The sequence below is a fragment of the Leisingera sp. F5 genome (genome assembly GCF_001593695.1).
In genome coordinates, this window is sequence record NZ_LUKH01000014.1 from 55,111 (window position 1) to 111,310 (window position 56,200).

Annotated in this window: 51 protein-coding genes and 1 pseudogene (2 of these 52 running past the window's edge); 20 read left to right on the forward strand and 32 right to left on the reverse strand. The window is 62.7% G+C overall.

Annotation, left to right across the window (positions count from 1 at the left end; all coding sequences use genetic code 11):
* The 9 genes from A2I95_RS11815 to A2I95_RS11855 all read right to left on the reverse strand — a co-directional run.
* A protein-coding gene (locus tag A2I95_RS11815) for a hypothetical protein (RefSeq protein ID WP_291729947.1) crosses the window boundary here: on the reverse strand, nt 1-66 show its 5' end (the start). Its footprint begins 81 nt before the window's first position; only the first 66 of its 147 coding nucleotides appear in the window; it begins with the start codon at nt 64-66; its stop codon lies off the left edge, out of view.
* Nucleotides 66-671: an NADH-quinone oxidoreductase subunit C gene (locus A2I95_RS11820; RefSeq protein WP_291729948.1), complete on the reverse strand. Its 606-nt coding sequence runs from the start codon at nt 669-671 to the stop codon at nt 66-68. The genes A2I95_RS11815 and A2I95_RS11820 overlap by 1 nt, the downstream gene beginning before the upstream one ends.
* A gap of 15 nt (nt 672-686) precedes the next feature.
* Nucleotides 687-1,220: an NADH-quinone oxidoreductase subunit B family protein gene (locus tag A2I95_RS11825; RefSeq protein ID WP_027258414.1), complete on the reverse strand. Its 534-nt coding sequence runs from the start codon at nt 1,218-1,220 to the stop codon at nt 687-689.
* Nucleotides 1,211-1,576, reverse strand: a complete 366-nt coding sequence (locus tag A2I95_RS11830; RefSeq protein ID WP_024090668.1) for an NADH-quinone oxidoreductase subunit A — start codon at nt 1,574-1,576, stop codon at nt 1,211-1,213. The genes A2I95_RS11825 and A2I95_RS11830 overlap by 10 nt, the downstream gene beginning before the upstream one ends.
* Nucleotides 1,577-1,809: 233 nt before the next feature.
* Nucleotides 1,810-2,592: a crotonase/enoyl-CoA hydratase family protein gene (locus tag A2I95_RS11835; RefSeq protein ID WP_291729949.1), complete on the reverse strand. Its 783-nt coding sequence runs from the start codon at nt 2,590-2,592 to the stop codon at nt 1,810-1,812.
* A gap of 19 nt (nt 2,593-2,611) precedes the next feature.
* Nucleotides 2,612-3,469 (reverse strand): hydroxymethylglutaryl-CoA lyase, encoded by an 858-nt coding sequence (locus tag A2I95_RS11840; protein WP_291729950.1) that lies wholly within the window; start codon nt 3,467-3,469, stop codon nt 2,612-2,614.
* Nucleotides 3,470-3,548: 79 nt separating this feature from the next.
* Entirely contained in the window at nt 3,549-5,486 is a 1,938-nt protein-coding gene (locus tag A2I95_RS11845) for an acetyl/propionyl/methylcrotonyl-CoA carboxylase subunit alpha (protein ID WP_291729951.1), read from the reverse strand.
* A 9-nt stretch (nt 5,487-5,495) separates the two neighbouring features.
* The gene (locus tag A2I95_RS11850) at nt 5,496-7,100 is read right to left on the reverse strand and encodes a carboxyl transferase domain-containing protein (protein ID WP_291729952.1); all 1,605 of its coding nucleotides are present in this window, start codon (nt 7,098-7,100) and stop codon (nt 5,496-5,498) included.
* Between the two features lie 76 nt (nt 7,101-7,176).
* A complete protein-coding gene (locus tag A2I95_RS11855; RefSeq protein ID WP_291729953.1) occupies nt 7,177-8,703 on the reverse strand; it encodes an AMP-binding protein in 1,527 nt (508 codons plus the stop codon).
* A gap of 149 nt (nt 8,704-8,852) precedes the next feature.
* On the opposite strand from A2I95_RS11855, the gene A2I95_RS11860 reads away from it, so the two are divergent.
* Nucleotides 8,853-9,458: an OmpW family outer membrane protein gene (locus A2I95_RS11860; RefSeq protein ID WP_291729954.1), complete on the forward strand. Its 606-nt coding sequence runs from the start codon at nt 8,853-8,855 to the stop codon at nt 9,456-9,458.
* A 60-nt stretch (nt 9,459-9,518) separates the two neighbouring features.
* Here A2I95_RS11860 and A2I95_RS11865 read toward each other — a convergent pair whose 3' ends face one another.
* From A2I95_RS11865 to A2I95_RS11880, 4 genes are all read right to left on the reverse strand, one after another.
* Nucleotides 9,519-10,019 (reverse strand): lysozyme inhibitor LprI family protein, encoded by a 501-nt coding sequence (locus tag A2I95_RS11865; RefSeq protein ID WP_291729955.1) that lies wholly within the window; start codon nt 10,017-10,019, stop codon nt 9,519-9,521.
* The gene (locus A2I95_RS11870) at nt 10,019-11,179 is read right to left on the reverse strand and encodes an isovaleryl-CoA dehydrogenase (RefSeq protein ID WP_291729956.1); all 1,161 of its coding nucleotides are present in this window, start codon (nt 11,177-11,179) and stop codon (nt 10,019-10,021) included. The genes A2I95_RS11865 and A2I95_RS11870 overlap by 1 nt, the downstream gene beginning before the upstream one ends.
* 153 nt (nt 11,180-11,332) lie before the next feature.
* Nucleotides 11,333-11,722 (reverse strand): DUF1236 domain-containing protein, encoded by a 390-nt coding sequence (locus A2I95_RS11875; RefSeq protein WP_291729957.1) that lies wholly within the window; start codon nt 11,720-11,722, stop codon nt 11,333-11,335.
* An 87-nt stretch (nt 11,723-11,809) separates the two neighbouring features.
* Nucleotides 11,810-11,992, reverse strand: a complete 183-nt coding sequence (locus A2I95_RS11880) for a hypothetical protein (RefSeq protein WP_291729958.1) — start codon at nt 11,990-11,992, stop codon at nt 11,810-11,812.
* 170 nt (nt 11,993-12,162) lie between these two features.
* Here A2I95_RS11880 and A2I95_RS11885 point away from each other — a divergent pair, with 170 nt between their 5' ends.
* Nucleotides 12,163-12,621 carry a CreA family protein gene (locus tag A2I95_RS11885; RefSeq protein ID WP_291729959.1) on the forward strand — a complete coding sequence of 153 codons (459 nt, stop codon included), beginning with the start codon at nt 12,163-12,165 and terminating at the stop codon, nt 12,619-12,621.
* Here A2I95_RS11885 and A2I95_RS11890 read toward each other — a convergent pair.
* Together A2I95_RS11890 and A2I95_RS11895 are read right to left on the reverse strand one after the other, a co-directional pair.
* Nucleotides 12,609-13,802 carry a DegT/DnrJ/EryC1/StrS family aminotransferase gene (locus tag A2I95_RS11890; protein WP_291729960.1) on the reverse strand — a complete coding sequence of 398 codons (1,194 nt, stop codon included), beginning with the start codon at nt 13,800-13,802 and terminating at the stop codon, nt 12,609-12,611. The genes A2I95_RS11885 and A2I95_RS11890 overlap by 13 nt on opposite strands.
* Nucleotides 13,803-13,881: 79 nt before the next feature.
* Nucleotides 13,882-14,544: an HAD-IA family hydrolase gene (locus tag A2I95_RS11895; RefSeq protein ID WP_291729961.1), complete on the reverse strand. Its 663-nt coding sequence runs from the start codon at nt 14,542-14,544 to the stop codon at nt 13,882-13,884.
* Nucleotides 14,545-14,675: 131 nt separating this feature from the next.
* Between A2I95_RS11895 and glmU the strand changes: the two genes are divergently transcribed.
* Genes glmU through A2I95_RS11915 form a run of 4 tightly spaced genes read left to right on the forward strand, consistent with a single transcriptional unit; the run spans nt 14,676 to nt 19,098 of the window.
* Complete coding sequence (glmU, locus tag A2I95_RS11900; protein ID WP_291729962.1) at nt 14,676-16,031, forward strand: bifunctional UDP-N-acetylglucosamine diphosphorylase/glucosamine-1-phosphate N-acetyltransferase GlmU; 1,356 nt, start codon at nt 14,676-14,678, stop codon at nt 16,029-16,031.
* Complete coding sequence (glmS, locus tag A2I95_RS11905; protein WP_291729964.1) at nt 16,031-17,851, forward strand: glutamine--fructose-6-phosphate transaminase (isomerizing); 1,821 nt, start codon at nt 16,031-16,033, stop codon at nt 17,849-17,851. Before glmU ends, glmS begins: the two co-directional genes overlap by 1 nt.
* A 3-nt stretch (nt 17,852-17,854) precedes the next feature.
* A complete protein-coding gene (locus A2I95_RS11910) occupies nt 17,855-18,397 on the forward strand; it encodes a pyridoxamine 5'-phosphate oxidase family protein (protein WP_291729965.1) in 543 nt (180 codons plus the stop codon).
* A 20-nt stretch (nt 18,398-18,417) separates the two neighbouring features.
* Complete coding sequence (locus A2I95_RS11915) at nt 18,418-19,098, forward strand: DNA alkylation repair protein (RefSeq protein WP_291730020.1); 681 nt, start codon at nt 18,418-18,420, stop codon at nt 19,096-19,098.
* A 63-nt stretch (nt 19,099-19,161) separates the two neighbouring features.
* Here A2I95_RS11915 and A2I95_RS11920 read toward each other — a convergent pair whose 3' ends face one another.
* The gene (locus A2I95_RS11920) at nt 19,162-19,602 is read right to left on the reverse strand and encodes a hypothetical protein (RefSeq protein ID WP_291729966.1); all 441 of its coding nucleotides are present in this window, start codon (nt 19,600-19,602) and stop codon (nt 19,162-19,164) included.
* A 90-nt stretch (nt 19,603-19,692) separates the two neighbouring features.
* Between A2I95_RS11920 and moaA the strand changes: the two genes are divergently transcribed.
* The 3 genes from moaA to A2I95_RS11935 are packed head-to-tail and all read left to right on the forward strand — an operon-like array spanning nt 19,693 to nt 23,073.
* Nucleotides 19,693-20,703: a GTP 3',8-cyclase MoaA gene (gene moaA / locus A2I95_RS11925; RefSeq protein WP_291729967.1), complete on the forward strand. Its 1,011-nt coding sequence runs from the start codon at nt 19,693-19,695 to the stop codon at nt 20,701-20,703.
* Nucleotides 20,704-20,705: 2 nt separating this feature from the next.
* Entirely contained in the window at nt 20,706-22,028 is a 1,323-nt protein-coding gene (locus tag A2I95_RS11930) for a 3-deoxy-D-manno-octulosonic acid transferase (protein ID WP_291729968.1), read from the forward strand.
* Nucleotides 22,015-23,073, forward strand: coding sequence for a glycosyltransferase family 4 protein (locus tag A2I95_RS11935; RefSeq protein WP_291729970.1), 1,059 nt, complete (start codon nt 22,015-22,017; stop codon nt 23,071-23,073). Before A2I95_RS11930 ends, A2I95_RS11935 begins: the two co-directional genes overlap by 14 nt.
* A 427-nt stretch (nt 23,074-23,500) precedes the next feature.
* On the opposite strand, the pseudogene A2I95_RS11940 reads toward A2I95_RS11935, so the two are convergent.
* The 6 genes and pseudogenes from A2I95_RS11940 to A2I95_RS11965 all read right to left on the reverse strand — a co-directional run bounded on the left by A2I95_RS11940 (nt 23,501) and on the right by A2I95_RS11965 (nt 31,218).
* Nucleotides 23,501-24,692: pseudogene (locus A2I95_RS11940) on the reverse strand (IS3 family transposase).
* Between the two features lie 436 nt (nt 24,693-25,128).
* On the reverse strand, nt 25,129-25,359 hold the full coding sequence (locus A2I95_RS11945) for a hypothetical protein (RefSeq protein ID WP_291729971.1): 231 nt from the start codon (nt 25,357-25,359) through the stop codon (nt 25,129-25,131).
* A 306-nt stretch (nt 25,360-25,665) separates the two neighbouring features.
* Nucleotides 25,666-26,829 (reverse strand): M20 aminoacylase family protein, encoded by a 1,164-nt coding sequence (locus tag A2I95_RS11950; RefSeq protein WP_291729973.1) that lies wholly within the window; start codon nt 26,827-26,829, stop codon nt 25,666-25,668.
* Nucleotides 26,830-26,863: 34 nt separating this feature from the next.
* Complete coding sequence (locus A2I95_RS11955) at nt 26,864-28,030, reverse strand: M20 aminoacylase family protein (protein ID WP_291729974.1); 1,167 nt, start codon at nt 28,028-28,030, stop codon at nt 26,864-26,866.
* Between the two features lie 183 nt (nt 28,031-28,213).
* On the reverse strand, nt 28,214-29,395 hold the full coding sequence (argE, locus tag A2I95_RS11960; RefSeq protein WP_291729976.1) for an acetylornithine deacetylase: 1,182 nt from the start codon (nt 29,393-29,395) through the stop codon (nt 28,214-28,216).
* Between the two features lie 2 nt (nt 29,396-29,397).
* Nucleotides 29,398-31,218, reverse strand: a complete 1,821-nt coding sequence (locus A2I95_RS11965) for an ABC transporter ATP-binding protein (protein WP_291729977.1) — start codon at nt 31,216-31,218, stop codon at nt 29,398-29,400.
* Nucleotides 31,219-31,560: 342 nt separating this feature from the next.
* On the opposite strand from A2I95_RS11965, the gene A2I95_RS11970 reads away from it, so the two are divergent.
* From A2I95_RS11970 to A2I95_RS11985, 4 genes are all read left to right on the forward strand, one after another.
* The gene (locus tag A2I95_RS11970) at nt 31,561-33,264 is read left to right on the forward strand and encodes a peptide ABC transporter substrate-binding protein (RefSeq protein WP_291729978.1); all 1,704 of its coding nucleotides are present in this window, start codon (nt 31,561-31,563) and stop codon (nt 33,262-33,264) included.
* Nucleotides 33,265-33,397: 133 nt separating this feature from the next.
* Nucleotides 33,398-34,405, forward strand: a complete 1,008-nt coding sequence (locus A2I95_RS11975) for an ABC transporter permease (protein WP_291729979.1) — start codon at nt 33,398-33,400, stop codon at nt 34,403-34,405.
* Nucleotides 34,398-35,309 (forward strand): ABC transporter permease, encoded by a 912-nt coding sequence (locus A2I95_RS11980; protein ID WP_291729980.1) that lies wholly within the window; start codon nt 34,398-34,400, stop codon nt 35,307-35,309. The genes A2I95_RS11975 and A2I95_RS11980 overlap by 8 nt, the downstream gene beginning before the upstream one ends.
* Before the next feature lie 231 nt (nt 35,310-35,540).
* Nucleotides 35,541-36,614: a YeeE/YedE family protein gene (locus tag A2I95_RS11985; protein WP_291729981.1), complete on the forward strand. Its 1,074-nt coding sequence runs from the start codon at nt 35,541-35,543 to the stop codon at nt 36,612-36,614.
* On the opposite strand, the gene A2I95_RS11990 is transcribed toward A2I95_RS11985, so the two are convergent.
* The 5 genes from A2I95_RS11990 to A2I95_RS12010 all read right to left on the reverse strand — a co-directional run bounded on the left by A2I95_RS11990 (nt 36,550) and on the right by A2I95_RS12010 (nt 42,829).
* Entirely contained in the window at nt 36,550-37,830 is a 1,281-nt protein-coding gene (locus A2I95_RS11990) for a DUF3422 family protein (RefSeq protein ID WP_291729982.1), read from the reverse strand. The two genes, A2I95_RS11985 and A2I95_RS11990, sit on opposite strands and share 65 nt — an antisense overlap.
* 224 nt (nt 37,831-38,054) lie before the next feature.
* Nucleotides 38,055-39,482 (reverse strand): NAD(P)(+) transhydrogenase (Re/Si-specific) subunit beta, encoded by a 1,428-nt coding sequence (locus tag A2I95_RS11995; RefSeq protein ID WP_291729983.1) that lies wholly within the window; start codon nt 39,480-39,482, stop codon nt 38,055-38,057.
* A gap of 13 nt (nt 39,483-39,495) precedes the next feature.
* Nucleotides 39,496-41,067, reverse strand: coding sequence for a Re/Si-specific NAD(P)(+) transhydrogenase subunit alpha (locus A2I95_RS12000; protein WP_291729984.1), 1,572 nt, complete (start codon nt 41,065-41,067; stop codon nt 39,496-39,498).
* A gap of 138 nt (nt 41,068-41,205) precedes the next feature.
* The gene (locus tag A2I95_RS12005) at nt 41,206-41,655 is read right to left on the reverse strand and encodes a methyltransferase (protein WP_291729985.1); all 450 of its coding nucleotides are present in this window, start codon (nt 41,653-41,655) and stop codon (nt 41,206-41,208) included.
* A gap of 223 nt (nt 41,656-41,878) precedes the next feature.
* Entirely contained in the window at nt 41,879-42,829 is a 951-nt protein-coding gene (locus tag A2I95_RS12010) for an MBL fold metallo-hydrolase (RefSeq protein WP_291729986.1), read from the reverse strand.
* A 147-nt stretch (nt 42,830-42,976) separates the two neighbouring features.
* Between A2I95_RS12010 and A2I95_RS12015 the strand changes: the two genes are divergently transcribed.
* From A2I95_RS12015 to kynA, 4 genes are all read left to right on the forward strand, one after another.
* The gene (locus tag A2I95_RS12015; RefSeq protein ID WP_291729987.1) at nt 42,977-43,732 is read left to right on the forward strand and encodes an SDR family NAD(P)-dependent oxidoreductase; all 756 of its coding nucleotides are present in this window, start codon (nt 42,977-42,979) and stop codon (nt 43,730-43,732) included.
* The gene (locus A2I95_RS12020) at nt 43,732-44,115 is read left to right on the forward strand and encodes an MmcQ/YjbR family DNA-binding protein (protein ID WP_291729988.1); all 384 of its coding nucleotides are present in this window, start codon (nt 43,732-43,734) and stop codon (nt 44,113-44,115) included. Before A2I95_RS12015 ends, A2I95_RS12020 begins: the two co-directional genes overlap by 1 nt.
* 92 nt (nt 44,116-44,207) lie before the next feature.
* A complete protein-coding gene (gene kynU / locus A2I95_RS12025; protein WP_291729989.1) occupies nt 44,208-45,401 on the forward strand; it encodes a kynureninase in 1,194 nt (397 codons plus the stop codon).
* A gap of 148 nt (nt 45,402-45,549) precedes the next feature.
* Entirely contained in the window at nt 45,550-46,383 is an 834-nt protein-coding gene (gene kynA / locus A2I95_RS12030) for a tryptophan 2,3-dioxygenase (protein WP_291729990.1), read from the forward strand.
* Between the two features lie 33 nt (nt 46,384-46,416).
* On the opposite strand, the gene A2I95_RS12035 is transcribed toward kynA, so the two are convergent.
* On the reverse strand, nt 46,417-46,998 hold the full coding sequence (locus A2I95_RS12035) for a TetR/AcrR family transcriptional regulator (RefSeq protein ID WP_291729991.1): 582 nt from the start codon (nt 46,996-46,998) through the stop codon (nt 46,417-46,419).
* 94 nt (nt 46,999-47,092) lie between these two features.
* Here A2I95_RS12035 and A2I95_RS12040 point away from each other — a divergent pair, with 94 nt between their 5' ends.
* Together A2I95_RS12040 and A2I95_RS12045 are read left to right on the forward strand one after the other, a co-directional pair.
* Nucleotides 47,093-47,557: a (2Fe-2S)-binding protein gene (locus A2I95_RS12040; RefSeq protein WP_291729992.1), complete on the forward strand. Its 465-nt coding sequence runs from the start codon at nt 47,093-47,095 to the stop codon at nt 47,555-47,557.
* Nucleotides 47,558-47,560: 3 nt separating this feature from the next.
* The gene (locus tag A2I95_RS12045) at nt 47,561-49,801 is read left to right on the forward strand and encodes a molybdopterin cofactor-binding domain-containing protein (protein WP_291729993.1); all 2,241 of its coding nucleotides are present in this window, start codon (nt 47,561-47,563) and stop codon (nt 49,799-49,801) included.
* A gap of 44 nt (nt 49,802-49,845) precedes the next feature.
* Here the strand turns inward: A2I95_RS12045 and A2I95_RS12050 are convergent, their stop codons facing one another.
* The 4 genes from A2I95_RS12050 to A2I95_RS12065 all read right to left on the reverse strand — a co-directional run bounded on the left by A2I95_RS12050 (nt 49,846) and on the right by A2I95_RS12065 (nt 53,964).
* Nucleotides 49,846-50,484 carry a GNAT family N-acetyltransferase gene (locus A2I95_RS12050; RefSeq protein WP_367151399.1) on the reverse strand — a complete coding sequence of 213 codons (639 nt, stop codon included), beginning with the start codon at nt 50,482-50,484 and terminating at the stop codon, nt 49,846-49,848.
* Complete coding sequence (locus tag A2I95_RS12055) at nt 50,373-51,152, reverse strand: gamma-glutamyl-gamma-aminobutyrate hydrolase family protein (protein ID WP_291729995.1); 780 nt, start codon at nt 51,150-51,152, stop codon at nt 50,373-50,375. Before A2I95_RS12055 ends, A2I95_RS12050 begins: the two co-directional genes overlap by 112 nt.
* Nucleotides 51,153-51,273: 121 nt before the next feature.
* Nucleotides 51,274-51,702, reverse strand: a complete 429-nt coding sequence (locus A2I95_RS12060; protein ID WP_291729996.1) for a heme-binding protein — start codon at nt 51,700-51,702, stop codon at nt 51,274-51,276.
* Between the two features lie 114 nt (nt 51,703-51,816).
* Nucleotides 51,817-53,964, reverse strand: a complete 2,148-nt coding sequence (locus A2I95_RS12065) for a malate synthase G (RefSeq protein WP_291729997.1) — start codon at nt 53,962-53,964, stop codon at nt 51,817-51,819.
* A gap of 223 nt (nt 53,965-54,187) precedes the next feature.
* On the opposite strand from A2I95_RS12065, the gene pepN reads away from it, so the two are divergent.
* On the forward strand, nt 54,188-56,200 hold the 5' portion of the coding sequence (gene pepN, locus A2I95_RS12070) for an aminopeptidase N (protein WP_291729998.1). Its footprint extends 540 nt past the window's final position; only the first 2,013 of its 2,553 coding nucleotides appear in the window; the start codon lies at nt 54,188-54,190; its stop codon lies beyond the right edge, outside the window.

Below are 56,200 nucleotides of genomic sequence, written 5' to 3' on the forward strand. Positions count from 1 at the left end.
CGCGCCCAGCATGGCCGCACAGCCTGCCAGCAAGGTTCCCACTTCAGCCAGAGGTTCAAACCACATCAGTTTGCGCCCTCCTTCTCGTCACCGGGCAGGATATACTCGGCACCTTCCCACGGGGACATGAAATCGAACTGGCGGTATTCCTGCACCAGCTTCACCGGCTCATAGATCACGCGCTTTTGCGCCTCGTCATAGCGAACCTCGGTATAGCCGGTGGTCGGGAAATCCTTGCGCAGCGGATAGCCGCGGAAGCCGTAGTCGGTCAGGATCCGGCGCAGGTCCGGGTGACCCGAGAACAGGATGCCGAACATGTCATAGACTTCCCGCTCGAACCAGTTGGCCGAAGGGTGCACATCGACGATCGAGGGCACCATTTCATCCTCGCGCACAGCAGCCCGCAGGCGGATGCGCTGGTTCCGGTACATCGACAGGAAATGATAGACCACGTCGAACCGCTTGGCGCGGTCCGGGTAGTCCACCGCAGTGATGTCTACCAGGGTTGAAAACTTGCAGTTGGCGTCTGATTTCAAGAACTCCACCAGACCGGCGATATTCGAAGGCGTGACGTCAATGTTCAGCTCGTCAAAGGAGACGTCCCAAGCGACCACGCAGTCGGGGCGTTTGGCTTCGATCTGGGCGCCGAGTTCGTTCAGTGCTTCAGTCATGTTCTTGCGCCCCTCTTAGCGTACCAGAGTGCCGGTGCGGCGGATCTTGCGCTGCAGCTGCATCAGGCCATACAGCAGCGCCTCAGCCGTCGGCGGGCAGCCGGGCACATAGACGTCGACCGGCACAACCCGGTCGCAGCCGCGCACCACGGAATAGCTGTAGTGGTAATAGCCGCCGCCGTTGGCGCAGGACCCCATCGAGATCACATACCGCGGCTCGGGCATCTGATCATAAACCTTGCGCAGGGCCGGCGCCATCTTGTTGGTCAGGGTGCCCGCAACAATCATCACATCCGACTGGCGCGGCGAGGCCCGCGGCGCGATGCCGAACCGTTCGGCGTCATAACGCGGCATCGAGGTGTGCATCATCTCAACCGCACAACAGGCCAGACCAAAGGTCATCCAGTGCAGCGAGCCGGTACGGGCCCAGTTGATGATATCTTCTGCCGACGTCAGCAGGAATCCTTTGTCCTGCAGTTCAGCATTGAGGGCCTGAGTGACAACTTCCTTGTCCACACCGGCGGTGTTGGCTCCGGTCATCACTGCCATTCCAGCGCCCCTTTCTTCCATTCATAGGCAAAGCCGATGGTCAGCACGCCGAGGAACACCATCATCGACCAGAACCCTGTATCGCTGATATCCTTGAAACCGACGGCCCAGGGAAACAGGAATGCGATTTCCAAGTCAAAAATGATGAAGAGAATCGACACCAGATAGAACCGGACATCGAATTTCATGCGGGCATCATCAAAGGCATTGAAGCCGCACTCATAGGCGCTGACCTTTTCCGGGTCCGGGTTGCGGACTGCCAGCACAACGGCTGCCAGGATAAGGACAATGCCCAAACCTGCCGCAACGGCCAGGAAAACCAGGATCGGCAGGTATTCCCTCAACATCTCTTCCAAGAGCAGCTCCTTTTCCCGGCGGTTTCCCGCGCGACGTCAATTGGCGTGTTGATTTGCCACGTGCATACCCCCCCGCCCCCACAGCGTCAACTAAAGCAAGGTTAATCTACAAGGGTTTGTGACAGGAAAAAGCACAGCCGCAACATGCACATAATTCCCTAGTTATTTCATAAAGAAAGCGGCCGCAGCAAAACCGCGGCCACCATCAAAACGTGACTCATCCTTATTGGTTTTCAACTTTGCCAGGCGGGCTTGCGCTTTTCAAAGAATGCGCCGATGCCTTCCCGCGCCTCGTCGCCTTCCCAACAGGCCACAAGCGCCTTGATTGTATGGTCAATCACAGCGTCATCAAGTTGCGGCCCCAGATCGCGAGCCAGCTTTTTGGCGGCAGAGACGGCACCGGGCGCGCAGTTCAGATAGGGGGCCACTTCCGCCTCAACTGCCTCTGACAGCTGATCGGCGGGCACGGCCTTGGCCAGCAGTCCAAGCTCCACCGCTTCCGCCGCGCCGAACAGACGCGCCGACATGAATACCCGCCGTGCTTTGGCTTCGCCCATGCGGGCGATCACATAAGGGCCGATAGTGGCGGGAATCAGTCCCAGCTTGGTCTCGGTCAGGCCCATCTTCAGATGGTCCGCACCAATGGCCACGTCGCAGACCGACGCCATGCCGACACCGCCGCCAAAGGCATTGCCCTGCACCGCGCCGATCAGCGGCTTGGGCAATGTGTTAAGCGCCATCAGCATCTCCGCCAGAACCCGCGCCTCGCGCGCCCGGGTTCCGGCATCGGCATCCATCTGCGCCCGCATCCAGCCCAGGTCACCGCCTGCGCAAAAGCTCTTACCGGCACCGGTCAGCACCACCACACGCACGGTCTCGTCTTCGGCTAGGCGTTTCGCCGCCAGGGTCAGCTCCTGCAGCATCCGGCCGGACAAGGCGTTGTGCTTCTCCGCCCGGTTCAGGGTCAGGGTGCAGACTCCACGGCTGTCGGTGTCCAGAGTGATTGTCTCAAACATCTTGCTTCTCCGCTGAATTCTATTGCAGGCCGCGCATGGAACGAGCCAGTGCCGCGGCCTCTGCCAGCACATCGGCGTCCAGCCCTGTATCATAGCCCAACTCGGTCAGACGCTTGTGCACCGCTTCCGTCGCCACGTTGCCTGCGGCCCCCGGCGCATAGGGGCAGCCGCCCAAACCGCCCACGGCAGCATCGAACACCCGCACGCCCTGCGCCAGCGAAGCCTCTATATTGTCGAGCGCCCGGCCCGCGGTGTCGTGGTAGTGGCCCGCCAGCTGTGCCGCAGGGACCCGTGCGGTGACGGCGCTCAGCATTGCGGTGATCGCCTCAGGAGTCCCCTGCCCGATGGTGTCGCCCAGCGAGATCTCATAGCAGCCGAGAGCGTACAGCCGATCGGCCACCACCGCCACTTTTTCCGGCGCGGTGGCGCCGTCGTAAGGACAGTCGGTCACACAGGACACATAGCCCCGCACCGGCAGCCCGACCCTTTTGGCAGCGTCCAGAATGGGCAGAAAGCGGGTGATGCTTTCCTCGATCGTGGCGTTGATATTGGCCTTGGAAAATCCTTCGGAAGCCGAAGCGAAGACTGCAATCTCATCTGCATTGGCGGCCACCGCATCCTCGTAGCCGCGCATGTTGGGGGTCAGCGCCGCATAGCGGACGCCGGGCGCGCGGGTGATGCCCGCCAGAACTTCTGCGCTGCCCGCCATCTGCGGCACCCATTTGGGCGAAACAAAACTCGCCACCTCGATCCGCTTGAACCCGGCGCGGCTGAGGCAATCCGTCAGCGCAACCTTCTCCGCCACCGGGATCTCACGCTTTTCATTCTGCAGCCCGTCACGCGGGCCGACCTCGAAGATCTCGGCAAATTCGCCCATGGAATGCCCCTTCGGCTTCATCTTTTCAAAAATACTCAAACCGGGCCGGGAACGGCAAACGCGCCGCCCCGGACCCGGGTCAAGCGCCTTCTTCTTCCAGCCGCACCAGCGCCGCGCCAGCTTCGACCTGATCGCCGCTCGAGGCCAGCACTTCAGCCACCACACCGTCGCGCGCGGCCAGCAGAGAATGCTCCATCTTCATCGCTTCCAGAATGGCGAGCCGGTCGCCCTCTTTCACAGCCTGGCCTGCCTCGGCAAAGACCGCCTTCACGAGGCCCGGCATCGGTGCTTCGATCACATTGCTGTCGCCGCCCGCTGCCGCATCGCGGTCCAGCGGGTCAATCGCGGTGAACTCCAGCCCGTAGGCATCATGCACGGTGATCAGGGACCCCGACTGCGAAACCGCTGGCATCCGGCGCTCATCAATCCGCCACTGACCCTGACTGCGTTCCGCCACCACGGTTTCGCCATCAATGGTCCACAGCTGCCGGTCCGGCCCGTCCACCTGCACATCGGCGGTGAACTCCTCGCCCGCATGGGACAGGGTAACGGCCCGGTGCAAGGGCGCCCAGAGGGTGAAGCCGGTGTTAGGTGCAGCCTCCACCAGATCCAGCGCCACCATGCCGGCCGCCGCCTTATGGCGCAGTTCCACCTCCGGTACCGCGGTCAGCGCGTCCAGATCGCGCGCAATCAGGCCGGTGTCCACCTCGCCCTCCGCAAAGCCTTCATGCGCCGCCAGTGCGCCAAGGAAGGCAAGGTTGGTGACGGTGCCGCCAACTTGCGTTTCTTCCAGCGCGCGCGCCAGCCGCGACAGCGCCACTTTGCGGGTGGAGCCATGCACGATCACCTTGGAGATCATCGGGTCGTACCAGGGGCTGATGGTGTCCCCTGCCCGCACACCGCTGTCGGCGCGGCACTCAGCCGGGAAGGACAGATGCGTCAGCGTGCCGGTTGCGGGAAGGAAGCCCTTTGGCACGTCCTCCGCATAAAGCCGCGCCTCAAAGGCGTGACCGGTGATGGTGAGGTCTTCCTGTTTCGCCGGCAGGCTCTCGCCCGAGGCGACGCGCAGCTGCCACTCCACCAGGTCGACGCCGGTGATCAGTTCCGTGACCGGATGCTCCACCTGCAGGCGGGTGTTCATTTCCATGAACCAGAACCCATCGGTACGCAGCCCGTCAGAGCCGTCGACGATGAATTCAACTGTGCCTGCGCCCTTATAGCCGATAGCTTCGGCTGCGCGCACACCGGCCTGCCCCATTGCCTCGCGCATTTCCGCGGTCATGCCTGGCGCAGGGGCCTCCTCGATCACCTTCTGGTGGCGGCGCTGCAGGGAGCAGTCGCGTTCGAACAAATGCACCGCGGTTTCGCCGTCGCCAAAGATCTGCACTTCGATATGGCGGGGCTGCTGAATGTATTTCTCGATCAACACATCCGGGTTGCCAAAAGAGGTGGTCGCCTCGCCCTGGGCGCTTTTCAGGGCATTGGCGAATTCGGACGGCTGTTCAACCAGGCGCATGCCCTTGCCGCCGCCACCTGCCACGGCCTTGATCAATACTGGATAGCCAATTTTCTCCGCTTCACCGGCCAGGAACTTCGCATCCTGGTTGGCCCCGTGATAACCCGGCACCACCGGAACGCCGGCCTCTTCCATCAGCACCTTTGCGGCGTCCTTGAGGCCCATTTTGCGGATCGCATCCGCCGATGGCCCGATAAAGGTCAGCCCGGCGGATTCCACGGCGTCCACAAAACCCGGGTTTTCCGACAGGAAGCCATATCCTGGATGAATTGCCTGCGCGCCGGTTTCCTGCGCAACACGGATAATCTCATCACCCTTCAGATAGCTGTCCGCCGGGGCCGGGCCGCCGATATGCACGGCCTCATCCGCCAGCGCCACATGTTTTGAGGCGGCATCGGCGTCAGAGTAAACGGCCACGGTCCGCACCCCCATGGCACGGGCACTTTCCATCACACGGCAGGCAATCTCTCCGCGGTTGGCAATCAGAATCTTGTCAAACATGGGAGGTCCTCACATCCGGAAAACGCCGAAGCGCGTGTCTTCAATCGGGGCATTCAAGGCCGCGCTGAGCGACAGCGCCAGCACATCACGGCTTTTGCGCGGGTCGATAATACCGTCATCCCAAAGGCGCGCGGAGGCATAAAGCGGGTGGCTCTGCTCCTCGAACATATTGATGGTGGGGCGTTTGAACTCGGCCTCTTCGTCTGCTCCCCAGCTGCCGCCCTGGCGTTCGATGGCGTCCCGTTTTACCGTCGCCAGCACGCCCGCCGCCTGCTCTCCGCCCATCACTGAAATCCGGGAGTTGGGCCAGGTCCACAAGAAGCGCGGGGAATAGGCACGGCCCGACATGCCGTAGTTGCCCGCGCCAAACGATCCGCCGACCAGCATAGTCACTTTCGGCACATTGGTGGTCGCCACCGCGGTTACCATCTTGGCACCGTGACGGGCGATGCCCTCGTTTTCGTATTTGCGGCCAACCATGAAACCGGTGATGTTCTGCAGGAACACCAGCGGGATCTTGCGCTGCGAGCACAGCTCCACAAAATGCGCGCCCTTCTGGGCGGCCTCGGAGAACAGCACCCCGTTGTTGGCGATAATGCCGATCGGGCAGCCCTTGAGGTGGGCAAAGCCCGTGACGAGCGTCTCGCCAAATCGCGGCTTGAATTCGTCAAACCGGGAGCCGTCAACCAGCCGCGCGATGACCTCGCGGATGTCATAAGGCGTGCGCAGGTCGCCCGGCACTACGCCGAGGATTTCCTCGGGGTCATAGGCGGGCTCCTCGGGGCTCGCCCAGTTCACCGTCAGCGGCTTGGTGATGTTCAGCGACTGCACCGCGCGCCGCGCCAGCGCCAGCGCGTGGGCGTCATCCTCGGCCAGGTAATCCGCCACGCCGGAGAGGCGCGTGTGCACGTCGCCTCCGCCCAGGTCTTCGGAGCTGACAACCTCGCCTGTCGCCGCCTTCACCAGCGGAGGGCCTGCAAGGAAAATGGTGCCCTGCTCCTTCACGATGATGGTGACGTCGGACATCGCCGGCACATAGGCGCCGCCCGCGGTGCAGGAGCCCATGACCACGGCGATTTGCGGGATACCCTTGGCCGACATCCGGGCCTGGTTGTAGAAAATGCGCCCGAAATGGTCGCGGTCGGGGAAGACCTCATCCTGGTTCGGCAGGTTGGCGCCGCCGGAGTCCACCAGATAGATGCAGGGAAGACGGTTTTCCTCGGCAATCTCCTGCGCCCGCAGGTGCTTCTTCACCGTCATCGGGTAGTAAGTGCCGCCCTTCACGGTGGCGTCGTTGCAGACCACCATGACTTCCTGCCCGTGCACCCGGCCGATGCCCGCGACCACGCCCGCGCTGGGGGCCGCGCCATCATACATTTTGTGCGCTGCGGTGGCGCCGATTTCCAGGAACGGAGAGCCAGGGTCCAAGAGGTTCGCCACCCGGCGCCGCGGCAGCATCTTGCCGCGGCTTTCGTGGCGGGCGCGGGATTTTTCGCCGCCGCCCATGCGCGCGGCCTCCGCCGCCTCGCTGATCTGCGCAAGCGCCGCCAGATGCGCCTCGCGGTTCTGCTTGAAGCCTTCCGAGGAGGGCATCGCCTTGGATGTGAGTTTCATTTCCACTCTCCCGTTATAGGGTTGAGATCTTCAATTCCGGTTGGGGCAGCGTACGCCCGGTATGCAACACCTTGGATCATCCTGTTTCCCCCGCTGCCCGCGCCTTCAGCTCCTTGCGGATCACCTTGCCGGTCACGGTCATCGGCAGCGCCTCCACAAACGCCACTTCGCGCGGATAGGAATAATGCGCGAGGCGGTCCTTAACGTAGTTCTGCAGTTCCTGCTCTGACGCTTCCGCCCCAGATTTCAGCACCACATAGGCCTTGACGATCTCGGTGCGCAGGCTGTCGGGCTTGCCGACCACGCCCGCCGTCGCCACTGCCGGATGTGTCAACAGGCAGTCCTCGATCTCCGCCGGGCCTATGCGGTAGCCCGCCGAAGTTATCACATCATCCTCACGGCCAACGAACCGCAGGTAATCGCCTTCCCAGATGCCGCGGTCGCCGGTCACCAGCCAATCACCGCGGAACTTGGCCGCCGTTTCCTCTGGCCGGTTCCAGTATTCCAGCAGCATTGACGCCGAGCCGCGGCGAATGGCAACGTCGCCCTCTCCGTCCGTGGAATTGCCCGACCCATCAATCACCGCCAGCTTATGGCCCGGCACCGCTTTGCCAATGCAGCCCGGGCGCGGTTTGAAATCCGCAGCACAGGAGGAGGCCACCATATTGCATTCGGTCTGGCCGTAAAACTCGTTGATGGTCACCCCCAGCTGCCGCCGGCCCCAGGCGAGCATTTCGGCGCCCAGGGGCTCTCCACCGCTGGCAACAGAGCGCAGGCCGTGGAGCCCCTGCCCGGCTGCCTTCAGCATCCGGAGCGCGGTTGGCGGGAAGAAGATATTGCGCACTCCGGCCTTGGTGATCAGGTCCGCGCAGGCCTCAGGCGTGAACTTGTCCAGTCGTGCGGCGACCACTGGAACGCCGAGCGCCAGACCCGGCATCAGCACGTCGAACAACCCGCCGATCCAGGCCCAGTCCGCGGGGGTCCAAAGGACATCGCCCGGCTGGCCAAGGTGGTCATGGCTGATGGCAACCCCCGGCAAGTGGCCGGTCAGCACCCGGTGGCCGTGCAGCGCGCCCTTGGGGCTGCCGGTGGTGCCGGAGGTGTAAATCAGAACCGCCGGTGTTTCCGGCGTGGTATCGGCATAGGGCACCGGCGCGCCATCAACTCCGGCGCTCTCCACCATCACCGCCTCAGCCAGATCGCCCAGCAGCTCTGCGCCTTCCGGATCCGTGAAGACAAAGCGCACGCCGGCGTCACCGGCGCGGGAGGCCAGCGCGTCGCGTTTGAACAACTTGAACAGCGGCACCGAGATGCCGCCTGCCTTCCAGATCGCCAGATGCGCCGCCGCACACCAGGGTGACTGGCTCAGCAGCACACCGACCCGGTCGCCCGGCTGGATACGCTTCAGCAGGTAGCGGGCCAGCCCGTCCACCATCAGGCCCAGCTCGCCATAGGAGATGTCGCGCCGTGCCGGGCCGGTCATGTCGATCAGGGCGACGGTCTCGGCCGGTTGCGCCAAGCATTGCGCGGCCATGTTCAGCCGCTCCGGCAGGTCCCAGCTGCCATCTGCGCGCAACCCGGAAATGTTACCTGGATTATGCATATTTAGACATTCCCGAAACGCATAGCTGGCATGCAGTTTTTCCCTGTCTTTTCAAAAGCAAAGCGAGCGATCCTTTGATCCAGATCAGGGTATTCGTCCGCTTCCGGGTGCACCACGGCGGAGTAATCATAAGAAAAGGGACGCACCCCATGAAACGCATGGTTTCCGCTCTGGCATTGACCTCTGCTCTCGCCGCTCTGGCCGGCCCCGCGCTGGCCCAGCAGCAAGGCGACTGGACTGTTGGCGTCGGCATCGCCAACGTGAACCCGAAATCCGGCAACGGCACCCTTGCCGGTATGGCCGCCGATATCGACGACGGCACCGCGCTGTCGCTGACGGTTGAATACTTCTTCCGCGACAACTGGGGCGTTGAGCTGCTGGCCGCTTCGCCGTTCGAGCATGACGTCACTTTGGCCGGCGCCGGCTATGCCGCCTCTGCCAAGCAGCTGCCGCCGACCATCTCGGTCAACTACCATTTCCCGGCCCAGGGCAAGATCAAACCATTTGTCGGCCTTGGTCTCAACTACACCACTTTCTTTGAAGAAAGTTCGCCGCTTGGTGTGATCGAAATGGACGACAGCTTTGGCGTGGCGCTCAATGCCGGCGCGGATTGGCAAATTTCCGACCGCGGTGCAGTACGTTTCAATGTCCGCTACATGGACATCGACAGCGACGTAACCCTGAACGGCGCCGCAATCGGCACCGCCGAGATCGACCCGGTTGTCCTGAACATTGCTTACGTGCACCGCTTCTGATCCTTTGCATCCCAATGCTGGCGGGCCAATGCGTGTCCGCCAGCGTCTTCTTCCGGCCTGCTATTCACCGAGCCAGGCATCTTCCAGATAAAGCGCCTGCTCTCCGGTCAGCCGCATCAGGCAGCTCAGCACAGCCGGTCCGCCGCCGGTTCCGCCGCCCCATTGCGACCTTTCGAAATCACATGCGGCATCGCGATAGACGATCCAGGCCCGCTGCATGCCGCGGAGCGCCGGCGCCGTCTGCGGCGCAGCGGAACCGAGTTCCTCCATTTCAGCATCCAAGGCTTCGGCCTTAGCCCGCAATGACTTGTAGGCGCGGTTCAGCCGCTGATCCCAATAGCTGCGCTCGCCATCCAGGCATCCCATCATACCAACGGTGGTGGAGCCATCCGGCGTCAGCCCCATGCAGTGCTGTGCCGAGGTGCCCACGCAGCCGCGCTTTGCGTCCTGATTGGCCGCTCCCGCGACGCAAGCCGCCGTCGCACCGGAGGAGAAATGCACCTCCTGCGCCATGACGGAAGTGCCCGCCATCAGCAAAGCCAACAACAGGCCCGTATTCATTACATGGTTCCCATCAGTTCGCGGCCGATCAGCATGCGGCGGATCTCAGAGGTGCCGGCCCCGATTTCCATCAGCTTGGCATCGCGGAAGATGCGGCCCACCGGGTTGTCCGACAAATAGCCCGCGCCGCCAAAGGCCTGCACCGCCTGATGCGCCTGGGTCATCGCAACTTCCGATGCGTAAAGGCAGCAGGCTGCTGCATCCTGGCGGGTCACCGTGCCCTTATCGCAAGACTTGGCAACCTCGTAGACATAGGCACGGGCCGAGTTCATCGCGGTGTACATGTCGGCGATCTTGGCCTGCATCAGCTGGAAGTTCCCGATCGGCTGGCCGAACTGCTTGCGCTCCGCCATATAGGGCATCATTTCGTCCATACAGGAGGCCATGATGCCGGTACCGATGCCTGCCAGCACCACGCGTTCATAGTCCAGGCCGGACATCAGCACGCGCACGCCCTTGCCCTCTTCGCCCAGGATGTTTTCGAACGGCACTTCCACGTCTTCAAACACCAGCTCAGCCGTATTGGAGCCGCGCATGCCAAGCTTGTCAAAGTGTTTGGAGGTGGAGAAGCCCTTCATCTCTTTTTCAATCAGAAAGGCCGTCATGCCTTTTGAACCGGCGTCAGGATCGGTTTTGGCATAGACCACAAGGGTGTCGGCATCCGGCCCATTGGTGATCCAGTACTTGTTACCGTTCAGGCGGAAGTGATCGTTGCGCTTTTCCGCCCTGAGCGACATCGAGACGACGTCGGATCCCGCACCGGCTTCGGACATCGCCAGCGCACCGACATGATCGCCCGAGATCAGCCGCGGCAGATACTTGGCCTTTTGCTCGGCGTTGCCGTTCAGCTTGATCTGGTTGACACAGAGGTTGGAATGCGCGCCGTAGGACAGCGAGACAGAGGCGCTGGCACGGGCAATTTCCTCGATCGCGACTGTGTGGGCCAGATAGGACATGCCGGCACCGCCGAATTCCTCCGGCACGGTAACCCCCAAAAGGCCAAGCTCGCCCATCTCTTTCCAAAGCTCTGCAGGGAACTGGTTGTTCTGGTCGATCTCTTGCGCCATCGGCTTGACGCGATCCTGCGCCCAACGGTGAACCGCGTCGCGCAGTGCGTTCACATCCTCACCAAGATCAAAAGTCATGCTAGCGTTGAACATCCCGCGGAGCCTCCGGATACAGCCGATTATATGAACACTTGTTCAATTCAATAGACGAGGCCACGATTCGGGTCAATCGTGTTCCTGCAAGGCTGCTCAAACGGCAACGGGCGGCCCCTGAAAGGCCGCCCGCATCAGACTGCACCAACCGGATCAGCGGATGACATGAATCACGGTGCGGCTGTCGGCCTCAACCAGTACCGGCAGGCCGTTGAGATAGACGTAACGGTAATTGGACTCCGGAACCTCGGTCAGCTGGACCTCTTCCGGGATCATGACGCCTGTCACCACTTCACCCTGAACGTAAACCGGCTCGGTGGCGTGGCTGCGCACATAGGTCACCACCTTCTCGTCCGGCACCGCAGCCTCACCTGCAAGTGAGCCTGCAATGGCCCCGGCGACAATGCCTGCCGGGCCTGCAATCAGGCCGCCGGTGATGGCACCGCCGACAGCACCCAGCGCAGCATCGTCTTCACCGGTTTCCGTGCTGGTGTACGTGACGGTGTTGAATTTGACCGGGTTGTCCTTGGCAACAACCGGCACATAAGTGTCGGCAAGAGCATCGGTCAGGTATTCACCATAGGCCCAGCCATCCGCACCTTCATATCCGACCTTGCACCAGTTGCCATCCTAAAGGCAGCCCTCAAGATCAACCGGGCCTTCGGCAGAGATTACACCAATGATCTCGTGCTGCGGGCCCGGGCCAGCGCGCAGGTTCAGATCGGTCACTGCCTGCACTTGGGCGCCGGCCCACACAGGGGCAGCCAGCAAGGCCAGAGCGGAAGCAGTCAAGGCGCATTTGGGCGTAAACATTGTAGTCTCCTCGATATCATGCCTGTCTGAGGGCGCGATTTTGCACCGTTGTGCAGAGACAACGCCCGCTTCCAGGAAAAGGTTCCCCGGATCGTTTTGACGATTGCGCGCGTTGGGTTGGCAGCAAACCGGACAGACCGGCAAAAATCAGATTGCGAGGAAATAGACTGATGAAACGACTGAACCGCACCGCGGCAGCCCTGACCTGCCTACTGAGCCTGCCCGCCGCAGCTGAGGAGGTCGGGCAGATCGGCGTCGATTGGGTCGGCAACGACATCATCATCGAGGCGATCGCCGACCCGAAGGTCAGCGGTGTGACCTGCCACATCGCCTACTTCGAGCGGGGGTTGCTGGACCGTCTCTCCAAGGGAAACTGGTTCGAGGATCCGTCCAACGCTTCAATCGCGTGCCGTCAGACCGGACCGATAACGGTGGGCGATATCGACCGGGACGAAAGCGGCGAGGAGGTGTTCCGGGAGTCCCGCTCCATCATCCTCAAATCGCTGCGGGTGAAGCGTATCTTCGACGAAGCCAACCAGACCCTGATCTATGCTGCCCACGCGGCTGAGCTGACTGATGGATCCGCCAAAGTCTCGATCTCGACGGTGCCGCTCTATCAGGCTGACTGATAGACGGCTGAGACCTCGGCGCGGATGATGCGGGCGATCTGGGCGCAATCCTCCAGGCTGAAGGTCAGCGGCACCCGCATGTCGATGATGCCGGCCAGCACCCTGTCGCTTTGCGGCAGGCGCGGAGTCTCTGCATAGCGCCAGCTGTCATAGCGGGATGTAAAGGCCACCGGTTCCGGTGTGCCGAACCATTTCAGCTCCACCCCGCGGGCCGCACAGCGGCGCACCGCCTCCTGCACCGCTTCCTCGCTCCAGTCCAGCAGCAGGAACTGGATCGAGGAGCCGACATAGACCTCCTGAGCTGGCCGCTCCACCACGGTCAAGCCCGGCGTGCCGCGCAGGCCGTTCTCAACTTCGCGGTAGCGGTCATTCCAGCGCTCCACCTGGGTGTCCAGATCACGCAGCTGCGGCCGCAGGATAGCGGCACGCAGGTTGTCCATCCGGCCCGAAATGTTGGGTGTTTCATATTTCACCCGCTCGAATACCTCTGGTTCCGGGGCTGCCAGGTGGCGGCCATAGAGCATATAAGACCCCGACAACATTATGGCGCGGGCGGCGATTTCCTCATCATCGGTGATAAGCAGCCCGCCTTCGCCCGAGTTCACATGTTTGTATGTCTGGCAGGAATAGCAGCCAACCGCCCCGTGACGGCCCGACAGCACGCCATTCCAGGACGCCCCCATCGTATGCGCGCAATCCTCAATCACGGTCACGCCAGCCGCGTTGCAGATATCCATCAGCCGGTCCATGTCGCACAGATGCCCGCGCATGTGCGACAGCATCAGCACCTTGGCCTGATCCGTTTTGGCAGCCATGTCGTCCAGGTCAATGGCGAGGTTTTCAGCCACATCAACAAAGACCGGCTGCGCCCCGACCGAGGCAATCGCCCCCGGCACCGGCGCCAGTGTGAAGGCATTGGTCAGAACCTTGTCACCCGGTTTCACCCCGACTGCGCGCAGGGACGTGGCCAGCGCATATCCGCCCGAAGCCACGGCAAGGCAGTATTTCGCCCCCATCTGCGCCGCGAACTCCTGCTCCAGCAGTGCGGTTTCACCGGCCTCCCCTTCCGCCACATTATAGCGGTGGAGACGCCCGCCGCGCAGCACCGCCAGCGCAGCCTCGATGGCGTCTTCGGGGATGGATTCTTGCTGGGTGAAAGACCCGGAAAATATCTCGCTCATGCGGCGTTTGTGAGCCGCCGCCCGGCAAGGGTCAAGAGGGAAGCCGTTCGGCCGAATATCCCGAAACTAAGTTGCGGGATCACGCAATCAGCCGCTTCGCGATCCCCGGCAGGTCTTCGTAGCGGTGCAGCAGCGCCTCTGGCTGCAGCGCCGCCATATCGTCGCCGGAAGGGCCGAAGGTCACCAGCACCGACGGCACGCCCGCGTTGGCAGATGTATTGCGGTCGGTGTCGCTGTCGCCCACCAGCAAGGTGCGGGCCGGATCACCGCCTGCCCGCCGGGCCGCCTCAAATAACGGCTCAGGGTCGGGTTTGCGCACCGGCAGCGTGTCTGCCCCCACCAGCGAAGCAAAAGCATCCCGCACGCCCAGGCTGCGCATCAGCTGTTCCGCCAGCCCCTCCGGCTTGTTGGTGCAAATGCCGACACCGAAGCCTGCGGTTTTCAGCGCTTCCACCGCCTCCATCGCGCCGGGGTAGAGCACGGTGTGGTGGTCAATAGCATCGCGGTAGGCCTCCAACAGCACTGGATAGAACTCGTCAACGGTCGTCTCGTCGAACCTTTCCGCCCGCTTCAAACCGGTTGCCAGCATGTTGCGGCCGCCGCGCAGGGCAACACCAGCGTCTTCGGGATGGCTCAGCACATCGCCCAGCCCCATCTGCCGGAAACAGGCATTGGCCGCCGCCAGCAAATCGCCGGAAGTATCGGCCAGCGTGCCGTCCAGATCGAAGATAACTGTTCGCATATCCCACCCTTTCGGCGCGTTTCCGCTGCCGCATGTTGCAGCCCGCAATTTTGTTTGATGGCGCTGTCCCTTGCGCCCCGCCCCTCAGCGGATAAAACGGGAGCGATAAAAAGACAAAGAGAAAAGCGATTATGAGCATTGCCCTTGTCATCCTGGCGGCCGGAAAAGGCACTCGGATGAACTCCGACCTTCCCAAAGTCCTGCACCCGATTGCACAGGCGCCGATGCTGGAGCACGCACTGGCCGCAGGCCGCGCGCTGGAGCCGGAGAGCACCATTATCGTTGCAGGCCACGGGGCAGAGGCAGTGCGTGAAGCCGTTGCTGCAATTGACGAAACGGCAGAGGTCGTATTGCAGGAAGAGCAGCTGGGCACCGCCCACGCCGTAGACCAGGCGCGTGCGGCACTGGACGGTTTCGAGGGCGATGTGGTTGTGCTGTATGGCGACACACCATTTGTCAGTGCAGAGACACTGGAACGCATGATCGAGGCCCGCCAGCGCGCTGATCTGGTGGTTCTGGGGTTCGAGGCCGCCGATCCCGGCCGGTATGGGCGCTTGGTGATGGACGGCGACAGCCTGGAACGGATTGTCGAGTTCAAGGACGCCAGCGACGCGGAGCGCGCTCTCACCTTCTGCAACTCCGGCCTGATGGCCGGCAAGGCACGCGCGGTGTTTGATCTGGTTGCCAAGGTCGGCAATGAAAACGCCTCGGGCGAATACTACCTGACCGATCTGGTGGCACTGGCCCGGCGGGAAAAGCTGAAGGTGACAGCGGTCTCCTGCGATGAGGCCGAGACGCTGGGTGTCAACTCCCGCGCGGAACTGGCCCAGGCGGATGCGCTGTTTCAGGCCCGCGCACGGGCCGAGCTGCTGGATCTGGGCGTCACCCTGATGGCACCGGACACCGTGTATCTGGCCTTTGACACCATCATCGGGCGGGACACGGTGATTGAACCCAATGTGGTCTTCGGCCCCGGTGTGACGGTGGAAAGCGGCGCGCTGATCCGGGCGTTTTCGCATCTGGAGGGCTGTCATGTCAGCCGCGGCGCCAAGGTTGGCCCCTACGCCCGCCTGCGCCCCGGCGCGGAACTGGCCGAGGACACCCACATTGGCAACTTTGTCGAGATCAAGAACGCGGAAATCGCTGCAGGCGCCAAGGTCAATCACCTCAGCTATATTGGCGATGCCTCGGTGGGTGAGGCCAGCAACATTGGCGCGGGCACGATTACCTGTAACTATGACGGTGTGATGAAGCACCGCACCGAGATCGGCGCCCGCGCCTTTATCGGATCGAACACCATGCTGGTGGCGCCGGTCCGGATCGGCAACGAGGCAATGACCGCCACTGGCACGGTGATCACAAAGAATGTCGAAGACGGCGATCTGGCCCTGGCCCGCGCCGAACAGACCAACAAACCGGGCCGCGCGCGCAAGCTGATGGATATCCTGCGCGCCAAGAAAGCCCGCCTGCAGAAGGGAGCCAAGTGATGTGCGGAATTGTCGGCGTATTGGGCAATCACGAAGCCGCCCCGATCCTGGTCGAGGCGCTGAAACGGCTGGAATACCGCGGCTATGACAGCGCAGGCATCGCCACCGTGAACAACGGCGCACTGCGCCGCCGCCGTGCCGTGGGTAAGCTGGTGAACCTCAGCGATCTGCTGGTGCATGAGCCGCTGGCTGGCAAATCCGGTATCGGCCACACCCGCTGGGCCACCCATGGCGCGCCTTCGGTCGGCAACGCGCATCCGCACCGGGCGGGTGCTGTGGCCGTCGTCCACAACGGCATCATCGAAAACTACAAGGACCTGCGCGCCGAGCTGCTGAATTGCGGCATGGAATTCCGCACCGAGACCGATACTGAAACCGTCGCCTTGATGACCGAGCGCTATCTGCAGGAGGGGCTTTCCCCTGCAGATGCCGCCTTTAAGACGCTGGACCAGCTGGAAGGCGCCTTTGCGCTGGCCTTTCTGTTTGAAGGCGAGGAAGACTTGATCATCGCTGCCCGCAAAGGCTCGCCGCTGGCGGTCGGCCATGGCGACGGCGAGATGTTTGTGGGCTCCGACGCAATTGCCCTGGCACCGTTTACCGACCAGATCACCTATCTGGAGGAAGGCGACCGCGCCGTGGTCACCCGCGCGGGCGCCGAAATCCGCAATGCGGACGGTGCCCTGGTGAACCGCGAGACCAAGACGATCCAGATCGACGCCACCCAGGTCGACAAGGCCGGGCACAAGCATTTCATGGCCAAGGAAATCGCCGAGCAGCCGCATGTGATTGCCGAGGCCATCCGCCACTACCTGCCGGTTGAAGAAGATGCCGTCCGCCTGCCCGGAGACGTAGACTTTTCTCAGGTCGAGCGGCTGACCATGGTCGCCTGCGGCACCGCTTATTACGCCTGCGTCACTGCCAAATACTGGTTCGAGCAGATTGCCCGGCTGCCGGTCGAGGTCGATATCGCCTCGGAATTCCGCTACCGCGAGCCGCCGATCCCGGGCAAGACGCTGGCGCTGTTTGTCTCTCAATCGGGCGAGACCGCCGATACTCTGGCCGCCCTGCGCTATTGCCAGGAAAAGGCGGACAAGATCCTGTCGGTGGTCAACGTCCCCGAAAGCTCCATCGCGCGGGAAAGCGATCTGGCGCTGCCGATCTATGCCGGGCCGGAAATCGGTGTGGCTTCGACCAAGGCCTTCACCTGCCAGCTGACAGTGCTGCTTGCGCTGGCGCTGAAAGCCGCCTGCGACCGCGGCCACCTCAGCGCTGAGGAAATGGCAGACTACGCCACCGCGATCCGCGGGTTGCCCAATGTGCTGTCTTCCGCGCTGGAACAGAACGAAGCGATCCGCCAGGCCGCGCAGAAGGTGAGCGAAGCCCGCGACGTCCTGTTCCTGGGCCGCGGCCTGATGTTCCCGCTGGCACTGGAAGGCGCGCTGAAGCTGAAGGAAATCAGCTACATCCACGCCGAAGCCTATGCGAGCGGCGAGCTGAAGCACGGCCCCATTGCGCTGATCGACAAACACATGCCGGTGGTGGTGATGTCGCCGCGGGATTCGCTGTTCGACAAATCGGTCTCCAACATGCAGGAGGTGCTGGCACGCAAGGGCAAGGTGCTGATGATCTCGGATCAGGACGGCATCGACGAGGCGGGCGAGGATGTCTGGTGCGCCATCCGGATGCCGCGCATTAAGGAAGCGCTGACCCCGATTCTTTATGCGATCCCGGCACAACTCCTGGCGTATCACACCGCGGTGGCAAAAGGCACCGATGTGGACCAGCCGCGCAACCTAGCAAAATCCGTGACGGTGGAGTGAGGCATGGCCAAGCAGTTCCCGCAGATCGAAGAAACGCACCGCAAATTTATCGAAGAGCAGCACATGTTCTTCACCGGCTCGGCCGGACCGGAGGGCCGCGTGAACATCTCCCCCAAGGGGATGGATTCACTGCGGGTTCTGGGACCGAACCGGGTTATCTGGATGAACCTGACCGGCAGCGGCAATGAAACAGCAGGCCACCTGCTGGAGGTGAACCGGATCACCCTGATGTGGTGCTCCTTCACCACCCGCCCGATGATCCTGCGGGCCTACGGCACCGCCAGGATCCTGCACGCAGGCGATGACGGCTGGGACGAACTGGCCGCCCTGTTCCCCGCCCACCGCAGTGCGCGGCAGATCTTTGATGTATCAGTGGATCTGGTGCAGACCTCCTGCGGCTATGCGGTGCCCTTGATGGAGTATCAGTCCGAGCGCGACACCATGCAAAAATGGGTCGATAACAAATCGGACGACGACATCCGCGCCTATTGGTCGGACAGGAACCGATCTACCATTGATGGCAAGCCCACAGGGGTGCCGGTGTGACTTCCGTGGCAAGCAATGACATGCTGGACACGCATCTGGACCAACTCAAAGTTTTGGCCGAACCCAGCCGGGCTGAGCAGATGGCCGCCTATCACAAGCAAAGCCGCGAAGTGCTGGGAGTGCCGAATCCGGCCACCAATGAGCTGACCAAATCCTGGCGGAAGTCGCTGAACCTGGAACAACGCGTGGAGCTGGCAAGTGCCTTGTGGGGCACCAATATCTTCGAAGCCCGCATCGCCGCCGCCAAGCTGCTGACCCAGGCGCGGATCAGGGAAGACGCAGCCGCATGGGACTTGCTGCAATCCTGGGTGCCGGATTTTGACAGCTGGGCCATCGCAGATCACGCCTGTTCCGCCATTTCAAAACGGCTGCAGGCAATGCCGGACCGCTTGGACACGGTCGAGGCTTGGACGCAGTCAGATCACATGTGGACCCGCCGCGCCGCCCTTGTGGCCACCCTGCCCTGGGCCAAGATGAACAATCTGAAGCCCGCAGACCAGCAGCACCGCGAACGCGTCCTGGGCTGGGCGGCGTCTTATGTGCCGGACCGGAACTGGTTCATCCAAAAGGCCATCGGCTGGTGGCTGCGCGACCTCAGCAAACATGACGCGGACCGCACGTCCGCCTTCTTGGCGGAACACGGACCAGCGATGAAAGCCTTCGCCCGCAAGGAAGCGGCCAAATACCTGAAAGACGCCTAGCCCTGCCGCACAGCTGCCCGCCCCGCCCCAACAGGGCGGGCGCTTCCGCCTTCTCAAGAAGACTCAGCCTGCGGGCAGGACTTGCACTTCGGCCAGTTCAGTCAGCGGCAGCTGCAGTGCACGCATGGCGCCGATTGACAGGCGGCTGCCCCCGGACTCCGCCCCCGGGGCGGGCTTCAGCGTCAGCACCACCTGGGTATTGCGGCTGGTGCGTACCAACGCCTGCTGTTCAGCAGCCACCAGCGGTGTTTCCATCCACAGCCCAGGCAGCGACGGATCGCCCAGCGAGGCCACCGTGGTTGCAGAGCCGCGGAACGACGGCGCGGCTGGCAAGGCGGGGTCCGCCTCAGCCACATCGACGCCGGGGGCCGGCTGCAGCACCGGGTCTTGCGGCTCAACCGCCGCCGGCGCGCCCTGACCGCCGAGAATGGACGAATTAAGCTGAATGCCTTCGCAGGCCGCCAGCAGGGAAATCGAAGCAAGGGAAATGACTGTCATACGCATGGGGCGACCCTAGCCAGCTGCGAAACTCTTTGCCAGACACAAATGCCGTCCCCCCTTGCCGCGGGCGGTGCCCCGCTTTACCTAGGAGGCATGACGGCACCGCTTATTGATCCCTTCGCCCGCGCAATCACTTACCTGCGTGTCTCGGTCACCGACCGCTGCGACTTCCGCTGCGTCTATTGCATGTCCGAGAATATGACCTTTCTGCCCAAGAAGGATCTTCTGACCCTGGAGGAGCTGGACCGGCTGTGTTCCACCTTCATCCGGCTGGGCGTCGAGAAGCTCAGGATCACCGGAGGTGAGCCGCTGGTCCGGCGCGGCATCATGACCTTCTTCCAGTCGATGAGCCGCCATTTGGACACCGGCGCCTTGAAGGAGCTGACACTGACCACCAATGGCTCGCAGCTGGTGAAATACGCTGATGATCTTTATGCCGCCGGGGTGCGCCGGGTGAATATCTCGCTCGATACCCTGGACGAGCAGAAGTTTGCGAATGTCACCCGCTGGGGCCGCCTGCCACAGGTGCTGAAAGGCATTGATGCCGCGCAAAAGGCTGGCCTCAAGGTCAAGATCAACGCCGTGGCGCTGAAAGGCTTCAACGAAGAAGAGCTGCCCGTGATCACGGCATGGTGTGCCGAACGCGGCCTCGACCTCACCTGGATCGAGGTGATGCCGATGGGCGAGGATATCGGCGCGATGGAGCGCATCGGCCAATACTGGTCTCTGGAAGACGTGCGCGCGGAATACGAAAACCACTATACCGTCACCGATCTGGCCGAGCGCACCGGCGGCCCGGCCCGCTATGTGCGGCTGGAGGAAACCGGCCAGAAAATCGGCTTCATCACCCCGCTCTCCCATAACTTCTGCGAAAGCTGTAACCGGGTGCGGGTGACCTGCACCGGCGAGATCTACACCTGTCTCGGCCAGGAGGGCAAAGCCGACCTGCGCGCGCCGCTGCGTGCCAATGAGGAAGGCGCCGGCGTGCTGGAGGCCGCGATCCGCGCCGCCATCGGCGACAAGCCCCGCGGTCATGATTTCGACTATTCGCGGCAGGAAGCCGGCGGCCAGATGTCCCGCCATATGAGCCACACCGGCGGCTGATCATGTCCAGTGAATCGCCCGCGCGGCCGACGCTGCTTTATTCATTGTATTGCGGCGTCAGCGCGCTGATTGCCCCCTTCGCCTGGCGCAAGGTGGCGGCCAAGCTGCGCGGCTATGGCCTGCCGGAAGAGCGCGTGCGCGAGCGCCTCGGCCACGCCTCCCTGCCCCGCCCCGCCGGTCCGCTGGTGTGGTTCCACGCCGCATCGGTCGGCGAGAGCCTGTCAGTGCTGACACTTATCAAGCGCATGGGCGAACAGGCGCCGGATGCGGAGTTTCTGATCACCTCGGGCACCCCGACCTCGGCTGAGCTGATTGCCAAACGGATGCCGCCGCGCTGCCGCCACCAGTTCCCGCCGCTGGACACCGCTGCCGCTGTGGACCGGTTTCTGGCGCACTGGCGCCCCGATCTGGGGGTATTTGTCGAAAGCGAGCTGTGGCCGCAAATGCTGGTGCGCGCCCGCAAGATGGGCTGCCCGTTGGTGCTGCTGAATGCCCGGCTGTCGGACAGGTCGGTAGAGGGCTGGCAAAAACGCCCGGACACGGCACGTTTCATCCTGGATCAATTCGATCTCCTGGTGACACAAAATGCTAAGACAGCATCGAACCTGCAGGCGATGGGCGCCAATCCCGAACGCGTCCGACCCGGCAGCAACCTCAAGGCCGTCTCGGCGCCGCTGCCGGTCGACCAGGGCAGCTTGGAAAAGCTGCGCGGAAACATCGGTGAGCGCCCGGTCTGGATCGCGTCCTCCACCCACGAGGGAGAGGAAGAGACCGTGCTGGAGGCACATAAAGCGCTGCTGAAACAGCACCCGGACCTGTGCCTGCTGCTCGCTCCACGCCACCCCGAACGCGGCGATGCGGTAGAGGCTTTGGTGAAAGGCGCAGACCTGTCCTGCGCGCGGCGCAGCAAGGGCGTCATGCCCGGGGCCGCCACCCAGGTCTATCTGGCAGACACTTTGGGCGAGGTCGGCACCTGGTATGCCCTCAGCCCGCTGGTGTTCCTTGGCGGCTCCTTGCGCGAAATCGGCGGCCACAATCCGTTTGAACCGATGCAGGCCGGTGCAGCTGTGATCAGCGGCACAGGTCATTACAACTTCGCCGAAACCTATAGCGAATTGACCTCCCTTGGCGCCGCGGCTGAGGTCCGGTCCGCGGCAGAGTTGACCGATCAGGTTGCCAATTGGCTGAAACAGCCGAAGGTCTTCCAAGCCGCATGTGATGCCGCCCGGCAATTTATCTCCCGCCAGTCGGATCAATTGGACGAGACGGTGGACGCCCTGCTGGCGCTTCTGCCCCAAGATGGAGACCGTGATGGCATTCACTGACGCCAATGCGATCGAAGTCATCGCACCGAACTTCAAGCGCCGCCTGTCTGGCGTCACCTCCACCATCGTGCGGCTGGTGCCGCTGCAGCGCCAGCAGATCGCGATTGCCACAGCAGGCAGCGGGCTGCCTGGCGGCATGCCGCATCTGCCCCTGTCCCAGCTGATCTTCATGTCCCGCAACGGCCCTGCCGGCGCCCGTGTCTGGCACGCCCGCCGCAATCTCGAAATGCTGGGCGGGCTGGCCCTGAAATACCTGTTGGGCAAACGCCTGAAACTCCTGTTCACCTCCGCCTCGCAGCGGCATCACTCCGGCTATACCAAATGGCTGATCTCCAGAATGGACCGGGTGATCGCCACCTCGGCCAAAGGCGCCGCCTATCTGGAAAAGCCGGTGCAGGTTGTGCATCACGGGATCAATACCGAGGAATTCTCCCCCGCAGCCGACAAAGCCGCGTTGCGCCGTAAACTGGGCTTGCCCGAAGACGCTGTCCTGATTGGCTGCTACGGCCGCATCCGGGCACAGAAAGGCACCGACGTCTTTGTCGATGCGATGCTGAAGGTGCTGAAAACGCATCCCAAAGCGGTGGGCCTGGTCATGGGCCGCGCCACTGAAAAGCATGTGGCGTTTGAGAAAGAGCTGCGCGCCAAGGTGGAGGCCGCAGGCCTCTCTGATCGCCTGCTGTTCCCGCCCGAGGTGCCGGTCTGGAAGGTGTCCCTCTGGTATCAGGCGCTGGATCTCTACGTGGCGCCGCAACGCTGGGAGGGCTTCGGCCTCACCCCGCTGGAGGCGATGTCCTGCGGGGTGCCTGCGGTTGCCACCCGCGTTGGCGCCTTTGAAGAGCTGATTGCGCCGTGCGAAACCGGCCTGCTGATAGACCCGGGTGACGTGGGCCAGATGGTCGAGGCCATCAACAAGGTGCTCTCGACGGAAGGGCAGCTGTCAGATTGGTCAGAGGCGGCACGCAAGCACGCGATGACCAATTTCGCGCTGGAAAAGGAGGCCAATACGCTGGTCGCCATCTACCGCGAAATGCTGGAGCATTAACCTCTTCCTTTTGCCTGATGTATCTACCTTGTGAGCTTAGTCAATTCGCTGGCGCAACAATAGCAAGGGCATCGAGCGTGGAGTCTTCAAATATCGGAATACTCGATGCCTTTGCGTTTTCAGCAAAGCCGCCGTTTTTTGCGGCGCGCGGCGAAAGCTTCCAAAGAGCCCATTTGCATGTACCGGCTGCTGCTCGCAAGTGAGATGTTGCACATTGTCTAGCGTCGCTGAAATCTGTCAGCCGAAGTCGGGATTTCTATATCAGCCGAGGTCGATCCTGCTACACGTAAGTCCATTCTGTCCCGATCTTTCCAGTACGTAGCCGCCCCAGCGAAGGACTGCGACCCCTATGCTGGCAGGATTCTTCGCGCAGGTTGCGCCGGAACTCTGAGCTACTCCCCAAATGTTGGACAGCATCTGGCGTGATTTAAGCTACTCTTTGCACCTGCTGATCGGGGTTTGTTGTTTCGTGTCGCAGCCAGTAGACCACAGCCGGTGGTTTGCCGCCAAGGGCGGAATGTGGGCGTTTGTGATTATAGAATTCGATCCACTTTCTGACGCCTGCCTTCGCCTCCGATCCGGTCTCCCAAGCGTGCAGGTGGACGCATTCGTATTTCAGGGACCGCCAGAGCCGTTCGCCGAAGATATTATCGAGGAACCGGCCCTTGCCATCCATTGATATGCGCAGGCCGGAGCGGCGATGACAATCTGCCCAGACAAAGGACGTGAACTGGCTGCCCTGATCCGTGTTCATGATCTCCGGTGGCCCAAACTTCTGGATCGCCTCGTTCAGCGCATCGACACAGAAGTCCGCTTCCAACGTGTTCGAGATGCGCCAGGACAGCACCTTGCGGGTATACCAGCCCATGATCGCCGCCACATACAGGAGTGAGCCATTGAGGCGCCATTGGTTCAAGCCCGATGGCGAACGCGCCGCATCGGCAGGTAGGTAATGTCCGCCGCCCAGACCTGGTTGGGCCGGCCCACGCGCAACCCGCGCAGCAGACAGGGGTAAATCTTGTGCCCCTTCGCAGCCTTGCTGGTATTGGGCTTTTGGTAAATCGGCATGAGGCCCATGAGCCGCATCACTCGTCTGATCCGCTTCTCGTTCACCAAGTGTCCCTCATTGCGCAGATGCCAGGTCATCTGCCGCACACCGAAGAACGGCGTTTCCAGGAACTGTTCGCCGCTCTGCTGCATCAACATCAGGTTCTGAGCCGTCTCGCCCTTGGGCCGGTAATAGAACGACGACCGCGGGATCGACAGCAGCTTGCACTGCTTGCCAACGGGCAGATTGGCGTTGGCATGCTCGATCATCTGGCGCCTCGCTTGCCGGTCCAAGGTTTGAGCTTTCGTGACAAAAAATCATTGGCGGCGGCCAGCTCCCCGATCTTGGCGTGCAGCTCCTTGACCTGTTCTTCGTCAATCCCCGGGGCTTTCTTGCCGCCGCGTTCGAACACGCCCGGCGCGCCCTCCAAAAGAGCCCGCTTCCAGCTGCGGATCATCGTCGGATGAACGCCAAACCGGCTTGCCAGATCAGCGACCGTTCGCGCGCCCTTCAATGCCTCAAGCGCAACCTTGGCCTTGAACTCAGGCGAGTGGTTCTTCCGTTTCGGCATCTGCTGATCTCCTCCTCGTCGAAGATCAGCAGACAGCAAATCGTAGCTTACGTCAGTGTCCGAATTTCAGGGAGTAGCCCACTGGCAGGGTTCCTCGCGCAGGTTGCGCCGGAACTCCGGTGCGGTGGCGACAAGCTTGGAGATGCGCGCATCCAGTTCTTCGACTTCATTCGTCATGGTTCGGACATGCCGTTTCAATGAACGTTGAACCTCCTTCGTTTGTGCATGTTTCAGTCACTTTTGTTCGGTACGGATCATCTGAGCCAGATTATCACGCCGGCGCCGCAATGCCCGCCACTCAACCAATTCCGCTCCTGGCAGTTGCCAGAGCCGTAATCCCGCTGACTTTGCGGCATATTGTTCCAGCGTCCATGCGTCTAAAGCATCGGCCTCGGCAGCGAGGCCGAGATACCGTGCGAAGTTCCGGGTCCGCGTATCATGCGCGATGAACAGACAGGCCGAGCGCAACGCAGCCGTTCAGAGTAAGGCGCTCATCACCGCCGGAAGCTTCGCAGACGACAAGCCCCGAACAGAGCTTGGCTCTTGCCTTGAGCAGCTTCGTTACCGCTACGTCAGTGTTAGGGATGATGACCTGTTGACCATCAGGCAAGCTGTGAACTGTCAGGCCGGAATTGGAAACTTCGAATGCAACGATGCGGGTGCACATCTGCCTCATCGTAAATACGTCCAATTTCTTTGTCGTGATCCTTGACTATGTTCAGCTGCGAAGGCCCCTCTACCAAGCCGATAGCCTGATAGATGTGGCGGGGCGCTAGATACGCCGCGACCGCGTCCTGGGTCATACCTCGGGAAGGCCCGCCCGCCACCAACTCCCTGAATGGCCATCCGAGGAGCCGACCACCCTCATCCTCTCGGAGATGAGAAAAGAAGCAATACTTCAACTAACCCTCGGAGGTGAATTGAGCTGCAAGCTCAAGAGGGGGCAGACAGCCCCCTCCCGCTCTCGTTCTAATCAGGCTGCCGGCATCCGCTGCTCGACAATCTCCGCCCACCAGCTGCAACCCGCGGGAATGGCGTCGTCGTTGAAGTTGTACTCCGGGTGATGCACCATCGCAGTGTCTCCATTGCCCATCAGGATATAGGCGCCCGGGCGTTCCTCCAGCATGAAAGCAAAATCCTCTCCGCCCATCACCAGCGGCGCGTCCTCGCAGGAGCCGGAGACGCTGGCCGCCACCTTGGCGGCAAATTCGGTCTGCGCCTCGTGGTTCACCATCACCGGATAGCCACGGTGATAGGTGACATCGGCAGTGCCGCCAAACGTCGCCGCGATACCGTTGCAGACTTCGTTGATCCGCTTTTCGGCCAGGTCGCGCATCTCCTTGGACATGGTGCGCACGGTGCCCTTGATCTGCACCTTCTGCGGGATCACGTTGAACGCTTTCGACGACGTCTCGAACGAAGTTACGGAGACCACGATCTGATGCACCGGGTCGGCATTGCGCGAGGCGATGGTCTGCAGCGCCAGCACCGCCTGCGCTGCCAGAACGGTGGTGTCGATGGTCTCATGCGGCTTGGCTGCGTGGCCGCCGCGGCCTTCGAACGTGATGTCGAACTGGTCGGTTGCGGCAAAGAAGGAGCCGGGGCGGATCGCAAAGGAGCCCAGCGGCTGGCCCGGCCAATTGTGCATCCCGTAAACTTCCTGCACCCCCCAGCGGTCCATCAGACCGTCGTCGCACATCACCTTGGCGCCGCCGCCGCCCTCTTCGGCGGGCTGGAAGATCACCACCACGGTGCCATCGAAATTGCGGGTTTCCGACAGGTACTTGGCCGCGCCCAGCAGCATCGCGGTGTGGCCGTCATGGCCGCAGGCATGCATCGCGCCGGGGGTCTTGGAGGCGTAGTCCAGCCCGGTCTGCTCATGGATCGGCAGCGCGTCCATGTCGGCGCGCAGGCCGATCACTTTGCCGGAGGTGTCCGCCTTGCCCCTGATGACGCCAACCACGCCGGTGCGGCCGATGCCGGTCACCACCTCGTCACAGCCGAACGCCTGCAACTTCTCTGCCACCAGCGCGCTGGTGCGGTGGGTTTCGAACAGGATTTCGGGGTTTTCGTGGATGTCACGGCGCCAGGCGGTGATTTCATCCTGCAGTTCGGCAAAGCGGTTCTTGACCGGCATCTTTCACTCCTTTGGTTGTCTTTTCCCCGCAGCCTCAGGCCGCGGGCATTCTTCGTTCCACCAGCTCGGCAAACCAGCTGCATCCCAAGGGAATCGCTTCGTCATCAAAGACATAAGCCGGGTGGTGGCACATCTCGGTGTCGCCATTGCCAAGGAAAATATAAGCGCCCGGGCGCTCCTCCAGCATATAGGCGAAATCTTCGGACGGCATGATCGGCGGGGTCTCGGCGTTGACCTTGGCAGAGACCGCCTGCGCCGCTTCCACCGCATGAGCCGTGCCATTTTCATCATTGATTGTAACGGGATAGCCAGGAACCCATTCGACCTCAGCCTTGGCGCCGAATGCCGCTGCCGTGCTTTCAGCAACCCGGCGCACCCAACCCTCGGCCTGGGTGCGGTATTCAGGATCCAGAGTGCGCACGGTGCCCTGCAGCCTAGCAGTATGGGCAATCACGTTCGACGCCGTGCTGTCGGTCTCAAAGGTGCCGACGGTCAGCACCACCCGTTTCACGGGATCGACGTTGCGCGACACGATCGAGTGCAGCGAGACCACGATCTGCGAGGCGGCCAGCGTGGTGTCGATGGCGTCATGAGGTGCAGCGGCGTGGCCGCCCTTGCCGGTGACGGTGATGTTGAATTCATCCGAAGAGGCCATCAGCGGACCCGGACGGAGGGCAAATTCGCCCACCGGCAGGCCGGGCATATTGTGCAGGCCATAGACCTCCTGGATGCCCCAGCGGTCCATCAGGCCGTCGTCGCACATCGCCTTGCCGCCAGCCCCGCCTTCTTCGGCCGGCTGGAAGATCAGCACCGCCTTGCCATCGAAATTCCGTGTCTCTGCAAGGTACTTGGCGGCACCCAGCAGGATCGAGGTATGGCCGTCATGGCCGCAGGCGTGCATCACCCCTGGCGTCTTGGAGGCGTAGTTCACGCCCGAGGCCTCGGGGATCGGCAGGGCGTCCATGTCGGCGCGCAGCCCGATGGCGCGGCCCGAGGTGTTGGTCTTGCCGTCGATCACCGCCACCACGCCGGTCTGGCCGACGCCGGTGGTGATATCGGTGATCCCGAACTCCTTGAGCCGCTCCACCACAAAGGCGGCGGTCTCATGAACCTCATACATCAGTTCGGGGTTCTCGTGCAGGTGATGGCGCCAGGCTGTGATCTCCTGGTGCATCTCGGCAAAGCGGTTCTTGGCCGGCATTTTCCCCTCCCCTTTTTGTTTCAGGTTCCGTTGCGGCAGACTGTCCGCGATAAAACTTAGCTTCGCAAGTATGCGGTCCCGCCGGGACGTGGCGGAACACGCCAGTGCCGGGGTGGCATGCGTGTAGGCCCTGTACACCCCTTGTACACCTTCCGCACAAATCTGAGTACGAAACGCCCGGATTCAAGGCAGAGGAAAGTATCCGCTCAGCTTCTCCACCAGCTTGCGCATGAAGTCATGGCCCGCGTTGAACTGGGCCACCGTGATATACTCGTTGGGCTGATGCGCCTGCGCGATGTCACCGGGACCGCAGATCACGGCAGAGTAGCCCGCCTGCTGGAACTGGCCCGCCTCGGTGCCGTAGCTGACCACATGGGAGCCGTTGTCGCCGGTCACCCGGCGCGCCAGCGCCTCTGCCTCACCGTTTTGTTCCGGAACCAGTCCGGGCACGTCGAAATGCTTGGAAACATCAATGCGGGCGTCCGGATGGATCATCTGCATCTCCGCTTCGACCTCTCGCACCTTGGCGAGATAGGCGGCCTCCCAATCACCGGCGTTTTCCCCCGGCACCACCCGGAAATCCATCATGAAGCGGCAGTCCTTGGCGGTGATGTTATGGGCGGTGCCGCCCTCGATCATGCCGACATGGCAGGTGGTCCATGGCGGGGTGAACATCGCCTGCACCTCACCCGGTTCCTTGGCCATGTTCTGGGCATTCTGCTGGTTGGCCCAGTCGATCAGCCTGGCGCCTTGCATGATGGCGCTGACACCGGTGTGCATGAGAGAGGAATGCACCTCGAACCCGACCAGATGGGTGGCATAGCCGGTGCCGCCCTTGTGGCCGGTCACCGCCTGCATCATCGACGGCTCCCCCACGATCACCGCTGAACCTTTGGGCAACACCGGTTGCATGGCCTCGATCATTGGCGGCGCGCCGGTACAGCCGATTTCCTCGTCAAAACTCAGCGCCAGTTGCAGCGGGCGCTTCACGCCTTGGGTCTGCGCCTCCACCAGCGCCCAGATGGCGAGCGCGTCATATCCCTTCATGTCGCAGGTGCCGCGGCCGTAGTATTTGCCGCCCTTCTCCACCACGGTGAAAGGGTCCGTGTCCCAGGGCTGGCCGTCCACCGGCACCACATCGGTATGGCCCGACAGTACCACGGCCCCCTCTTCCCATGGCCCGACATGGGCAAAGACGGCGGCCTTGTGCGGCTGCTGCGGATCCGTCCAGCGGTGGCTTTCGATACCGTGGGAGGACAGGTATTCCTGCACCCAATCCACCAGCGGCAGGTTGGTGTCCCGGCTCACGGTCGGGAAGGAGACCAGCGTTTGCATGATTTCCAGCGGGGTCAGTTTGGCTGCCATGGTCAGTATCCGCTATCTGTGGTCAGGACGAAGTGGCCTGGCTCAAGCTCCAGATATTCCGACGGCTCCGGCTGGTAGCCGACCTCGTGAATCGGCGAGGGAATCGGTTTGAAGTTCAGCTCTTTCTCCGATTTGCGCTGGCGCGGGTCGGCAATCGGGACAGCCTTCATCAGGGCCTGCGTATAGGCGTGCAGCGGGTTCTCGAACACCCGCTCACGCGGGCCGATCTCAACAATGCGGCCCAGATACATGACTCCCACCTGATGCGAGACGCGCTCCACCACTGCCATGTCGTGGCTGATGAACAAGAAGGACAGGCCCAGCTCCGCCTGCAGTTCCATCATCAGGTTCAAAACCTGCGCCTGCACCGATACGTCCAGCGCCGAGACGGCCTCATCCGCGACAATCAGCTTGGGGTTCAGAGCAAGCGCGCGGGCGATGGCGATGCGCTGGCGCTGGCCGCCGGACATCTCGTGCGGGTAGCGGCGCATGAAGCTGCGCGGCAGGTGGACGCGGTCGAACAGGCTGGCGACCCGGTCGTGCAGTTCGGAACCGGAGGCGAGGCCGTAGTTCCGGATCGGTTCCGCCACCTGATCGATCAGCTGCATCTGCGGGTTCAGCGAGGCAAACGGATCCTGGAAGATCATCTGCATGTCCTGGCGGGCTTTGTGCATTTGCGATGCGTTGAAGCCCAGCACATCGCGGCCCTCGAACTCCACCTTGCCCGAATCCGGCTCCACCAGCCGCAGGATCGAGCGGCCGGCCGAGGATTTGCCGCAACCGGATTCGCCCACCAGCGACAGGGTCTGCCCCTTGAAGACCTTGAACGACACGTCCTCCACCGCGTGGACGTTTGAAATGGTGCGGCGCAAGAGGCCGCCCTTGACCGGGAAGCGGGTGGTCAGGTTCTGCACCTCCAGCAGCACCTCGTCGGTGCCCGTGATCGGTTCGATCTTCTGGCCCTCGACGCCCAGCAGTTTCATCGGTTCGGGGTACTGTTTGCCGCGCATCTCGCCCAGTTTCGGAACCGCCGCCAGCAGCGCCTTGGTGTAGTCGTGCTTGGGGTTCTCGAAGATCTCCTCGACGGAGCCTTCCTCAACCTTGTTGCCGCGGAACATGACAACGACGCGGTCGGCCATCTGCGCCACAACGGCCATATCATGGGTGATAAACATCACCGCCGTTCCCGTCTCGCGCTTCAGGCGGTCCATCAGCGCCAGGATTTCCGCCTGGATGGTCACGTCCAGCGCGGTTGTGGGCTCATCCGCGATCAAAAGCCGCGGCTCGCAAGCCATCGCCATGGCAATCACCACCCGCTGGCGCATGCCGCCTGACAGCTCGTGCGGATATTGCTGCAGCCGCCGCTCCGGTTCGGGGATGCGGACCTGGCTCAGCAGTTCCAGTGCGCGGTCCTCGGCCTGGGATTTGGACATGTTCTTGTGGATGCGCAGGCCTTCGGTCAACTGGCGGCCCACGGTGAACACCGGGTTCAGCGCCGTCATCGGCTCCTGAAAGATCATGCCGATCTCGTTGCCGCGGATCTGCTTCATCATCTCCTGTTCGGTGCTGGCCAGATTGGTTTCACCGCCCTCGCGCCGATTGAACAGCAATTCGCCGCCGGCAATCTCGCCGCCCCCGAACTCCACCAGCCGCATCAGCGACAGCGAGGACACAGACTTGCCGGAGCCGGATTCGCCCACGATACAAACGGTTTCGCCCGGGCTGACATCAAAGGACACGTCTTCAACACCGGTGACAGGGCCGTCCTTGGTCTGAAACTCCACACGCAGATTTCTTATGGACGCAATGGTGTTGTCCAGCATGACGGCTCCCCTGCCTTATTGTTGCCAAGCCTGCCGGGAACGGAGGCCTCAGCTTTCAGAGTAAACTCTACTTTGCACAAAAATGCTCATGCAAATAATGCATAGGGTGATCGAAATTGGAATTTGCAATTTCCAGTGAACTGGTCTTCGATACCATCAGTGGCTGCCCGCAATGCGCCCCGCGCCGGTCTGCCCGGCAAAATGTTAAGACTGCTTAGTTTCTTCGTTTTTTGGCTGCTTGCAGGCGCGAACGCTACATTTCCGCAGTGATGCGGCAATCCTCCGGGCCAAAGAGTCCGGCCAACAAATAAGACACGAAACGTGTCCGACAAGGAGAGTGTGATGAAACTCAAATCCCTATTGATGGGGGCTGTTGCCACGGCCTCCCTCGCGCCAGCGGCCTTTGCCGAGCGCGGGTCAGACGGCCAGGTCAATATCATCTATTGGCAAGCGCCGTCGATCCTGAACCCGTTCCTGTCCGGCGGCACCAAGGACATCCAGGCCGCCTCGCTGGTGATCGAGCCGCTGGCCCGCTATGACCCCGACGGCAAAATGGTGCCCTATCTGGCCACGGAAATCCCCACCGTCGAAAATGGCGGCGTCAGCGAGGACCTGACCTCGATCACCTGGAAGGTCGCGCCGGGCATCAAATGGTCCGACGGCACCGACTTCACCGCCCATGACGTGAAATTCACCGCCGATTACTGCATGCATCCCGAAGGCGGCTGTGCGCAGCTGACCAAGTTCGAAGGCGTCACCTCGGTTGAGCTGCTGGATGACATGACCGTCAAGGTCAACTTCGACAAGCCGACCCCCTTCCCCTACGGCCCGTTCTCCGGTGGCGAGAGCCCGATCCTGCAGAAGGCCCAGTTTGAAAACTGCATGGGTGCCCGGGCGCCGGAATGCACGGATGCGAATTTTGGCCCGATCGGCACCGGCCCGTTTGTGGTCGAGGAATTCAAGCCGAACGACGTGATCACCATGTCGGCCAACCAGAATTACCGCGATCCGGCCAAGCCTGCGTTCGCCAAGGTGCTGTTCAAGGGCGGCGGTGACGCAACCGCTGCGGGCCGCGCGGTGATGGAAACCGGCGAGTTCGACTATGCCTGGAACCTGCAGCTGGCGCCGGAAGTGATCGCCCAGATGGAAGCAGGCGGCAAGGGCAAGCCGGTTGCCGGCTTCGGCTCGCTGGTGGAACGCATCATGCTGAACCAGACCGACCCGTCGCCGAGCCTGCCCGAGGGCGAGCGCGCCACCGCCAAACATCCGCATCCGTTCCTGAAGGACCCGGCGGTCTACAAGGCGATGTCGATGGCCATAGACCGTCCGCTGCTGGTGGAAATCGGTTACGGCAAAGCAGGCAAAGTCGGCTGCAACTGGGTGCCTGCCCCTGCGGCCTTTGCATCCGACACCTTTGACTGCTCCACCCAGGACATCGAAGGCGCCAAGGCGATGCTGGAAGAAGCCGGTTACAAGGATACCAATGGCGACGGCGTACGGGAAACCCCGGACGGCAAGCCGATGGCAATCCTGTACCAGACCTCGACCAACGCCGTGCGTCAGGATTTCCAGGCTCTGATCAAGGAGTGGTGGGGCCAGATCGGCATCCAGTCCGAGCTGCGCAACGTTAACGCATCCGTGTTCTTCGGCGGTGATCCGGGCTCGCCCGATACCTTCCAGAAGTTCTATGCCGATGTGGAAATGTACGCCAACAACTTCGACGGCACCGACCCGCAGGCCTATCTGGCGAACGGTCTGTGCGACAAGGCGCCCCGCCCCGAATCCCAGTGGCAGGGCGAGAATATCTCGCGCTTCTGCAACGAGGAGTTCGACCAGCTGCACGCCGAGCTGACCAAGACCGCCGGACTTGAGGCCCGCGCCGAAATCGGCAAGCGCCTGAATGACATCCTGGTCGAAAACGGCGGCATGATCCCGCTGGTCCACCGCGGCCGCCTGTCGGCGCATTCCAACACTCTGGGCGGTGTCGACCTGAACGTCTGGGACAGCGAGCTGTGGAACGCGGCTGACTGGTACCGCATCAAGTAAGCCTGGCTTGCTTCACCAGGGCCCCGGCGCTGTGCCGGGGCCCCTTGCCATCCGCCACAGCCGCGCATGGCCTGGACGCGGGGCTCCGCCCTGCCTGTTCCGAATTCAATACAAGTTCAAAGGCGTTTAGCAGATGCTGACCTTTACAATCCGGCGGCTGATCCTGGCAGTTCCGACACTGCTGTTCATCAGCCTCGTGATCTTCCTGCTGCTGGAGCTCGCCCCCGGCGACCCGATGGCACAGGTTCCCCTGACCGTCCCCCCTGAAGTCAAAGAGAAGATGCGCGAGGCGCTTGGTCTTGGCCAGCCGATGCATATCCGGTTCTGGAAATGGATCGTGCAATTCTTCTGGATCGAGCCGCAGGTGCTGGTCGACCATTACCTGGGCACAAGTTTTTCCGCAGGCGACCTGCGGGTGATCTCCTGGCAGACCCGCTCGCCGGTGATGGATATCGTGGTTCAGCGGATGCCGCAGACCCTATGGGTTGTCGGCACCGCCTATGTTGTCGCCATCCTGATCGCGCTGCCGATCGGCATCTATTCCGCCTACCGCCAGTACAGCTGGTTCGACCAGCTGGGCACCTTTGTGTCGATGGTCGGCTTTTCAGTGCCACCGTTCTTCTCCGGGGTGCTGGTGATCGTGATCTTTTCGGTGCAGCTGGGCTGGTTCCCGTCGATCTATGACACCACCCATGTGGTCGACAGCTGGGACAGCTTTGTCTATCAGCTGAAGCAGATGATCATGCCGGTGATGGTGCTGGCGCTGCAGATCACCGCACAGCTTTCCCGCTTCATGCGCGCCTCAATGCTGGACAACCTGAACCAGGATTACGTGCGCACCGCACGGGCCAAGGGCCTTAGCGAATACGTCGTGGTGATGGTGCATGTGCTGCGCAATTCGATGATCCCGGTGGTCACCGTGATCGCGCTGGGGATTCCGGCGATCTTTGGCGGCGCCATCATCACCGAGCAGGTGTTCAAGGTGAACGGCATCGGCCAGCTGCTGATCGGCGCCATTCAGGCCAACGACCTGCCGATGGTGCAGACGCTGACCTTTATCTTTGCGGTGCTGATCGTGCTGTTCAATCTGATCGCCGACGTGCTGTACGGCATTCTTGACCCGAGGATCCGCTATGACTGAGCTGAGCAATCCTGTTCCTTCGAAACCGCCGCGCAGCCAATGGCTGGACGTGTGGGACCAGTTCAAATCCCACCGCGGGGCCTTGATGGGCGGGGCTTTGTTCCTGTTCATCATCCTGGCGGTCTACCTCGGCCCCTACCTGTGGGACCTTGAGGCCACCAAGATCGACATCCGCGCCCGCAATCAGGGCCCGACCTGGGCGCATCCCTTTGGCACCGACCAGCTGGGCCGCGACATGCTGGCCCGGATGATGGCGGGCGGCGCGACCTCGGTTTCCGTCGGTCTGACGGCGATGCTGCTGGCGCTGTTCCTGGGGTCGTTCATCGGGGTGCTGGCAGGCTTCTTCAAACGCCTGGACGGGCCGCTGATGCGTCTGACGGACTTGTTCCTGGCGCTGCCGCTGCTGCCGCTCTTGCTGGTGATGATGCTGCTGTTCCGCGAACCGCTGAACGCCACCTTTGGACCGGAACAGGGGATCTTCATCCTGATCGTGGCCTCCATCGGTGTCACCAGCTGGATGCCCACGGCGCGCATTGTGCGCGGCGATGTGCTGGCGCTGAAAGAGCGCGAGTTCGTGATGGCCGCGCGGTCCATCGGCACCACCAACAGCGGGCTGATCACCCGGCACATCCTGCCGAACGTGCTGTCGCCGATCATGGTCTCGGCCACCTTGGGGATTGCCACTGCGATCATCACCGAGTCGTCGCTCTCCTTCCTCGGCCTCGGCTTCCCGCCGGACTTCCCGACCTGGGGGCGGCTGCTGTTTGATGCGACCGATTACCTGCAGCAATACCCCGAACGGGTGTTCTGGCCCGGCATGGCGATCTCGCTGACGGTGCTGAGCGTCAACTACCTGGGCGACGGCCTGCGCGATGCGCTGGACCCGCGGATCCGCGGGCGCTGAGGCGTAACACACGCACACATTCAAATAAAAACATACCATCCGGCCGTTTTCCTGAAAGCGGCCGGTTTGTTTTGCCGGCGCAAGTTTCTTGAAAGCCGGGTTTTACCGGGACGGCCGAAACCGGGAAATCATCCTGCCGCGCCTCCTATCTTCAAACCGTCCGCCGCTTGCCCGTGCGTGAAAATTCCTCCATTTCGGGAAACCGTTCCGATTCCGCACCTGGAGGGCGCAATGTTCGAGACATTCGGCTTTGAAGAGACCACCGCACGGGAAGTTTCCGTCCTGTTCGCCCTTTGCATCGGCGCCCTTTTTGGTGCGCTGGCGCAGCTGACCCGCTTCTGCTTCCGCCGCGCCTTGGTTGGCAACGACCGGCGACAGGCGGCAGGGGTCTGGGCAATGGCCTTTGCGGTTGCAGTCCTTGGCACCCAAGCCGCGGTGGCGCAGGGCTGGATCAGCTTTGACGGTCACCGGCTGATGACCGGCGATCTGCCATTGCTGGCGATTGCCGCAGGCGGGCTGATGTTCGGGGCGGGCATGATCCTGACCCGCGGCTGCGCGTCGCGGCTGGTGGTGCTGGCAGGCAGTGGCAATCTGCGGGCACTGCTGGTGATCACAGTCTTCGCCGTTGCGGCCCATGCCACGCTCAAGGGCGTTCTGGCGCCGCTCAGAACCGCGCTTGGTTCCGTCACGCTGCCGATGGGGGAACAGGTATCGCTGGCCGTCCTGCCCGGCGGCCCGCTGTTGTGGAGCGCCCTGATTGCCGCGGCTGCGCTGGGTATTGCGCTGCGGTCGGGCAACCGCGCGCCTGCATTGGCTGGTGCCGCCCTGATTGGACTGCTGGTTCCCCTGGCCTGGGTGGGCACCGGTTTTGTACTGCTTGACGAATTCGACCCCATCGCGATGGAAAGCCTGTCGTTCACGTCTCCGGCGGCCGATACGTTGTTTTTCGTGATCGCCTCCAGCTCCATTCCTGCCGGTTTTGGCCCTGGGCTGATTGGCGGCGTGCTGCTGGGTGCCCTGATGGCGTCGCTGCTGAGCGGCAGCTTCCATTGGCAAAGCTTTGAGACCCCGCGCCAGACCGGCCGCTATCTGGCCGGTGCAGTGCTGATGGGAGCCGGCGGGGTGCTGGCAGGCGGTTGCACCGTGGGTGCCGGGCTGGCCGGCATTCCCACGCTGAGCCTGGCCGCCCTGCTGGCGCTGGGGTTCATTGCGCTTGGCGGCATCGGCATGAATGCCCTGCTTAATGCAGCTTCTTCCGGATCCGCTGGATCCCCAGCCACACCAGCCCGACAACCGGCAGAGTGACCGCCGCGATCAGCAGCTTCTTGTTCAGCCCGTAGCGCTCTGCCAGCGGCAGGAAGAAATCGGACACCAGCGACACCGCGTAATAGCTGACCGCCACCACCGACAGCCCTTCGACCGTGTGCTGCAGCCGCAGCGCCAGATCGGCGCGCCGGTCCATGCTGGCCAGCAGCGCCTGGTTCTGCGCCGAACGCTCCACATCCACCCGGGTCCTGAGCAGCTCGCCCGCCCGGCGCGCCCGGTTTGCCAGCGATTCCAGCCGCTTTTCCGCAGATTTCACCGTGCGCATGGCAGGCTCGAACCGGCGCAGCATGAATTCCGCCAGCGTCTGGAACCCTTCATACCGTTCCTCGCGCAGCAGGCTGACCCGCTGGTTGACCAGCGCGTCATAGGCCCCGGTGGCGCTGAAACGGAAGGCTGAGCGGGCGGCCATTGCCTCCAGCTCAGCCGAGACGGTCAGCAGCTGCGACAAGGTCTGTTCCGCAGGTGCAGAGCCGCTGGTCATCTCAACCATCATCTCGCTCAGATGGGTGTCCAGCGCGCTGATCGTCGGGGTCAGGCCGCGGGCGCGGGAGAACCCCAGCATCGCCATCGCCCGGTAGGTTTCGATCTCGCACAGGCGCTGCACAATCCGCCCGATGCGCTGGCTGCCGGTCTCCGCGTTCGGAAACACGGCAAAGCGCATATGCCCAGCCGGGTCGATGCGGAAATCGCCCGCAATCGTTGCGCTGCCGTCCAGCACTTGCGAGACCACCACGCTTTCCGGAACGAACCACTCGCGCACCAGCGTCTTGACTGCAGCATCCGCAGGCCTGGGCTCAACCCGGAACATGGTGGAGGTAATGCGCTGGCCCGGTGCCTCTGCCAGCCAATCCCTCGGGAAAACTTCGAAGTCCGCCGGGTCGAAGGCCCGGGTGCTGATCCCGTCGCTGTAAACCGTGTAGCTGACGAACTCGGTGTGCTGCTCCCACTTCAGCGTGTGGCGGCCGATCTGCGCCATGTGATGGGTGGCGCCCGGCTGCGGATGCGGCGCGCCGTGCCGGTCCAGCAGGTCCGTCAGGTGGCGCAGGTCCTGCATCCGGTCGCGGTGTTCGGCTTCGTTGGGCTGTTTGACCGCCAGATAGACCACTGTGCAGGGGCTGGACATGGCGGGGAACGGGCGGGCGTGCAGCTCGTTGGTCAGCGGATACCGCAGGGGGTGGTCCTGGATCGGGGGCATTCTGGTCTCCGGGGCAATGCGGCCGACCATAGAGCCACGTGGCAAGCATGTAAAGAATGTTTTATTTCAACGTGTTAGATGAATGCAATGGTATACGGAACGGGCTTTTCCGGGGGCCCTGCCCCCGGCCTGCGGCCTCCCCCGGAGTATTTTCAACCAGAAAGAAGCGCCAAAGCAAAAAGGCGCCCCGGTTGGAGCGCCTTCCTTTGTCTTGGGCAGCCGGTTTAAGTGATCATGCCCAGCAGCGTATCGAGGCTGGCCTTAGCATCGCCATAGAACATGCGGGTGTTTTCCTTGAAGAACAGGGGGTTCTCGATGCCGGAATAGCCGGTGCCCTGGCCGCGTTTGGAGACAAAGACCTGTTTCGCCTTCCAGCATTCCAGAACCGGCATGCCGGCGATCGGCGAGTTGGGGTCTTCCTGCGCCGCCGGGTTGACGATGTCGTTGGAGCCGATGACGATGGCCACATCCGTGTCCGGGAAGTCCTCGTTGATCTCGTCCATTTCCAGCACGATGTCGTAAGGCACTTTGGCTTCGGCCAGCAGCACGTTCATGTGGCCCGGCAGGCGGCCTGCCACCGGGTGGATGGCAAAGCGCACGGTCTTGCCCTTGGCCCGCAGGCGGCGGGTCAGTTCAGCGACATTCTGCTGCGCCTGGGCCACCGCCATGCCGTAGCCGGGGATGATCACCACAGAGTCGGCCTCGTCCAGGGCCGCCGCCACGCCGTCGGCGTCGATGGCGATCTGCTCGCCGTCGATCTCCATCGCCGGGCCTGCGGTGCCGCCGAAGCCGCCCAGGATCACGCTGACAAAGGAGCGGTTCATCGCCTTGCACATGATGTAGCTGAGGATCGCACCGGATGAGCCCACGAGCGCGCCGACCACGATCAGCAGGTCATTGCCAAGGCTGAAGCCGATCGCCGCCGCCGCCCAGCCCGAGTAGCTGTTCAGCATCGAGACCACCACCGGCATGTCGGCGCCGCCGATGCCCATGATCAGGTGGTAGCCAATGAACAGCGCCGCCAGGGTCATCAGGAACAGCGGCAGGAAGCCGCCCGAGTTGAAGTACCAGATCAGGCTGAGGAAGGAGAGGCCCGCGGCACCGGCGTTCAGCATATGGCCGCCCGGCAGTTTGGTGGCCGCCGAGGTCACTTTGCCCGCCAGCTTGCCAAAGGCGACGACTGAGCCGGTGAAGGTGATCGCGCCGATGAAGATGCCGAGGAACAGCTCAACCCGCAGGAAGGCGATCTCCGCCGGGGTCTTCTTGGCAATCAGCTTGGCAAAGGTGCCCAAGTCATCGGTACTGGCGGCGGCTGCCACATTGCCGATCTCGAAATGGGCGATGAAGCCGACAAAGACCGCCGCGAGGCCGACCAGCGAGTGCATCGCGGCAACAAGCTGCGGCATCTCGGTCATCTGGACCTTCTTGGCCACATAGGTGCCGATGAGGCCGCCGCCGGCAATCAGCAGGATCGACAAGAGCCACAGGCCGGAGCCGGGGCCGATGATCGTGGCAAAGACCGCCAGCCCCATGCCGGCAATGCCGTACCAGACCGCGCGTTTGGCGCTTTCCTGGTTCGAAAGCCCCCCAAGGGACAGGATGAAGAGAACAGCCGCAACAACATAGGCGGCGGTGGTGAAACCGTAATCCATGTGCCCGGCCTCCTTAAGATTTCTGGAACATGGCAAGCATGCGCCGGGTGACGAGGAAGCCGCCGAAGATGTTGATCCCGGCCATGAAGACGCTGAGCGCTGCCAGCAGGATCACCAGGAACGAGCCGGAGCCGATCTGCATCAAGGCGCCCAGGATGATGATCGAGGAGATCGCGTTGGTCACTGCCATCAGCGGCGTGTGCAGCGAGTGTGCGACGCCCCAGATCACCTGAAAGCCCACGAAACAGGCCAGCGCAAAGACGATGAAATGCTGCATGAAGCTGACCGGCGCAAACAGCCCGACCAGCAGCAGCAAGGCGCCGCCGCCTGCCAGCAGGGTGACCTGGCTTTTGGTCTGCGCCTTGAAGGCTTGGACCTCCTGCGCGCGCTTCTGCTCCGGCGTCAGTTCCGGCACAACTTCCTTCGGCTTAGCCGCAATTGCCTGAACTTTCGGCGGCGGCGGCGGGAAAGTGATTTCGCCCGCAAAGGCCACGGTGGCGCCGCGGATCACGTCGTCCTCCATGTCGTGATTGACCTGGCCGTCCTTTTCGGGCGTGAGGTCCGACATCATGTGGCGGATGTTGGTGGCGTACAGCGTCGAGGACTGCGCCGCCATCCGGCTGGGGAAATCGGTGTAGCCGATGATCGTCACGCCATTGTCCGTCACGATCTTCTGGTCTGCCACGGTCAGCTTGCAGTTGCCGCCCTTCTCCGCCGCAAGGTCAACAATGACCGAGCCGGGCTTCATCGCTGCGACCATATCCTCGGTCCACAGCTCCGGCGCCTCGCGGTTGGGGATCAGCGCGGTGGTGATGACGATGTCCACCTCCGGCGCCAGCTCGCGGAATTTGGCCAGCTGCGCCTCGCGGAATTCCGGGGAGGAGACTGAGGCATAGCCACCGGTGGCGGCACCGTCCTGCTGGGCTTCCTCAAAGTCGAGATAAACAAATTCGGCGCCCATGCTTTCGACCTGCTCAGCCACTTCCGGGCGCACGTCAAAGGCCAGGGTGATCGCGCCAAGCGAGGTCGATGTGCCGATGGCGGCCAGGCCTGCCACCCCGGCGCCGACCACCAGAACTTTTGCGGGAGGCACCTTGCCCGCCGCCGTGATCTGGCCGGTGAAGAAACGGCCGAAGTTGTTGCCCGCTTCAATGACCGCGCGGTAGCCCGCGATATTGGCCATCGAACTCAGCGCATCCATCTTCTGGGCGCGGGAGATCCGCGGCACCATTTCCATGGCGATCACATTGGCGCCCTTGGATTTGGCCAGCTCCATGCCCTCTTCGTTGCCCGCCGGGTTGAAGAAGGAAATCAGCGTCTTGCCCTTGGTGAGCCGTTTCAGCTCGGTTGTATCCGGCTGGCGCACTTTGGCGACGATATCGGATGCTTTCCACAGGGCCGCCGGCGTCTTGATGATCTCAACGCCCGCTGCCTCATACACTGCATCGGAAAAACCCGCAGCCGCACCGGCCCCGGTCTCAATCGCGCACTCATACCCCAGTTTCTGCAGCTGCTTTGCCGAATCCGGCGTCATGCCGACCCGGTTCTCGCCCGCAAATGTTTCTTTTGGTGTCCCTATTTTCACCTTATGGGTCCCCCTCGTCTTGCCCGTGCCAGCAATGCCTAGGTACGGATCACAATGATTTTCTATACTGCGCGCAAGATTATTGCGCAAGGATTTTGCCGCATTGCCGCAAAGTCATGCTGCAATGCCGCGTTCAGGTCAGATCCAGCGGCGCACCTTCTGTTCGTAACGGGCCCAGTCCGCCCGGAAGGTCCGGCGCAGCCTGTCTTCCTCGGGAATGACAAACCGCTTTTCCAGCAGCCACAGAAAGATGGGGATCAGCGGCAGCGACAGCACCGCGTCAAACCACAGCACCAGACCCGCAAGGATCAGAACATCGCCCAGATAGATCGGGTTGCGGCTGCGGCTGAAGATCCCGGATTGCACAAGCCGGCTGGGCGTCTGATGCGGGATGACCGTGGTCTTTTGCCGCCGCATCTCAGCAATGGCGAGCAAAGCCAGCAACAGGCCGCCGCCCAGCAGGATGCCGCCAAGAAACTCAGCCCATGCCCCGCCGAAAGAGAGCCTGAATGCGGCATGACCCGACTGCAGCCAGGCCGCCAGAACAAACCCCGCCAGCCAGACAGGTGGCACATCCAGCCATCGCATCACGCCCTGCCCGTTTGCAGAATATGTCCTGAAATCATGTACATTTCGGGCAATCTTCCCTTATCCGGCTTGGTCGTCCAGACCAGTTCGGCCGGAACTTTCAGAAAAGGACAAAATGCCCCTGATGCTGCAGAAACGACGAATCTGTTCCGGCTTGCGGCATGATCCTGCATAGATTCGCCCGGAAGCCTACGTATATTTATGTGTACTGAGACGGAGGGGCTTATTCCCATTCCATTTCTTCGAACACCCGGCCTGCATTTTTGGTGGCCAGTTCTTCGAATGTGTCCAGTCCTTTCCAGCGCGCCTGATCCACGTAATAGGCGCTGGCAAGGTCTCCGCCCGCCTCGATATGGGCGCCGACCTTGGCCCGCAGGTCCACCAGATAATCGAGGGTATAGCGCCGCAGCTGCGGCAGGCTGGTCGGGTGGCCATGGCCCGGGATGACATAGGCGGGCGCAAGCGGCTCCAGCTTGTCCTGCCAGGTTTCAACCCAGCATTTGGTGCAGGTATGCGGGAACACTGGCAGCATCCGTTCGTGAAAGGCGATGTCGCCGGCGATCAGCAGGTTCCAGTCCGGAATCCAGACCTGGATGTCGCCGGGATCATGCGCGGGACCAAGGTGCAGAACCTGGATTCCGACCCCGCCAAGGGTCAGGTCATAGCGGTCGTCAAAGGACAGGTTGGCGTGTTCCACCCGGGTCTCGCCCGCGCGGTCTTTGTTGTAGCCGCGCATCCGCTGCAGGATCAGGTCGCTGTTTTCCTGCGTCTCGGCGATGGCCTCGGCATGGGCCAGCACATCCACGCCCTGATCCCGCCAATAGCCGTTGCCCAGCATGGCATGGCCCTGGCCGTTTTCGTTGATCACCAGCACCACCGGCTGATTGGTCACCTGCCTGATTTCCTCATGCAGCGCCTTGGCCAGCGCGTCCGAGGCCCCGGCATTCACCACCACCACGCCTTCGCCGGTCACGATGAAGGACAGGTTGTTGTTGTGGCCTGCATTCTCGTAGGTAGGCGGTGCCGTGGCGCCGATGGCGGAGAACACATGCGGGATGACCTCCACCGGTTTGGAGTAGAGTTCGGACTGCGGGTACTGGTCGGCGATGTCTTCGCTGGCCTGTGCAGTTGCAGCGATGCACAAGGCGGCGCAGGCGGCGGCAATGGCTTTCATCGGAAATCTCCCTGGACGTTTGAAGTGACATTCACACATGCGAATGTGACTGTAAACGCCTGACCCGTGCGGCGTGACGGCACGGCGGGGTTGCCAGTTGCCACGGCCCGGTTAGGCTGGCCCGCAAAACAGGGAGGTCCGGCAAACATGACATTGCAAGGCAAACACGCGCTGGTCACCGGCGGCGGCACCGGCATCGGGCTGGCAATTGCCCAGGCTCTGGCGGCTGAGGGCGCACAGGTCACCATCACCGGGCGCAGGCAGGAGGTTTTGGAGCAGGTTGCAGCGGCGGGTGGCCTGCATCCGCTGGCAATGGATGTCCGCAGCGAGGAGGACGTGGCAGCTAAGGTGGACACGGCGGTGGCGACGCGCGGGCCAGTCCAGATTTGCGTGGCCAATGCCGGCGTTGCCGAGGGCGCGGCGCTGCACAAGACCTCGATGGAGTTCTGGCGCAATATGATGGCGACCAACCTGGACGGGGCCTTTCTGTCCATCCGGGAGTGCTTCAAGTCGATGCGGGAGACCGATTGGGGGCGGGTGATCACCGTGTCCTCTATTGCCGGCTTGCGCGGGCTGAAGGGCGGCGCCTGCTACTCCGCCAGCAAACACGGGCTGGTCGGACTGACCCGCGCGCTCAGCGAGGATTACCTGGGCACGCCGTTTACCTTCAACGCGCTGTGCCCCGGCTATGTCGACACCCCGATAGTCGAGCGCAACATCACCTCGATTGCCCAGCGCGCCGGGATGAGCGCGGTAGAGGCGCTGGACGTGATGGTGAATGCCAACCGGCACAAGCGGCTGATCGAGCCCTCCGAGGTCGCCGCCGCGGCGCTGTGGCTGTGCGGGCCGGGTTCGCAGTCCATCAACGGCCAATGCATCGAGATCGCGGGCGGGCAGACCTGATGGACCGGGAGGAATTCAACCGTTTCTGCGCCACCTTCCCGGCGGCGGAGCATGTGGTGCAATGGGGCAATTCCGACGTCTGGAAAGCGGGCGGCAAATTGTTTGCGGTCTGTGGCTGGGCTGACGGCAGGGATGCCTTCACCTTCAAAGCCGGGGAGATTGCCTATGAAGTTCTGCAGGAGCGCCCTGGCGTCCGCCCGGCGCCCTACCTGGCGTCGCGCGGGATGAAGTGGCTGCAGCAGTTTGACGACGATGGACTTACGGATGCGGAGCTGAAGGAGCAGATCACCCTGTCCTACCAGATGGTGACCGCGAAGCTGTCCAGGCGCAAACGGGCTGAATTCGGCATCCCCGATCCGCAGCCTGCCGCGCGCCAGGGCTGACGCAGGCGGCCCGCCTCTGGACAGACCGGAAGGGATACGATAGCAAACCACAAAGCTTTAAGTATAAAATACCCACTGCACGCGAGGCCCCGATGACCGATTTTGCAGCAACCAAGGCAATGTTCGACCTGCCGGAAGGCGTGACCTACCTGGACGGCAACTCGCTGGGCCCCCTGCCCCGCGCCGCCAAGGATCGGGTCGGGTCGATGATGCAGGACGAATGGGGCCAGATGCTGATCACCGGCTGGAACAAGGCCGGCTGGATGGATAAACCCAGGGCGCTGGGGGACCGGATCGGGCGGCTGATCGGAGCGGAGCCCGGCCACGTGGTGATGGGCGACACGCTGTCGATAAAGGTATACCAGGCCGTCGCCTCGGCGCTGGAGCTGAACCCGGGCCGCAAGGTCGTGCTGTCGGACAACGGCAACTTCCCCACCGACCTGTATATGGCAGACGGGCTGCTGAAATCGCTGGGGCCGGAGTATGAGCTGCGCGTGGTCGACCCGGAAGCAGTGGAGGACGCGATCACCGATGAGATCGCGGTGCTGATGATCACCGAGGTGGATTACCGCACCGGCCGCAAGCACGACATGAAAGCGCTGACAGAGAAGGCCCACGCGCTGGGTGTGCTGACGGTCTGGGACCTGGCCCACTCGGCGGGTGCCATTCCGGTGGATCTGGCCGGGTGCCACGCGGATTTCGCGGTAGGCTGCACCTACAAGTACCTCAATGGCGGCCCTGGCGCGCCTGCCTTTATCTATGTCTCGCCCCGCCACGCAGAGACCGCCCGCCCCGCCCTGTCGGGCTGGCTGGGGCATAAGGCGCCCTTTGCCTTTGACCTCGACTACAGGCCCGGCAGCGGCATCGACCGGATGCGCGTCGGCACCCCGCCGATCCTGCAGCTGACCGCCCTGGAGGCGGCGATGGATATCTGGGACAAGGCCGATATGACATCTGTGCGTGCCAAGTCCATCGCGCTGTGCGACCTGTTCATCGCCGAAATCGAAAAGGCCTGCCCGCAGCTGGAGCTGGCCTCGCCCCGCGATCCCGCCTTCCGCGGCAGCCAGGTGTCGTTCAAGTTCGATGAGGGCTATGCCGCGATGCAGGCGCTGATTGCCCGCGGCGTGATCGGCGACTTCCGCGCGCCCGACATCATGCGCTTTGGCTTCACCCCGCTTTACATCGACGAAGGCGACGTGCGCACCGCGGCAGAGATCATCGCCGACGTGATGACCAACGCCCTATGGGACCGGCCGGAATACATGGTCCGCCACGCGGTCACCTGATGCCTTCCACGCGTTCATACCATCTGCCGCTCTGCCGCCCGGCGGGCTGGGTGGCGCTATGGCGCCGCCTGGCCCAATGCGGCACCCTGAACCGGAGAAACCGTCCCTTTCCGTGAACCGTGATACACTTAGGAAAAGGAACGCTTCGATGACCAAACCCTACGACCCCGCCGACGATGGTGCCCAGATGTCCTTTGACGGGCGCATGTCCTATGGCGATTACCTGTCGCTCGACATGCTGCTGAACGCGCAGAAGACGTGGACCGACACCCATGACGAGATGCTGTTCATCATCCAGCACCAGACTTCTGAGCTGTGGATGCGGCTGGCCATTCATGAACTGACCGCCGCCCGTGACCGGCTGCTGGACGGCAAGGCGCATCAAGCCTTCAAGATGCTGGCCCGTGTCGCACGGATATTTGAACAACTGAATTCCGCCTGGGACGTGCTGCGCACCATGACGCCGTCGGATTACACCGCGTTCCGGGATGAGCTGGGGCAAAGCTCCGGCTTTCAGTCGCACCAGTACCGGCAGATCGAATTCATGCTGGGCAACCGCAACAAGGCGATGCTGCGCCCGCATTCCCACCGTCCGGACATCCTGGCGCTGCTGGAGGCGGAGCTAGCGCAGCCGTCGCTGTATGATGTGGCGCTGAAGGCACTGGCACAGAGTTTCCCGCTGCCGGAGGAGGTGCTGAACCGGGACGTGTCCGAAGCCTATGTGCCGCATGAGGCCGTGCAGGCCGCCTGGACCGAGGTTTACCGCGATACCGAAACCCACTGGGAACTGTATGAACTGGCCGAGAAGCTGGTGGATTTCGAGGACTACTTCCGCCGCTGGCGCTTCAACCATGTGACCACAGTCGAGCGTGTGATCGGCTTCAAGCGCGGCACCGGCGGCACCGGCGGCGTCAGCTATCTGAAACGGATGCTGGAAGTGGAACTGTTCCCCGAGCTGTGGCACCTGCGCACTGAGCTTTGAACATAGGAGCGGGCCGGGACACCGGCCGGCCTGTTACCGCAACGTCAGCCCGGCCCCGAGCAGGGCCGCCAGCTGGCGCACGCCGGCCTGATAGGCCGCATAATCCGCGGCGGTCTGCTTAACGCCTTTCAGAGCGGCGCAAATGGTTCGAGCGACCTCTGCGGCATCGCCGCTCAGCACGGCCTTCCCGGCCTTGGCCTGCTGGTCCAGCCAGTCCGCATAGATCCCGCTCAGGGCGGCCTCGCCCTCCGCGATCACCTCACCCGCCACGTTTTTAGTAACTTCGAACAGCTCCATCCCGTGCGGCGAAGCCATCATCATTTGCACGCCCTCTCCGGCCTGTCCCTCAAAGGCCGCCAACAGCCGGTCAGGCAGCGGCCCCGTCTCAGCCAGGGCGGCACGCACCCCGGCAGCCGCAGCGCCGTAGTAGGCGGCCACCAGCGCCCGGAAGATCGCGTCCTTGTTTTTGAAATGCAGATAGAGCGCCGGACGCGACATGCCCGCGCCCTTGGCAATGTCATCCATCGAGGTCTTGCGGAACCCATAGGTGGAGAACGCCGCCCATGCGGCCTCCAGGATCGCCTGCTGTTTTGGTTCAATGCCTGCCATGTTCATGTTTCCGCTTCTGACATTTATTGCGGAAAATGTCAATTGACATACTGACACTTTCGGTTAGATTTGTCAGAGACCCAGCAAAGGAAGACACGCCATGTCCACCACGCTTCGCATCAATGGAAAATCCCATCAGGTGGACCTGCCTGATGACGTCCCCCTGCTGTGGGTGCTGCGCGATGAGGTTGGCCTCACCGGCACCAAGTTCGGTTGCGGCGTGGCCGCCTGCGGCGCCTGCACCGTGCAAATCGGCGGCGAGGCCGTGCGCTCCTGCCAGGTGGCGCTGTCCGATGTCTGGGGCGAGGTGACAACGATCGAAGGCCTCGGCACGCCGGACGCCATGGCAGCGATTCAGCAGGCTTGGGTGGAACATCAGGTGGCCCAATGCGGCTATTGCCAGTCAGGCCAGATCATGCAGGCGGCGAGCCTGCTGGCGGAAAACCCGGCGCCCTCGGACGCGGAGATTGACGAGGCGATGCAGGGCAACCTGTGCCGCTGCGGCACCTACCCGCGCGTCCGGGCCGCCATCCATTCCGCCGCTCAGAAAATGCAGGAGGCGTAACCAATGGCCAGCATTGCAAAAATCGCCCGCCGCACCTTCCTGATCGGCTCCGCCGCCATCGTCGGCGGCGTGGCCTTCGGCGCCTATTACGTCAGCCGCCCGGCCCCGAATCCGCTGAAACCGGCAGAGGGCGAAGCAGCGCTCAACCCCTTTGTGCTGATCGACCGGAACGGCGTCACCCTGTTTGCGCCGCGGGCCGAGATGGGCCAGGGCGTGAAAACCAGCTGGGCCGCACTGATCGCAGAGGAACTGGACGTGGAGCTGGACCAGGTCAGGGTTCTGCACGGCCCTGCCGCGCAGGCCTATTACAACTCTGCCTTCATCGCCGATGCGCTGCCGGGCAAGGGCTATGACAGCGGCAATTTCAAACATTCTGTCGGGGAGGCGCTTGGGCATATCGGCAAGGTGCTGAACCTGCATGGCACCGGCGGCTCCACCTCGATGAAGGACGGGTTCAAGCGGATGCGCCAGGCTGGCGCCACCGCGCGCGAGACGCTGAAACAGACCGCGGCAGAGCGGCTGGGCATCAGCCGCGGCCAACTGAGCACCGTCAAGGGCGCGGTGGTTACGCCGGACGGCACGCAGATCCCCTACTCCGAGCTCGCAATGGACGCCGCCAAGCTGGACCCGGTGGACGCGGACCTGCGGCCCAGCAGCGAATGGCGGCTGATTGGTAAATCCCAGCCGCGGATTGATATGGCTGAAAAAGCCACCGGCACCGCCGAATTCGGCATCGACGTGCGGCTGCCGGGGATGAAATTCGCCTCGGTCCGCATGAACCCGCGCCAAGGCGGCGGCATGAAGGCTTTTAACGCCACTGCCGCCGAAGGAATGCCCGGCGTGGAAAAGATCGTGGACATGGGCGCGGGTGTGGCCGTGGTGGCAACGAACACCTGGTTGGCGATGCAGGCGCTGGACGCTATAGAAGTGGATTGGGAGGACGCCCCCTACCCGCCGGAAACCGATCAGGTCTTCGCCAGGATTGCGGAAGCTTTTGACGATACCCCGAACTCTGTCCTGCGCGATGACGGCGATGCGGACACGCTTCCAGAAGGCGCAACCGAGCTGACGGCGGACTATCAGGTGCCCTACCTGGCCCATGCCACCATGGAGCCGATGAATGCCACTGCACTATTGCAGGACGGCAAACTGACCCTCTGGTGCGGCAACCAGATGCCAACCTTCGTGCAAATGAAATGCGCCGAGGAAGCCGGGCTGGAAAGCGATCAGGTGGAGGTCAACACCACCTACCTTGGCGGCGGCTTCGGGCGGCGGGCAGAGTTCGACTATGCGGTGCTGGCCACCCGGCTGGCGAAACAGATGCCCGGCACCCCGGTGCAGCTCACCTGGAGCCGCGAGGAGGACATGCGCCATGATATGTACCGCCCCGGCGCGCTGGCGCGGATGCGCGGTGCCGTCAAGGACGGCCAGGCTGTGCTGCTGGACGGCAAGGTCGCTGCCGCCTCGCCGGTGGCGCAGGCGATGAAGCGCCTGGCGGACCTGCCACAGGCCGGCCCCGACAAGGTGCATGTGGAGGGATTCTTCAACGCGCCCTATGCGATCCCGAACTTCCGCGCCGCGGGGCATCTTGCGGACATCCGGATCCCGGTCGGCTTCTGGCGCTCTGTCGGCAACAGCTTCAACGCCTTCTTCGTCGAAAGCTTCATTGACGAGATGGCCCATGCTGCCGGCGCCGATCCGCTGGAGTTCCGCCTGGACCTCGCCCGCCGCGAATGGGCGCCCGCCGCCGCGGTGCTGGACGCGGTCAAAGAAATGTCCGGCTGGACCGGCCAGACGCCCGCAGGAACAGGCCGAGGCGTTGCCCTGTGCTACAGCTTCGGCACGCCAGTGGCCGAAGTGATCGAAGTGGTTGAGGACGACGGCAGCATCCGTATCGCCAATGCCTGGATAGCCTGCGACGTGGGTCAAGCCATCGACCCGGAGATCGTCAAGGCGCAGATGTTCGGCGGCATGGCCTATGGGCTGTCGGCGGCCTGCTTTGGCGAGATCACCTTCGCGGACGGGGCAGCGGAACAGGGCAACTTCCCGGACTATGACGCGATCCGCATGCATACGATGCCGCGGACGGAAGTGCAGGTGCTGGAAACCCAGACCCAGCTCGGCGGCGTCGGCGAGCCCGGCACCCCGCCCGCGGCCCCAGCACTGGCCAATGCGCTGTTTGACCTCACCGGCAAACGCGCGCGCCAACTGCCGTTGATGCATGAATTTGATCTGATGGTCTGACCCCGTTTGCGGCCTGCCTCGCCCGGCGGGCCGCTGGCTCATTGTCAGTCCAGGATCTTGACCATCCGGTAGTTGTGAATTTTCACACCGCCACGCTCAAATTCGCATCGTTTATCCAAGGCAAATCCCATCCGCTCGAAAAAACTGCGCGCTGCTTCGCTCGCCTCGACATACAGCAGCCTGATCCCCTGGCGCAGCGCGGCTTCTTCCAGTTTGCCGTAAAGCATCCCTGCAACGCCCTGCCCTGCCGCACGGGGATGGCAGAACAGCATGTCGATATGGCCATCCGCCTCCATATCGATGAAGGCAACCGGCACATCCGCATCATCCGCCGCCACCCAGACAGCCCGCCCATCGGACAGCTTCCGCAGGAAAACTTCACTTGACGGCGTCTCCGGGCACCAAGCGCTGATTTGCGCAGGAGAGTAAAACCGGCTGGCAATACCATGAACAGCGGATGTGAAAACATCCGCCAACACAGCTGTGTCACCCGCCCTGAATTGTCTAACTCTGCAGCAAAACGGCCTGCCGGCTGCCCCCTGCCATACATCAGTTGCCATATTCGGACCTTTTATGCTGACCGCTGCAAACCAGCCTGCGCCCTGCCAGCAGCCCAGGCCCTGACCGCATCGCCGAACGCCTCGAACAGCGGGCGCGACACCGGATCGCTGGCCGCATCCCATTCCGGGTGCCACTGCACTGACAGGGTAAATCCGGCGGCGTCCTTGATATAAACCGCTTCGGGGGTGCCATCGGGCGCCTGCCCGTCAATAACCACGCGGGCGCCCGGGCGTTTGATACCCTGCCCGTGCAGTGTGTTGGTCATCACTTCCTTTGCCCCGAACAAACGGTGGAACGCTCCGCCGGAGCTGAATTTCACCGCGTGGCGCAAGGCAAACTTTTCTTCCAGCGTGCCATCCGGCGGCATCCGGTGGTTCATCCGCCCCGGCAGGTCCCGGATCTCAGGGTGCAACGTGCCGCCCATCGCCACGTTGACCTCCTGAAAGCCGCGGCAGATGCCGAGGAACGGCTGGCCGCGCTCCACACAGGCGCGGATCAGCGGCAGGGTGATCGCATCGCGCGCCCGGTCAAAGGCTCCATGCGCTTCGGTCTCGGCCTCGCCGTACTCATGCGGGTGCACGTTCGGACGCCCGCCGGTGAGCAGGAAGCCGTCAAAACTCTCCAGCAGTTCCTCTACCGTCACAAAACGCGGGTCCGAAGGGATCATCAGCGGCATGCAACCCGCCACTTCGGCGATCGCCTCGGAGTTCATTGTTCCGCCTGCATGGACAGGGTACTGATCGTTGATCAGGTAGGAATTTCCGATGATGCCAACTTTGGGTCGCGCCATATTCCGCTCTTCTTGTGCTGTCTAAAGAAGAACCTAGCCCCCTGCGGGCGCCACATCAACGGGGAGCACGGCGCAACAGACTGTTCAGCCGCGCACAACGTTGCGGAATGTCCCTGCGAACTCAGATCTCGCCCTGCAAACCAGCTGCCTCGATGCCAGCCATTGCGGCAATCGCGTCATTGTCCGAGGTATCGCCTGTGACCCCCACGGCGCCGATCACGGCACCCTCGCTGTCCTTCACCAGCACCCCGCCCGGCACCGGGACTACCTGACCGCCATAGACACCGTTCACCGCGGCCATGAAATAGGCCTGAGCTTCTGCCCGGGCCATTTGTGCGGTGCCCGCCATGCCCAGCATCACCGCGCCGTAGGCCTTGCCCTGAGCAATCGGGAACCGGCCCGGTGCGGCGCCGTCCTCGCGCTCGAACGCCTGCACATGACCGCCGGCGTCCAGCACGACAACGGAAAGCGGCTTCAGCCCCATCTCATGCCCTTTGTCCAAGGCCACGCGGATGATTGTGCGGGCCTGATCCAGTGAAATCTTTGCCATGGGCGTCGTTCCTTCCGTTCGCGTGACGTTACGGAACAGAAAAGGAGGCCAAAAGGCCCCCTTTGACTACCCCTTTTTGCAGGGAAACTGTTTCATCCGGTCAGTTTGCCGCGGTCAGTTTGACGCTTCCTGCGCCTTCAGCTCCAGCCGCCGGGCGTGCAGCACCGGCTCGGTATAGCCCGAGGGCTGCACCCGCCCCTTGAACACCAGATCGCAGGCCGCCTGGAAGGCAATGGTGTCGAACCCTGGCGCCATCGCGCGATAGGTATTGTCGCCGCGGTTCTGCTCATCCACCACTTTGGCCATCTTGCGAAGGGAGCCCATCACCTCGTCTTCAGTGACAACACCATGATGCAGCCAATTGGTGATGTGCTGGGCCGAAATCCGGCAGGTGGCGCGGTCCTCCATCAGGCCGACGTCGTTGATGTCCGGCACCTTGGAGCAACCGACCCCTTGATCGACCCAGCGCACCACATAGCCCAGGATGCCCTGGGCATTGTTGTCCACCTCGCGGGCGATCTGGCGCGGAGTCCACTTGCGGTAGGTGGCCAGCGGGATCTCCAGGATGCCGTCCACATGGGCACGGCGGCCGCCTGCCTTGAGCTTCTCCTGCACCGCGAACACATCCACCTTGTGGTAATGCAGCGCGTGCAGGGTTGCGGCGGTCGGGCTCGGCACCCAGGCGCAGTTGGCGCCGGATTTCGGATGCTCGATCTTTTGTTCGATCATCGCCGCCATCATGTCGGGCATCGCCCACATGCCCTTGCCGATCTGCGCCTTGCCGGACAGGCCGCATTCCAGGCCGATATCCACGTTCAGGTTCTCATAGGCACCGATCCAGCCCTTGCGCTTGATGAAATCCTTGCGGGAGAACGGCCCCGCCTCCATCGAGGTGTGGATCTCGTCGCCGGTACGGTCCAGAAAGCCGGTGTTGATGAAGGCGACCCGGTGCTTCGCGGCTCGGATGCATTCCTTGAGGTTCACCGAGGTGCGGCGCTCCTCATCCATGATGCCGATCTTCACGGTGTGGCGCGGCAGGCCCAGGATGTCCTCGACCTTATCGAAGATCCGGTCGGTAAAGGCGACTTCCTGCGGACCGTGCATCTTGGGCTTTACCACATAGACAGACCCATGGGCCGAGTTGCCGCCGTCGCGCTTCAGGTCGTGCATGGCGATCATCACGGTGATCAGCGCGTCCAGAAGGCCTTCGTATGCCTCCTTGCCGTCCTGATCCAGCACCGCCGGATTGGTCATCAGGTGGCCGACGTTGCGCACCCACAGCAGGGCGCGGCCCTTCACGGTCTTGGCAGTGCCATCCGGCGCGGTGAAGCCAAAATCGGGGTTCAAGCGGCGGGTGATGATCTTGCCGCCTTTTTCCAGGTTGGTCTCCAGGTCGCCCTTCATCAGGCCCAGCCAGTTGAAATAGGCCAGCACCTTGTCCTCGGCATCGACGCAGGCGACCGAGTCCTCACAGTCCATGATCGCCGAGATCGCGCTTTCCAGCCGCACATCGGCCAGCCCCGCCTGGTCACGGGCGCCAATTGCATGGGCACGGTCGAATACCAGTTCCACGTGCAGGCCATTGTTGCGCAGCAGCACCGACTCCGGCGCCTTGGGGTTGCCGCGGTAGCCTGCAAATTTCTCCGGCTGCGCCAGCGGCAGATCATCGACCAGCAGCTGGCCGTCCTGCACATAATAGCGGCGCACATCAGCGTGGCTGGTGCCGGCGATCGGAAAGGCCTCGTCCAGGAACACCCGCGCCCGCGCCACAACCCGCGCGCCGCGGCCCCTGTCGTAGCCGCCCTTGGGCGCAGGGGTGCCCATCGCATCAGTGCCATAGAACCCGTCATAGAGGCTGCCCCAGCGCGCGTTCGCCGCGTTCAGCGCATAGCGGGCGTTGGTGATCGGCACCACCAGCTGCGGGCCAGGCACCGATGCAATCTCGGGGTCGACATTCTGCGTTTCAATCTCGAAGTCGCCGCCTTCGGGCAGCAGATAGCCAATGTCCGCGAGAAACGCCTTATAGGCCTCGTGGTCGTGCGGCTTGTCGCGGTTGGCGATGTGCCAGGCGTCGATCTTGGCCTGGATATCTTCACGCTTGGCCAGCAGCGCCCGGTTTTCCGGCCCGAACCCATTCACCAGTTCCGCCAGGCCTTTCCAGAACGTCTCTGCCTCGACACGGGTGCCGGGCAGCGCCTGTTTCTCAATGAAATCCGCCAGTTCCGGCGCGACCTGAATTCCCTGTTTCTCGACCCGGCTCATGTCTTGCTCCTTCCGGCGGTACACCACTGTATGCTGACCCCCTAACTAGGGCAGAAGTTTCCGATCAGCAACAAAACAGACCCCTTGTGAAACCGAACTCAATTTCTTGTTTTCCAAGAAAGTGCTGCGGATTTTTCCGGTTACTGCTGTCTGACGACCAATCCGCTTGCAGTCCCGCCTGCATCCACTACACCTGAAAAGAGCAGTGCAGAGGAGAGCGAGAATGGCCAAAGACACGCCCCAAACCTTCTACCTGAAAGACTACACACCCTTCGGGTATGACGTCGAAAGCGTCCATCTGACGTTCCGCCTGGCACCGGAAACCACCCGCGTTCTCAGCCGGATCCGCTTTGCCCCGAAGCCGGATGCGGCGGACAAGAGCTTCTTCCTGCATGGCGAGGAGCTGAAGCTGATCTCGGCCAGGATCGACGGTCAGGAGGTCACGCCTGAGGTGACCGGTAAAGGCCTCACCTGCGATGTGCCCAGCGCCCCCTTCACCTGGGAGGCTGAGGTGGAGATCAACCCGGCCGGCAATACCGCGCTGGAGGGGCTTTATATGTCCAACCGCATGTATTGCACCCAGTGCGAGGCCGAGGGCTTCCGCAAGATCACCTATTACCCCGACCGCCCCGACGTGATGTCGACTTTCACCGTGCGGATCGAGGGCGACGAGCCGGTGATGCTGTCCAACGGCAACCCCATGGGCCAGGGCGAGGGCTGGGCCGAATGGCACGATCCCTGGCCGAAACCGGCCTATCTGTTCGCGCTGGTGGCGGGCGATCTGGTCAACTACCCCGGCTCTTTCACCACAAAGTCCGGCAAGGCAGTGGAGCTGAACATCTGGGTCCGCCCCGGCGACGAGAACAAATGCGCCTTTGGCATGGAAGCGCTGAAGAAGTCGATGAAATGGGACGAGGATGTCTATGGCCTCGAATACGACCTGGAGCTGTTCAACATCGTTGCCGTCGACGACTTCAACATGGGCGCGATGGAGAACAAGGGGCTGAACATTTTCAACTCTTCCTGCGTTCTGGCCTCGCCGGAGACCTCCACAGATGCAAATTTCGAACGTATTGAAGCCATCATCGCGCATGAGTATTTTCACAACTGGACCGGGAACCGCATCACTTGCCGCGACTGGTTCCAGCTCTGCCTCAAGGAAGGGCTGACCGTTTTTCGCGACGCACAGTTCACTTCTGATATGCGCTCTGAGCCGGTGAAGCGGATAGACGACGTGATCACGCTCCGCGCCCGCCAGTTCCCCGAGGATGGCGGCCCCCTCGCCCATCCGCCGCGCCCGGAGGAGTTCCAGGAGATCAACAACTTCTACACCGCCACCGTCTATGAAAAAGGCGCCGAGGTGATCGGCATGCTGAAACGGCTGGTGGGGGATGACAACTACTACCAGGCACTGAAGCTGTACTTTGAGCGCCACGACGGCCAGGCCTGCACCATCGAGGACTGGCTGAAGGTGTTCGAGGACGCAACGGGGCGTGACCTGCAGCAATTCAAACTGTGGTACAGCCAGGCGGGCACCCCGCGGGTGAAGGTCTCGGAAGGCTACGCTGACGGCACCTATACGCTGACGTTTGAGCAGTCGACACCGCCAACGCCGGGCCAGCCGGACAAGGCCCCTCGGGTGATTCCGATGGCGGTTGGCCTGTTGTCGCCCAACGGTGATGAGGTCCGCAGCACGCAAGTGCTTGAGCTGACCGAGGCCAAACAAAGCTTCACCTTTGACGGGCTTGCCGCCAAACCGGTGCCGTCGATCCTGCGCGAATTCTCCGCGCCGGTGATCCTGGAGCGCGAGACCAGCAACGCCGAGCGCGCCTTTCTCTTGGCCCATGACACAGATCCGTTCAACCGCTGGGAAGCGGGCAATGCGCTGGCCAAAGAGGTCCGCGTCGCCATGGTGCTGGATGGCGCCGCGCCCGATGGCGCCTATCTGGACGCGCTGGAAAAACTGGTGCGCGACGATGCGCAGGACCCGGCCTTCCGCGCATTGGCGCTGTCGCCGCCCAGCCAGGCCGACATCGCCCAGACCCTGCATGAGCGCGGCTTCACCCCCGACCCGCAGAAAATCTACGACGCGGCGGAGACCTTTACCCAGACGCTGGCGCAGCAACTGGAAACCAGCCTGCCCCGGCTTTATGCCGCCACCACGGTCGAAGGCGCTTACAGCCCCGGTGCCGAAAGTGCCGGCAAACGCGCCCTGAACGGCCGCATCCTGTCGCTG

Bases quoted from the DNA above. Each gene is read 5' to 3' on its own strand.
- A2I95_RS11820 (WP_291729948.1), bottom strand. From the start codon at position 671: ATGACTGAAGCACTGAACGAACTCGGCGCCCAGATCGAAGCCAAACGC.
- A2I95_RS11825 (WP_027258414.1), bottom strand. From the start codon at position 1,220: ATGGCAGTGATGACCGGAGCCAACACCGCCGGTGTGGACAAGGAAGTT.
- A2I95_RS11835 (WP_291729949.1), bottom strand. From the start codon at position 2,592: ATGTTTGAGACAATCACTCTGGACACCGACAGCCGTGGAGTCTGCACC.
- A2I95_RS11840 (WP_291729950.1), bottom strand. From the start codon at position 3,469: ATGGGCGAATTTGCCGAGATCTTCGAGGTCGGCCCGCGTGACGGGCTG.
- A2I95_RS11845 (WP_291729951.1), bottom strand. From the start codon at position 5,486: ATGTTTGACAAGATTCTGATTGCCAACCGCGGAGAGATTGCCTGCCGT.
- A2I95_RS11850 (WP_291729952.1), bottom strand. From the start codon at position 7,100: ATGAAACTCACATCCAAGGCGATGCCCTCCTCGGAAGGCTTCAAGCAG.
- A2I95_RS11855 (WP_291729953.1), bottom strand. From the start codon at position 8,703: ATGCATAATCCAGGTAACATTTCCGGGTTGCGCGCAGATGGCAGCTGG.
- A2I95_RS11860 (WP_291729954.1), top strand. From the start codon at position 8,853: ATGAAACGCATGGTTTCCGCTCTGGCATTGACCTCTGCTCTCGCCGCT.
- A2I95_RS11865 (WP_291729955.1), bottom strand. From the start codon at position 10,019: ATGAATACGGGCCTGTTGTTGGCTTTGCTGATGGCGGGCACTTCCGTC.
- A2I95_RS11870 (WP_291729956.1), bottom strand. From the start codon at position 11,179: ATGTTCAACGCTAGCATGACTTTTGATCTTGGTGAGGATGTGAACGCA.
- A2I95_RS11880 (WP_291729958.1), bottom strand. From the start codon at position 11,992: ATGTTTACGCCCAAATGCGCCTTGACTGCTTCCGCTCTGGCCTTGCTG.
- A2I95_RS11885 (WP_291729959.1), top strand. From the start codon at position 12,163: ATGAAACGACTGAACCGCACCGCGGCAGCCCTGACCTGCCTACTGAGC.
- A2I95_RS11890 (WP_291729960.1), bottom strand. From the start codon at position 13,802: ATGAGCGAGATATTTTCCGGGTCTTTCACCCAGCAAGAATCCATCCCC.
- A2I95_RS11895 (WP_291729961.1), bottom strand. From the start codon at position 14,544: ATGCGAACAGTTATCTTCGATCTGGACGGCACGCTGGCCGATACTTCC.
- glmU (WP_291729962.1), top strand. From the start codon at position 14,676: ATGAGCATTGCCCTTGTCATCCTGGCGGCCGGAAAAGGCACTCGGATG.
- glmS (WP_291729964.1), top strand. From the start codon at position 16,031: ATGTGCGGAATTGTCGGCGTATTGGGCAATCACGAAGCCGCCCCGATC.
- A2I95_RS11910 (WP_291729965.1), top strand. From the start codon at position 17,855: ATGGCCAAGCAGTTCCCGCAGATCGAAGAAACGCACCGCAAATTTATC.
- A2I95_RS11915 (WP_291730020.1), top strand. From the start codon at position 18,418: ATGCTGGACACGCATCTGGACCAACTCAAAGTTTTGGCCGAACCCAGC.
- A2I95_RS11920 (WP_291729966.1), bottom strand. From the start codon at position 19,602: ATGCGTATGACAGTCATTTCCCTTGCTTCGATTTCCCTGCTGGCGGCC.
- moaA (WP_291729967.1), top strand. From the start codon at position 19,693: ATGACGGCACCGCTTATTGATCCCTTCGCCCGCGCAATCACTTACCTG.
- A2I95_RS11930 (WP_291729968.1), top strand. From the start codon at position 20,706: ATGTCCAGTGAATCGCCCGCGCGGCCGACGCTGCTTTATTCATTGTAT.
- A2I95_RS11935 (WP_291729970.1), top strand. From the start codon at position 22,015: ATGGCATTCACTGACGCCAATGCGATCGAAGTCATCGCACCGAACTTC.
- A2I95_RS11945 (WP_291729971.1), bottom strand. From the start codon at position 25,359: ATGTGCACCCGCATCGTTGCATTCGAAGTTTCCAATTCCGGCCTGACA.
- A2I95_RS11950 (WP_291729973.1), bottom strand. From the start codon at position 26,829: ATGCCGGTCAAGAACCGCTTTGCCGAACTGCAGGATGAAATCACCGCC.
- A2I95_RS11955 (WP_291729974.1), bottom strand. From the start codon at position 28,030: ATGCCGGCCAAGAACCGCTTTGCCGAGATGCACCAGGAGATCACAGCC.
- argE (WP_291729976.1), bottom strand. From the start codon at position 29,395: ATGGCAGCCAAACTGACCCCGCTGGAAATCATGCAAACGCTGGTCTCC.
- A2I95_RS11965 (WP_291729977.1), bottom strand. From the start codon at position 31,218: ATGCTGGACAACACCATTGCGTCCATAAGAAATCTGCGTGTGGAGTTT.
- A2I95_RS11970 (WP_291729978.1), top strand. From the start codon at position 31,561: ATGAAACTCAAATCCCTATTGATGGGGGCTGTTGCCACGGCCTCCCTC.
- A2I95_RS11975 (WP_291729979.1), top strand. From the start codon at position 33,398: ATGCTGACCTTTACAATCCGGCGGCTGATCCTGGCAGTTCCGACACTG.
- A2I95_RS11980 (WP_291729980.1), top strand. From the start codon at position 34,398: ATGACTGAGCTGAGCAATCCTGTTCCTTCGAAACCGCCGCGCAGCCAA.
- A2I95_RS11985 (WP_291729981.1), top strand. From the start codon at position 35,541: ATGTTCGAGACATTCGGCTTTGAAGAGACCACCGCACGGGAAGTTTCC.
- A2I95_RS11990 (WP_291729982.1), bottom strand. From the start codon at position 37,830: ATGCCCCCGATCCAGGACCACCCCCTGCGGTATCCGCTGACCAACGAG.
- A2I95_RS11995 (WP_291729983.1), bottom strand. From the start codon at position 39,482: ATGGATTACGGTTTCACCACCGCCGCCTATGTTGTTGCGGCTGTTCTC.
- A2I95_RS12005 (WP_291729985.1), bottom strand. From the start codon at position 41,655: ATGCGATGGCTGGATGTGCCACCTGTCTGGCTGGCGGGGTTTGTTCTG.
- A2I95_RS12010 (WP_291729986.1), bottom strand. From the start codon at position 42,829: ATGAAAGCCATTGCCGCCGCCTGCGCCGCCTTGTGCATCGCTGCAACT.
- A2I95_RS12015 (WP_291729987.1), top strand. From the start codon at position 42,977: ATGACATTGCAAGGCAAACACGCGCTGGTCACCGGCGGCGGCACCGGC.
- A2I95_RS12020 (WP_291729988.1), top strand. From the start codon at position 43,732: ATGGACCGGGAGGAATTCAACCGTTTCTGCGCCACCTTCCCGGCGGCG.
- kynU (WP_291729989.1), top strand. From the start codon at position 44,208: ATGACCGATTTTGCAGCAACCAAGGCAATGTTCGACCTGCCGGAAGGC.
- kynA (WP_291729990.1), top strand. From the start codon at position 45,550: ATGACCAAACCCTACGACCCCGCCGACGATGGTGCCCAGATGTCCTTT.
- A2I95_RS12035 (WP_291729991.1), bottom strand. From the start codon at position 46,998: ATGAACATGGCAGGCATTGAACCAAAACAGCAGGCGATCCTGGAGGCC.
- A2I95_RS12040 (WP_291729992.1), top strand. From the start codon at position 47,093: ATGTCCACCACGCTTCGCATCAATGGAAAATCCCATCAGGTGGACCTG.
- A2I95_RS12045 (WP_291729993.1), top strand. From the start codon at position 47,561: ATGGCCAGCATTGCAAAAATCGCCCGCCGCACCTTCCTGATCGGCTCC.
- A2I95_RS12050 (WP_367151399.1), bottom strand. From the start codon at position 50,484: ATGGGATGCGGCCAGCGATCCGGTGTCGCGCCCGCTGTTCGAGGCGTT.
- A2I95_RS12055 (WP_291729995.1), bottom strand. From the start codon at position 51,152: ATGGCGCGACCCAAAGTTGGCATCATCGGAAATTCCTACCTGATCAAC.
- A2I95_RS12060 (WP_291729996.1), bottom strand. From the start codon at position 51,702: ATGGCAAAGATTTCACTGGATCAGGCCCGCACAATCATCCGCGTGGCC.
- A2I95_RS12065 (WP_291729997.1), bottom strand. From the start codon at position 53,964: ATGAGCCGGGTCGAGAAACAGGGAATTCAGGTCGCGCCGGAACTGGCG.